At 70.4% G+C, this 57,671-nt stretch carries 40 protein-coding genes, 1 tRNA gene and 2 CRISPR repeat arrays; of the genes, 19 read left to right on the top strand and 22 right to left on the bottom strand.

Annotation, left to right across the window (positions count from 1 at the left end; all coding sequences use genetic code 11):
• Nucleotides 1-78 precede the first annotated feature (78 nt).
• Nucleotides 79-1,890 carry a DoxX family membrane protein gene (locus ACFXAZ_RS08080; protein WP_384586512.1) on the top strand — a complete coding sequence of 604 codons (1,812 nt, stop codon included), beginning with the start codon at nucleotides 79-81 and terminating at the stop codon, nucleotides 1,888-1,890.
• 401 nt (nucleotides 1,891-2,291) lie between these two features.
• On the opposite strand, the gene ACFXAZ_RS08075 is transcribed toward ACFXAZ_RS08080, so the two are convergent.
• The 3 genes from ACFXAZ_RS08075 to ACFXAZ_RS08065 form a co-directional block, all read right to left on the bottom strand.
• Nucleotides 2,292-3,026, bottom strand: a complete 735-nt coding sequence (locus ACFXAZ_RS08075) for an NDP-sugar synthase (RefSeq protein ID WP_384586510.1) — start codon at nucleotides 3,024-3,026, stop codon at nucleotides 2,292-2,294.
• Between the two features lie 214 nt (nucleotides 3,027-3,240).
• Complete coding sequence (locus ACFXAZ_RS08070) at nucleotides 3,241-3,693, bottom strand: hypothetical protein (RefSeq protein WP_384586530.1); 453 nt, start codon at nucleotides 3,691-3,693, stop codon at nucleotides 3,241-3,243.
• A 243-nt stretch (nucleotides 3,694-3,936) separates the two neighbouring features.
• A complete protein-coding gene (locus tag ACFXAZ_RS08065) occupies nucleotides 3,937-5,025 on the bottom strand; it encodes an ABC transporter ATP-binding protein (protein ID WP_384586508.1) in 1,089 nt (362 codons plus the stop codon).
• 212 nt (nucleotides 5,026-5,237) lie between these two features.
• On the opposite strand from ACFXAZ_RS08065, the gene ACFXAZ_RS08060 reads away from it, so the two are divergent.
• Nucleotides 5,238-5,311 (top strand) — tRNA-Thr (locus tag ACFXAZ_RS08060).
• 455 nt (nucleotides 5,312-5,766) lie between these two features.
• On the opposite strand, the gene ACFXAZ_RS08055 is transcribed toward ACFXAZ_RS08060, so the two are convergent.
• Nucleotides 5,767-6,357, bottom strand: coding sequence for a hypothetical protein (locus ACFXAZ_RS08055; protein ID WP_384586506.1), 591 nt, complete (start codon nucleotides 6,355-6,357; stop codon nucleotides 5,767-5,769).
• A 220-nt stretch (nucleotides 6,358-6,577) separates the two neighbouring features.
• Here ACFXAZ_RS08055 and ACFXAZ_RS08050 point away from each other — a divergent pair, with 220 nt between their 5' ends.
• Nucleotides 6,578-7,234 (top strand): GntR family transcriptional regulator, encoded by a 657-nt coding sequence (locus ACFXAZ_RS08050; RefSeq protein ID WP_384586528.1) that lies wholly within the window; start codon nucleotides 6,578-6,580, stop codon nucleotides 7,232-7,234.
• A 65-nt stretch (nucleotides 7,235-7,299) separates the two neighbouring features.
• Nucleotides 7,300-7,572: a CRISPR direct-repeat array (repeat unit 29 nt; unit sequence GGGACCACCCCCGCATGCGCGGGGACCGC).
• Between the two features lie 872 nt (nucleotides 7,573-8,444).
• Here ACFXAZ_RS08050 and ACFXAZ_RS08045 read toward each other — a convergent pair.
• Nucleotides 8,445-8,888 (bottom strand): hypothetical protein, encoded by a 444-nt coding sequence (locus ACFXAZ_RS08045; protein WP_384586504.1) that lies wholly within the window; start codon nucleotides 8,886-8,888, stop codon nucleotides 8,445-8,447.
• A gap of 74 nt (nucleotides 8,889-8,962) precedes the next feature.
• Nucleotides 8,963-10,063 carry a M20 family metallopeptidase gene (locus ACFXAZ_RS08040; protein WP_384586502.1) on the bottom strand — a complete coding sequence of 367 codons (1,101 nt, stop codon included), beginning with the start codon at nucleotides 10,061-10,063 and terminating at the stop codon, nucleotides 8,963-8,965.
• A gap of 269 nt (nucleotides 10,064-10,332) precedes the next feature.
• Here ACFXAZ_RS08040 and ACFXAZ_RS08035 point away from each other — a divergent pair, with 269 nt between their 5' ends.
• Nucleotides 10,333-11,235 carry a LysR family transcriptional regulator gene (locus tag ACFXAZ_RS08035; RefSeq protein ID WP_384586500.1) on the top strand — a complete coding sequence of 301 codons (903 nt, stop codon included), beginning with the start codon at nucleotides 10,333-10,335 and terminating at the stop codon, nucleotides 11,233-11,235.
• A 427-nt stretch (nucleotides 11,236-11,662) separates the two neighbouring features.
• On the opposite strand, the gene ACFXAZ_RS08030 is transcribed toward ACFXAZ_RS08035, so the two are convergent.
• On the bottom strand, nucleotides 11,663-13,171 hold the full coding sequence (locus tag ACFXAZ_RS08030; RefSeq protein ID WP_384586498.1) for an aldehyde dehydrogenase family protein: 1,509 nt from the start codon (nucleotides 13,169-13,171) through the stop codon (nucleotides 11,663-11,665).
• Nucleotides 13,172-13,348: 177 nt separating this feature from the next.
• On the opposite strand from ACFXAZ_RS08030, the gene ACFXAZ_RS08025 reads away from it, so the two are divergent.
• The 6 genes from ACFXAZ_RS08025 (at nucleotide 13,349) to ACFXAZ_RS08000 (ending at nucleotide 19,689) form a co-directional block, all read left to right on the top strand.
• Complete coding sequence (locus ACFXAZ_RS08025; RefSeq protein WP_384586496.1) at nucleotides 13,349-13,975, top strand: TetR family transcriptional regulator; 627 nt, start codon at nucleotides 13,349-13,351, stop codon at nucleotides 13,973-13,975.
• 198 nt (nucleotides 13,976-14,173) lie between these two features.
• Nucleotides 14,174-15,193, top strand: a complete 1,020-nt coding sequence (locus ACFXAZ_RS08020) for a LysR family transcriptional regulator (RefSeq protein WP_384586494.1) — start codon at nucleotides 14,174-14,176, stop codon at nucleotides 15,191-15,193.
• A 252-nt stretch (nucleotides 15,194-15,445) separates the two neighbouring features.
• On the top strand, nucleotides 15,446-16,546 hold the full coding sequence (locus ACFXAZ_RS08015; protein WP_384586492.1) for an amidohydrolase family protein: 1,101 nt from the start codon (nucleotides 15,446-15,448) through the stop codon (nucleotides 16,544-16,546).
• A gap of 47 nt (nucleotides 16,547-16,593) precedes the next feature.
• On the top strand, nucleotides 16,594-17,463 hold the full coding sequence (locus ACFXAZ_RS08010) for a fumarylacetoacetate hydrolase family protein (RefSeq protein WP_384586490.1): 870 nt from the start codon (nucleotides 16,594-16,596) through the stop codon (nucleotides 17,461-17,463).
• Nucleotides 17,464-17,680: 217 nt separating this feature from the next.
• A complete protein-coding gene (locus ACFXAZ_RS08005; protein ID WP_384586488.1) occupies nucleotides 17,681-18,631 on the top strand; it encodes an MBL fold metallo-hydrolase in 951 nt (316 codons plus the stop codon).
• A 161-nt stretch (nucleotides 18,632-18,792) separates the two neighbouring features.
• Nucleotides 18,793-19,689 (top strand): alpha/beta hydrolase, encoded by an 897-nt coding sequence (locus tag ACFXAZ_RS08000; RefSeq protein ID WP_384586486.1) that lies wholly within the window; start codon nucleotides 18,793-18,795, stop codon nucleotides 19,687-19,689.
• 139 nt (nucleotides 19,690-19,828) lie between these two features.
• Here the strand turns inward: ACFXAZ_RS08000 and ACFXAZ_RS07995 are convergent, their stop codons facing one another.
• Nucleotides 19,829-21,814, bottom strand: coding sequence for a heavy metal translocating P-type ATPase (locus ACFXAZ_RS07995; protein WP_384586484.1), 1,986 nt, complete (start codon nucleotides 21,812-21,814; stop codon nucleotides 19,829-19,831).
• A 204-nt stretch (nucleotides 21,815-22,018) separates the two neighbouring features.
• Here ACFXAZ_RS07995 and ACFXAZ_RS07990 point away from each other — a divergent pair, with 204 nt between their 5' ends.
• On the top strand, nucleotides 22,019-22,420 hold the full coding sequence (locus tag ACFXAZ_RS07990; protein WP_384586482.1) for an ArsR/SmtB family transcription factor: 402 nt from the start codon (nucleotides 22,019-22,021) through the stop codon (nucleotides 22,418-22,420).
• On the opposite strand, the gene ACFXAZ_RS07985 is transcribed toward ACFXAZ_RS07990, so the two are convergent.
• Complete coding sequence (locus ACFXAZ_RS07985) at nucleotides 22,394-22,804, bottom strand: hypothetical protein (RefSeq protein ID WP_384586480.1); 411 nt, start codon at nucleotides 22,802-22,804, stop codon at nucleotides 22,394-22,396. The two genes, ACFXAZ_RS07990 and ACFXAZ_RS07985, sit on opposite strands and share 27 nt — an antisense overlap.
• Nucleotides 22,805-23,095: 291 nt before the next feature.
• Between ACFXAZ_RS07985 and ACFXAZ_RS07980 the strand changes: the two genes are divergently transcribed.
• Nucleotides 23,096-24,331, top strand: coding sequence for a toll/interleukin-1 receptor domain-containing protein (locus ACFXAZ_RS07980; RefSeq protein WP_384586478.1), 1,236 nt, complete (start codon nucleotides 23,096-23,098; stop codon nucleotides 24,329-24,331).
• 17 nt (nucleotides 24,332-24,348) lie between these two features.
• Here the strand turns inward: ACFXAZ_RS07980 and ACFXAZ_RS07975 are convergent, their stop codons facing one another.
• Genes ACFXAZ_RS07975 through ACFXAZ_RS07960 form a run of 4 tightly spaced genes read right to left on the bottom strand, consistent with a single transcriptional unit; the run spans nucleotide 24,349 to nucleotide 32,748 of the window.
• On the bottom strand, nucleotides 24,349-26,844 hold the full coding sequence (locus ACFXAZ_RS07975; protein WP_384586476.1) for an RNaseH domain-containing protein: 2,496 nt from the start codon (nucleotides 26,842-26,844) through the stop codon (nucleotides 24,349-24,351).
• A complete protein-coding gene (locus ACFXAZ_RS07970) occupies nucleotides 26,838-30,107 on the bottom strand; it encodes a hypothetical protein (RefSeq protein WP_384586474.1) in 3,270 nt (1,089 codons plus the stop codon). The genes ACFXAZ_RS07975 and ACFXAZ_RS07970 overlap by 7 nt, the downstream gene beginning before the upstream one ends.
• Nucleotides 30,104-31,288 (bottom strand): hypothetical protein, encoded by a 1,185-nt coding sequence (locus ACFXAZ_RS07965; RefSeq protein WP_384586472.1) that lies wholly within the window; start codon nucleotides 31,286-31,288, stop codon nucleotides 30,104-30,106. Before ACFXAZ_RS07965 ends, ACFXAZ_RS07970 begins: the two co-directional genes overlap by 4 nt.
• On the bottom strand, nucleotides 31,285-32,748 hold the full coding sequence (locus ACFXAZ_RS07960; RefSeq protein ID WP_384586470.1) for a PD-(D/E)XK nuclease family protein: 1,464 nt from the start codon (nucleotides 32,746-32,748) through the stop codon (nucleotides 31,285-31,287). Before ACFXAZ_RS07960 ends, ACFXAZ_RS07965 begins: the two co-directional genes overlap by 4 nt.
• A gap of 334 nt (nucleotides 32,749-33,082) precedes the next feature.
• Between ACFXAZ_RS07960 and ACFXAZ_RS07955 the strand changes: the two genes are divergently transcribed.
• Nucleotides 33,083-36,214: a DEAD/DEAH box helicase gene (locus ACFXAZ_RS07955; protein WP_384586468.1), complete on the top strand. Its 3,132-nt coding sequence runs from the start codon at nucleotides 33,083-33,085 to the stop codon at nucleotides 36,212-36,214.
• Between the two features lie 556 nt (nucleotides 36,215-36,770).
• On the opposite strand, the gene ACFXAZ_RS07950 is transcribed toward ACFXAZ_RS07955, so the two are convergent.
• From ACFXAZ_RS07950 to ACFXAZ_RS07940, 3 genes are all read right to left on the bottom strand, one after another.
• Entirely contained in the window at nucleotides 36,771-38,984 is a 2,214-nt protein-coding gene (locus ACFXAZ_RS07950) for a tetratricopeptide repeat protein (protein WP_384586466.1), read from the bottom strand.
• 318 nt (nucleotides 38,985-39,302) lie between these two features.
• The gene (locus ACFXAZ_RS07945; protein ID WP_384586464.1) at nucleotides 39,303-39,482 is read right to left on the bottom strand and encodes a hypothetical protein; all 180 of its coding nucleotides are present in this window, start codon (nucleotides 39,480-39,482) and stop codon (nucleotides 39,303-39,305) included.
• Nucleotides 39,483-39,684: 202 nt separating this feature from the next.
• Nucleotides 39,685-40,563 carry an aminoglycoside phosphotransferase family protein gene (locus ACFXAZ_RS07940; RefSeq protein ID WP_384586462.1) on the bottom strand — a complete coding sequence of 293 codons (879 nt, stop codon included), beginning with the start codon at nucleotides 40,561-40,563 and terminating at the stop codon, nucleotides 39,685-39,687.
• Nucleotides 40,564-40,702: 139 nt separating this feature from the next.
• Between ACFXAZ_RS07940 and ACFXAZ_RS07935 the strand changes: the two genes are divergently transcribed.
• Together ACFXAZ_RS07935 and ACFXAZ_RS07930 are read left to right on the top strand one after the other, a co-directional pair.
• Nucleotides 40,703-42,100, top strand: a complete 1,398-nt coding sequence (locus tag ACFXAZ_RS07935) for an NAD(P)/FAD-dependent oxidoreductase (RefSeq protein WP_384586460.1) — start codon at nucleotides 40,703-40,705, stop codon at nucleotides 42,098-42,100.
• 121 nt (nucleotides 42,101-42,221) lie between these two features.
• On the top strand, nucleotides 42,222-45,551 hold the full coding sequence (locus ACFXAZ_RS07930) for a Tat pathway signal protein (RefSeq protein ID WP_384586458.1): 3,330 nt from the start codon (nucleotides 42,222-42,224) through the stop codon (nucleotides 45,549-45,551).
• Nucleotides 45,552-45,641: 90 nt separating this feature from the next.
• Here ACFXAZ_RS07930 and ACFXAZ_RS07925 read toward each other — a convergent pair whose 3' ends face one another.
• The 3 genes from ACFXAZ_RS07925 to ACFXAZ_RS07915 all read right to left on the bottom strand — a co-directional run bounded on the left by ACFXAZ_RS07925 (nucleotide 45,642) and on the right by ACFXAZ_RS07915 (nucleotide 49,149).
• On the bottom strand, nucleotides 45,642-47,156 hold the full coding sequence (locus ACFXAZ_RS07925; protein ID WP_384586456.1) for an MFS transporter: 1,515 nt from the start codon (nucleotides 47,154-47,156) through the stop codon (nucleotides 45,642-45,644).
• 184 nt (nucleotides 47,157-47,340) lie between these two features.
• Nucleotides 47,341-47,556, bottom strand: coding sequence for a hypothetical protein (locus ACFXAZ_RS07920; protein WP_384586454.1), 216 nt, complete (start codon nucleotides 47,554-47,556; stop codon nucleotides 47,341-47,343).
• Nucleotides 47,557-48,525: 969 nt separating this feature from the next.
• On the bottom strand, nucleotides 48,526-49,149 hold the full coding sequence (locus tag ACFXAZ_RS07915; RefSeq protein ID WP_384586452.1) for a 2'-5' RNA ligase family protein: 624 nt from the start codon (nucleotides 49,147-49,149) through the stop codon (nucleotides 48,526-48,528).
• A gap of 77 nt (nucleotides 49,150-49,226) precedes the next feature.
• Between ACFXAZ_RS07915 and ACFXAZ_RS07910 the strand changes: the two genes are divergently transcribed.
• Together ACFXAZ_RS07910 and ACFXAZ_RS07905 are read left to right on the top strand one after the other, a co-directional pair.
• Complete coding sequence (locus ACFXAZ_RS07910) at nucleotides 49,227-50,474, top strand: helix-turn-helix domain-containing protein (protein ID WP_384586450.1); 1,248 nt, start codon at nucleotides 49,227-49,229, stop codon at nucleotides 50,472-50,474.
• Nucleotides 50,475-50,638: 164 nt separating this feature from the next.
• On the top strand, nucleotides 50,639-51,181 hold the full coding sequence (locus ACFXAZ_RS07905; RefSeq protein WP_384586448.1) for a hypothetical protein: 543 nt from the start codon (nucleotides 50,639-50,641) through the stop codon (nucleotides 51,179-51,181).
• Nucleotides 51,182-51,714: 533 nt separating this feature from the next.
• Nucleotides 51,715-52,047: a CRISPR direct-repeat array (repeat unit 28 nt; unit sequence GTCGGCCCCGCGCACGCGGGGGTGTTCC).
• Between the two features lie 109 nt (nucleotides 52,048-52,156).
• On the opposite strand, the gene ACFXAZ_RS07900 is transcribed toward ACFXAZ_RS07905, so the two are convergent.
• Nucleotides 52,157-53,137 carry a zinc-binding dehydrogenase gene (locus ACFXAZ_RS07900; RefSeq protein ID WP_384586446.1) on the bottom strand — a complete coding sequence of 327 codons (981 nt, stop codon included), beginning with the start codon at nucleotides 53,135-53,137 and terminating at the stop codon, nucleotides 52,157-52,159.
• Nucleotides 53,138-53,256: 119 nt separating this feature from the next.
• On the bottom strand, nucleotides 53,257-54,438 hold the full coding sequence (locus ACFXAZ_RS07895; protein WP_384586444.1) for an NAD(P)-binding protein: 1,182 nt from the start codon (nucleotides 54,436-54,438) through the stop codon (nucleotides 53,257-53,259).
• Nucleotides 54,439-54,583: 145 nt separating this feature from the next.
• Here ACFXAZ_RS07895 and ACFXAZ_RS07890 point away from each other — a divergent pair, with 145 nt between their 5' ends.
• Nucleotides 54,584-55,324 carry a pentapeptide repeat-containing protein gene (locus ACFXAZ_RS07890; protein ID WP_384586442.1) on the top strand — a complete coding sequence of 247 codons (741 nt, stop codon included), beginning with the start codon at nucleotides 54,584-54,586 and terminating at the stop codon, nucleotides 55,322-55,324.
• Nucleotides 55,325-55,720: 396 nt separating this feature from the next.
• On the opposite strand, the gene ACFXAZ_RS07885 is transcribed toward ACFXAZ_RS07890, so the two are convergent.
• Nucleotides 55,721-56,221, bottom strand: coding sequence for a hypothetical protein (locus ACFXAZ_RS07885; protein WP_384586440.1), 501 nt, complete (start codon nucleotides 56,219-56,221; stop codon nucleotides 55,721-55,723).
• Between the two features lie 38 nt (nucleotides 56,222-56,259).
• Between ACFXAZ_RS07885 and ACFXAZ_RS07880 the strand changes: the two genes are divergently transcribed.
• Nucleotides 56,260-57,669: a M1 family metallopeptidase gene (locus ACFXAZ_RS07880; RefSeq protein WP_384586438.1), complete on the top strand. Its 1,410-nt coding sequence runs from the start codon at nucleotides 56,260-56,262 to the stop codon at nucleotides 57,667-57,669.
• The last annotated feature ends 2 nt before the right edge of the window (nucleotides 57,670-57,671 follow it).

The raw sequence follows: 57,671 nt of genomic DNA, 5'->3' as shown, positions 1-57,671 counted from the left end.
CGTCCGCGACAAGCTTGACGGGGTCCGGACACATCCGGCAGGTCGAAGCAGTGTCCTCAGCGCATGTCACTCGGTTAGATGAGTGTGGACACCAGAACACCCCGCACACCCACGGGGGACCGCTCGTCGGGGTTCAGCTCCGGATTCGGCACCGGCCCCGGATTCGGCTCCGGGGTCGACGACGTTCCCGCGTTGAGCATGGTGAAGGTGCCGAGCGATCCGGCGCAGGTCATCGTCAATCACGCCAGCTTCCGCGTGCAGTTGGGCGCCTCCTCGCGACGCTCCCAGCCGCCGCGCGCGGCACGGTACTCGCCCGCCGGTGATGCCACCGCCCGGATGGGCGCCGCGAACGCCGCGCCGGCCATGGGTGGAACCGCCGAGGCGGGTGCCGCGGCCCGGCGCCGCCCGGTCGTCTGGAGCGGCCGTTCGGCCCCCGACGACACCGGCGCCCACCGTCTGCTCCAGGCCGTGCGCAGCGCGGGCGTCCGCCACCCCGACGAATCCCTCACCGACACCGGCTCGACCCAGGTCATCCCCCGCGTCCAGGCCCCGGCCGGACGCGAGGGCTACGAGACCCACGTGGGCTACGAGGGCTATGAGGCCTACGAGGGCTACGGCGAGGACGAGCTGACGCAGACCGTCGAGACGCCGGTCGTCGGCGCCCAGCGCAGGCACGGCGACGGCACCCGGTTGCTGCCGAACATGCGCACGGTCGGCAGCGTCGACGACGAATCCCCCTACCGCGACCCCCTCTACCGTCAGCCCCCCTACGACGACGAGGAGTTCACGGACGACGGCACCGACCCGCGGTCCACCGCCGGTACCCGCGCCAAGCGGGGCGACGACCCCGCACGGCACGCCTACTACCCCGGCCGCCGGATGAACCTCGGCGTCGTCCTGCTCCCGCTGCGCATCTTCCTCGGCTTCATCTCCATCTACGCCGGGATGGGCAAGCTCTGCGACCCCGTGTACTTCGACGGCGGCGAGCGCGGCTCGATGGTGAAGTGGCTCAACACCCTGCACCCGTGGCAGGTCGCCGAGCCGCTGCGCCAGTTCGCCCTGGAGCACCCGGTCGGCGCCGGTCTGGTGATCGCCTTCCTCCAGGTCATCGTGGGCGTGCTCACGGTCCTGGGCTGCTGGCAGCGGGTCGCCGCGGTGGTCGGCGCGCTGCTCTCCGCGGCGCTGCTCGTCACGGTCAGCTGGAAGACCGTCCCCGCCTATGACACGCCCGACATCATCTACCTCGCCGCCTGGTCGCCGCTGATCATCGCGGGCGCGCCCGTCTACTCCGTGGACGGCCGGCTCGCGGGCAGCGCCTGGCGCCGTCTCGGTCCCCGCGCCGACCTGTGGGACCTGCGCCGCTATGTGCTGCGGCGGGGCGCGCTGATCACGGTGATCGTCACCGGCCTCACCCTGCTGATCGGCTCGCTGCTCGGCGGCGCGGTCCGGGACGCCGACCGGGTGGTCGTCCCCGGCCCCGGCGAGGCCCCGCGCAACGAACTGCCGGGTTCCCCGCTGCCCGGGGAGCCCGACGAACGCCGGGCGAGCGGTTCGCCGTCGGCGTCCACGTCGGCGCCCACGCAGGGTGCCACGTCGGCCGCGCCCACCGCGGGCGCGGCGACGACGCCGGGTGCCACGCAGGAGGCGGAGACGGTGACGGGCGGCGCCCCGAGCCAGACGCAGGGCACGGGGGGCGGACAGGCTCCGCCGCAGCAGACCGTGCCGGAGCAGCAGGCGCCCAGCTCCACCACGGGCCCGGCTTCGGGCGGCCCCGCGAGCGACCCGGCCGCCGGCTCGACCGGCGGCTCCGACGGCGCCCCCGGCGGTGCCCCCGAGAACGGCTCTTCCTCGTCCGGCCAGCCCGGACTGGTGGGCGGCCTGTTGGGGTAGAGGGGCCGGTGGGCGACCTGCTGAACGCGCCCACCGGCTGACCACATGGCGATAACACTCGTTCGGCGTCGGGCGAAAGGCAGCCCCGCGAATTCCTGGCTGGTAGCCGGGGCGCGGGGCTGCTTTTGTGCGTGGGGATTGGGCGCGCGTGAGGATTGGGTGGGCGCGGTGATTGGGTGCGCGCGAGGATCGGGCGTGCGGGGATGGCGTGGGTGGGATGGTGCAGGTGGGGATTGCGTGTTCGGGATTGTGGGTTTGGGGCGGGATCTCGGGTGTGGGATGGGCGGCGCCCTAAAGGGGAACGGGGAACTGCGCGACCGACCACAACACCGGGAAAGCCGCCGAACTACCTGACCCGACAGGACAGTTGGCGAAGACGGCAACCCTGATTCGCCGTGCCGTCAACGCCCGAGCGCCGCCAATTCCTTCGCGGCCTCGCTCAAATCCTTCGCCGTGTCGATGGCCCGCCAGTACGCGCCTTGCGGAATGGTGAATCCGGCCAGCCGCCGTTCCCGCGCGAGATGCGGAAACGTCGTCCGCTCGTGATCCCCCCGCTCCGGCAACAACCCGGCGAACTCGGGCGCGAAGACGTAGACGCCCGCGTTGATCTCGTACTGGGTGGGTGGCGCCTCGATGAAGTCGGTGATGTGGCCGAAGCCGTCGGTCTGTACGGCGCCCCAGGGGATGCGCGGACGGGCGAGCGCGAGGGTGGCTACGGCGTCCCGTTCGGCGTGGAAGTCGGCCATGTCCCGCAGGGAGAAGCGGGTCCAGATGTCGCCGTTGGTGGCGTACCAGGGCCGGTCGGGGTGGGGCAGCCGGGTGGCGGCGAACTTCAGGCCGCCGCCGCGGCCGAGCGGCTCGGTCTCCACGGCGGTGGTGACCCGGACGGGCAGTTCGGCGCTCTCCAGCCAGGTCTGGAGGACGTCGGCGAGGTGACCGCAGCTGATCACCACATCGGTGACGCCCTCCTCGGCGAGCCAGGTGAGCTGATGGCCGATGATCGGCGTTCCGGTGCCGGGGATCTCGACCATCGGCTTGGGCCGGTCGTCGGTGTAGGGGCGCAGCCGGGACCCCTGGCCCCCGGCGAGAACGACGGCCTGGACGGGGCGGGAGACGGCGGCGTGCGGATCGGTCATGCCCGCACTGTACGGGGCGGGGTGGCGCGGGTAGGTGGGCTGTGCGGGGCGCGGAGGCGTGGGGCGGGCGGGCTGTGTGGGGTGCTGTACGGGGTGCTGGGCGCGGGCAGGCGTCACAGCGGCGAGGCTGTGACGCCTGTTCCCAGGCCCGTACTGGAGGCCCGTACCGGGGAAGACCCGTACTGGGGGCCCGTACCGGAGGCTTTCTCCGGGGTCAGCCGTGGGCGGCGACGACGCCGGTGGCGTAGGAGGTGTCGCAGACGGGGCGGGCGAAGGCCTGGGCGCGGGTGGAGCCGTAGATACGGACCGCGGCGTGGCCGAGGGAGCGGGCGATGGACGTGCAGTGCTCGGCGAGCGACGGACGGGCGTTCACCGCCTCCTGGAGGTGGGTGAGGGCGACGCCCGGGTCCTTGTCCTGGACCTCGGCGAGCAGCTTGTCGCGCAGCACCTCGTGGGGGGCGCGGGGGGCGGCCGGCTTGGCGTCGGACACGGCGGTGTCGGCGGCGGTGAGCATCGAGCTGTCGGGGCTGCCCGACCAGCTGACGCGGGTGACCGCGAGTGTCCCGGAGAGCACCAGGAGGACGGGCAGGACAAGGGCGAGGGAGCGGCCGATCCGGCGGGCGGGTCCCCGGCTGCGGCGCGTCGCTTCTGTGGTGGAGTGCTTCACGGAGTGCTTCACGCGAGTGAGGGTAGCGCCCGGTGATGATTTGGCGACATTTAGTCACCTGTTCGGGGGACGAAGTGGTGCCTTTTTTTGGGTAAGGGGTTGACGCGAAACGGCCCCGCACGGAGGTGTGCGGGGCCGATTCCGTTGAACATGCCGCGTGGGGTGCACCGGTTCGGATGGCGGGGAGGCGCCGGGTTGCCGGATCACGCGGCGGGGCCGGCCGGAGCCGACCGGGGGCCGGGATCAGTCGGACAGGCGGGCGCCGGTCGAGGTGGAGAAGACGTGGGTCTCGCCGGCGCGGGGCACGACGTGCAGACGGCTGCCCTTCTCCGGGACCTCACGGCCGTTGACCCGGACGACGATGTCCTTGGAGGTGTCGTCGAGCTGGGCGGTGCCGTAGACGTAGGCGTCGGCGCCGAGTTCCTCGACGACGTTCACGGTGACCGCGAGGCCCTTGTCGGAGTCGGGGCCGGCCACGTCGAAGTGCTCGGGGCGGATGCCGACGGTGACCGTCTTGTCGGTGGTGGCGGAGAGCGCCTCGCGGTCGATCGGCACGATGCTGTTGCCGAACTTCACGCCGCCGTCGGTGATCGGGACCTCGACCAGGTTCATGGCCGGGGAGCCGATGAAGCCGGCGACGAAGAGGTTCTCGGGCTTGTCGTACATCTTGCGCGGGGTGTCGACCTGCTGGAGCAGCCCGTCCTTGAGCACCGCGACACGGTCGCCCATCGTCAGGGCCTCGACCTGGTCGTGGGTGACGTAGACCGTGGTGATGCCGAGGCGGCGCTGGAGGGAGGCGATCTGCGTACGGGTGGAGACGCGGAGCTTGGCGTCCAGGTTGGACAGCGGCTCGTCCATGAGGAAGACCTGCGGCTCACGCACGATCGCGCGGCCCATGGCGACGCGCTGGCGCTGACCGCCGGAGAGCGCCTTCGGCTTGCGGTCCAGGTAGTCGGTGAGGTCGAGGATCTTCGCGGCCTCTTCGACCTTCTGCCGGATCTCCGCCTTGTTGACGCCGGCGATCTTCAGGGCGAAGCCCATGTTGTCGGCGACGGTCATGTGCGGGTACAGCGCGTAGTTCTGGAACACCATGGCGATGTCCCGGTCCTTCGGCGGCAGGTGGGTGACGTCGCGGTCGCCGATGCGGATGGTGCCGCCGTTGACGTCCTCAAGCCCCGCGAGCATGCGGAGCGAGGTGGACTTGCCGCAGCCGGACGGGCCGACGAGGACGAGGAACTCGCCGTCCTCGATCGCGATCTCCAGCGCGTCTACGGCGGGCTTCGTGGACCCCGGGTAGATCCGGGTCGCCTTGTCGAACGTAACAGTGGCCATGGTGGAGGCCCCCTTCTACCGGCAGGAACGTGCCGGACGATCCGTTGTGGAAGGTGGAGAGATCCGCGACACGCGGACCGAATCTGGACGGTACCCTCCGTTCACCTGTTCTGTCAGTAGCCCGGGGGCTGTGAACTTCGCGGAAATTTTCGACGGGACCGGCGGGCGAGCTGGGTACACTGCACGGGCACGCGCAGCACGCGCCCGCGCACGCCTCCTTAGCTCAGCTGGTCAGAGCGCCGCTCTTGTAAAGCGAAGGTCGTCGGTTCGAATCCGACAGGGGGCTCACCGTCCAGCAGGGGAAAGGTCCCGGAACTCCCAGGTCAGGGGGCGTCCGGGGCCTTCTTCATGCCACCGCTCCGCACTCTCACCACACCCTCGCTACAGGGTGCCAACACCCTCACCACCAGAGTCCATCGCCTAAATATCACCTAAATGATCATGCTGTTTCCGCAGGTCACCGTAGATGTGAGCGAACCCCGCCTCCCATCGGAGGGCGGGCGGTGGTCTGGTCGAACTGTCTGCGGCTGGAGAAGTCGATGCGGCCCCGGTCAGCGGGTGCCGGCCGGGGCCGCGGTTTGGTGCTGTGCGCTACGGCTTCGGCGGGACGACGAAGCCCCGCACGGGCCGTTCCTGTTGCGGGTCACGAGAGTCGGGTTGCTGCGCGCGCCTCCACGCGGCAATCAGGTCCGTATACCGCGGATCGTTCCACTCGGTCACGATGCCTGCTTCGTCGGGGGGCTAGACGACGTCGCCGCCCGGCTTCGGAATGATGACGATGGTGCACTCCGGGGCGTGCTGGCAGTTCGCGGCCACGGATACCAGGGTTTTGTCGGACGGTGGTCCCCATAGCTGCGGATGGGCGGGTCGTAGTTGGTGGGGTCGCTGGATGAGGCCGTGCTGGATGAGGGCGTGCCAGCCTTCGTCCTGGTCTCCTTCGCTGGTTGTTGCGGTGGGGGATGGCCCGCCCGGGCCGGGGGTCTGTGTGGTGTGGGGCGGCCCGCATCCGATGCCGGGCGGGCAGGCGTACACCTCGATGTCCAGGACGTGCGCGCCGAGTCTGCCGCGCGCGATTCCGACGCTGACTCCCCCCTCCTTGAGGGGTTTGCCGCACCAGCAGCAGTCCCAGCCGGAGTACTGCGCCCGGGTCAGTGCTGCGGCAGGCGACGGTCTGGCGGGCCACCCGGTCATCGGTTGCCGCCGAACTGGGCCCAGATCCCCGCCTTCGTCGGAGGCAAGTCCGGTGGCGTTGGCGAGGCCGTTGATGAGAGGGAGCGGGTCCGGGCCGTGTGCGGTGATCCGGATGCGGGGCCCGGCGGTGGAGAGGGGCATGTCGATGACGGGGGCGCCGGGCCGAGGACGGCGACGTACAGCTCGTTCGCGAGAGCAGGGGCGTCGGGTGCTTCACGCGGCCGGTGGTCCACAGACGCAGGTCAAGGGGACGGGAGAGTACGTGTCCTCAGATTGAGTCGATCACTCGGAATGGGGGTGCCGTGGTGGCACAGCCTGAGTACCTGCGGATCGCCGCCGGGGAGTTCGGGCCGGGGATCAGATCCCGACACTCCCCGAACTGTGCCGCGAATACGGCGACGTCTCACAGATGACGATCCGCAACGCGCTCGCCCTGCTCCGCAACGAGGGCCTGATCGAGACCCGCGCCCGCGCCGGAACACGAGTGCGTCCCCGCCCGCCGGTTCACCGCATGGCGGCCGACCGCTACCGGGCCACACCCGGAGCGCCGTCGACGCCGTACACCCGCGACCAGGGAATCGGCTGGTCCGAGTACCGTCTCGACAAACGGTTCGAGAAAGTGCAGGCGGACGCTGAACTGGCCGCGCTGTTCGAGTGCGAGATCGGCGATCGGCCGCTTGCGCGGCACTTCGTGTTCCACGACAACGACCAGCCGACGCACGATGTCGACGTCCTACGTACGCTGGTCCGATGTCGCTGGTACTCCGGTCGCCGACCCGATCAACGATCCGTGGCCGGGCGGCACTCGGGCACAGCTGGGCACGCTCGGGATCCGGGTTGCGGCTCTCACGGAGTCGTTCACCGCGGCGATGCCGACCGAGACGGAGGCGGCGTGCCGGTGCTGCGGTACACCCGCAAGCACATTGCCGATACCGGCCGGATCGTTGAGGTGGCGCATCCGATCGTGCGACGTGGTGACACGACTGTCGTTGACTTCCGGATCGAGCCGGACGACTGAGGGGTGCGGCACTAAGTCGCACTCCAGGAACGACAAGGCGCCCCCTGCGCGGGGCTGTGCAGGGGGCGGGACCACCCCGCTGCGCGGGGACTACTGGCCTGTGCCGCCGATGGAACGTGCGAGGTAGGGACCACCCCCGCATGCGCGGGGACCGCGGGTGGACCTCCGGGGCGAGCATCCTCCAGGCGGGACCACCCCCGCATGCGCGGGGACCGCCTTCCTGCTAAACAAGCCGATTCCCGGATCGGGGGACCACCCCCGCATGCGCGGGGACCGCGAGAGCGGGAGGCGGACGACCTGGCCAGGCTGGGGACCACCCCCGCATGCGCGGGGACCGCAGGAGTCGACCTGCGCTTTTGTTAGTGGTGGGTAGGGATTTTACCCACTTTGCCAAATTTCGACCTTGCGGGCATGTGGGGCAATCTGCTCCTCTGTGTGCTTGCCGCCGGGCTCCTCCTTCGCTGCTGGCTCCATTCTTGCCGAGGGCGTTGTGAAGGGGGATGTCCCGCCAGGATCTTTCGAGCGCATGGTGGGGTTACAGGTAACCGAGCAGGCCGCAGCGCGCTTGGGGCGCAAGGCGGCCAGTTGAACTGTTGGACATCGTGGATCTGCCCACATCGTGCGCCCCCGGGCCGCTGCGGTGATCTGGGGTTCCCCATGGAGGTTGCTCGGACGGGTCGATCCAAGGTGTCGTTTATCGCTCGGTTGCCAGTTTTCCCTGTTTGCTGCCGGCCCCAAGGGCGGTATAGGCGTTGATGCCGTCCGGGACTCGTCCAGAGCCCAGTCCCTCAGTCAGCTCGATCGCCTCGTCCTTCTGCCGAGTCGGGGATGAGGGCGTCCTGGGCGGTGGGAGGCGCGGTCTTTCTGGCGCGGATCGAGACTTGGTGCCGCGGGTTCGTGTACCGCCGAGTCCCGGCGCCAGCGGTTTTCAGGTACTGAAGTCGGAGGCCCCTGACGGGGGACCGATGGTCCAAGGTGTCAGCCGACCGGAGGGAGCAGTGGTCAGGTCGGCGGCCCGTTGGCGCGTGAGCGGACCATGCCGCGCGAGGTGTCACGAGCTGGACCGCGAGGCAGGCCGCAGGGCGGTGATCAGTGAGAACAGCGTCACGCGGCAGCAGCACCCGGCGCCTCCTGGCAAGATTCCCCCCCACCTGCAAAGCGAGGGTCGTCGGTTCGAATCCGACAGGGGGCTCGGTGTCCTCGGGGTGCTTTAGTGACGCAGGCCCTGCTGGGCCGCCGCTGCCTCCAGCCTCGTGATCAGTTCGGGCTCTGTGCCCAGGGCGATGAAGGTCAGGGGGCGGCGGCCCTGGTGGGTTATTTCGACTCGGTGGACGGCCATGAGCAGGGACACGTGGGTCATACGTTTCAGGGTGAGGGCGTTCCGCCAGGTCACCGTGGACCGGACTCCGCCGAAGATCGTGGTGAGGGTCAGGCCGTCCGGGTGGAGAAAGCATCTGCTGCCTCCGTTGTGGGTCATGAGGGCGCGCCATGCCCTGCGCAGGGCGTACGGGATCAGTACGACGGTGATGGTCAGCGTGGCCTTGAGGAGGGCGGCCTCGGGGCGGAGGAAGGCCAGCGCGGTCAGCAGGGCGGCGGCCAGGAGGGTGAGGGAGCGCAGGGCGAATTGGGTGAGGGCGCCTGGCAGGCCGACCACTGGATGGCCGTCAGGTCCGGGGGGCGGCTGCCTTCGGCGGTTTCTGGTGGTGAGTCTTTGGAATCGGGGCGCCTTCATGATGTTGTCCGCTTGATGAGTTCCGCGATGAGGCGGGTGCGTGGGATCAGTTGGTCGATGACCGCGTACTCGTTGTCCGCGTGCGCGCCCTCGCCCACCGCGCCCAGGCCGTCCAGGGTCGGACAGCCCGTCGCCGCCGTGTGGTTGCCGTCCGAGGCGCCACCCACGGCCTGGCCGTGCAGGGGGGCCTGGCCCAGTTCCGCGGCGATTTCGGTCGCCAGGGCCATGAGTGTGGCGGAGGAGCTGGGCTCCATGGGGGGTCGGCGGGCGCCGGCCGTGATGTGCAGGCGGGCGCCTGGCGTTTTCGGCGTCAGTTGTCTTATGAGGGTGTCGATCCGGTTCTGTGCGGCCCTGGTCGGTGTGCGTACGTCCACCGAGACCCTTGCGCGGGCCGGCACCGTGTTGCGCGAGGTGCCCGCCGACAGCAGCGTCGGGGTCACGGTGGTTGCGTCCAGCGGGGAGTCGGCGGCCTCCGCTTGTGCTGAGGCGTTGATCGAGGCCAGGGCCAGGATCTGGTGCGCCGCCTCCACCGACGCGTTGATCCCGCGGTGCGGCTCCAGACCCGCGTGCGCTGCCCTGCCCTGGATCTCGACCTCGTAGCGGGAGGCGCCCTTGCGGGCCGTCTTGAGCGTGCCCCGGTCGTCCGCCGCCGGTTCCAGTACGAGGGTGGCGGCGCAGCTCCGCGCGGTCTCCTCGATCAACCGGCGTGAGGTCGGGGAGCCGATCTCCTCGTCCCCGTTGATCAGGACGCACACCCCGTCCAGGGTGGGCAGGGACGCCAGCGCGTGGAAGAGCATCACCAGGCCCCCCTTCATGTCCAGCACCCCGGGGCCCCGGGCCGTCCCCGCCGTCACCGACCAGGGGTGGGTGCGGAGGGAGCCGATCGGCCACACCGTGTCGTGATGGCCGAGCAGCAGTACCCGCGGGGCGCCGAAGGTCCAGCGCAGATGGCTCACCCCGTCGAGCACGATCAGATCGGGTTCCGCCCCGGTCAGCCGGGTGCCGAGGGACCCGACCACCTCGGCGCTACGGGCCAGCGCCGCGTGATCCGCGGAGAAGGATTCGCAGCCGACCAGTTCCTCCAGATCGGCCAGCATCGCAGGCAGCGAGGGCCCACATCGCCGGCTCACCGCTCCTCAACTTGCCGCAGCGGTTGGTTCGGTGTCCGGGGCATGCGTCTCCCTGGGGTCTCGTGGGGTGGTGGAGGGGGCGGGCGTTCCGCTCGTCGCGGGGGTGCCGTCGCCGTCCCGACGACGGTAGGGCCGTTCACGGCATGTCACCAGCGAGGGGATTGCATGGGGTCCATGCGCCAGCAGCATGGGTTGCGGCACGATGAGCGCTGAGGGACGGGGGTTGGGGAGGGGCCATGGAGACCGAGGCTTTGCGGGTGCTGGTGGCTGTTGCCGAGACCGGGTCGTTCACCAGCGCGGCCGTCCGGCTCAACTACACCCAGTCCGCCGTGTCACGGCGTATCGCCGCCCTCGAACAGCGGGCGGGCGGAGCGCTGTTCGAGCGGCTGCCGCGCGGTGTGCGGCTCAGCCCGGCCGGGCGGGTGCTGCACCGGCATGCCCTGGAGGTGCTCGGCCGGCTGGCGCGGGCCGAGCGGGAACTCGCCGTGCTCCACGCCGGGCAGGGCGGGCTGTTGCACGTGGGGGCGTTCGCCACGGCCCATATTTCTCTGTTGCCCGCCGCCCTGCGGGCGTTGGGGGAGGCCAGACCGGAGGTCGAGACCGTCGTGGTCGAGGCCCCGAGCGCCGGGCTGATGGAGCGCCTCGCGGACGGGGCGCTGGATCTCGCCGTCATCAGTGACTACCCGTACGGGCTGCCCTCCGCCGACGGGGTGACGACGGCCGTGCTGTGCGACGACGAACTGCTCGTCGCCCTCCCGGCCGGGCACCGGCTCGCCTCGGGCGGGCCGGTCGACCTGGTCGAACTGAGCGACGAGGCATGGCTCCAGCACGCGTACGGCGACCGGCCCACGCTGCTCGCCGACGCCTGGGCCCGCGTCGGCGGTGCCCCCAAAAAGATCATCCGGATCGCCGAGTGGACCGGGAAGTTCGGCTACGTGGCCGCCGGGCTCGGCGTGGCACTGGTGCCCTCACTGGCCGCCTGGGCGGTCCCCGGCGACATCGTCCTGCGCCGCCTCACCGACCCGGCCCTGCGCCGCACCATCCACGTGGCCCGGCCCGCCACCCCGCTCCCGGCCGCACGGGAGTTGGAGGGGCTGCTTCGCTCCACCGCGGGCTCCTCGCGGTCCGCCGCGGTGTGAGTTCCGGTGCGGGGGCCGGGTGCGCGCCCAGGTGGAAGTACGTACGTGACATCTGTCAGGTATGCCGGTGACAGACGGCAGTGGTGGCAGTGGTGAGGGCGTACATCGGTCAGCGGGCTCGCGTCATGACGACACATCGGAGGGGGCGGAGCGTCCGTCCGTGACAGTCGCTCGGGGAGCCCGGCCCCGGCCCCAGCCCCGGCCTCGGCTCCGTCCCGCCACCCTGGACGCGGCGTGCAGGGTCTGGTTTCCCACCGCACGGGTGCCGGGGCGGGCCCGTGCCCCCTGGACGGCATCGGCGGCGGCCCGGCACTTCCAGGGTTCGGGACTGCTGCCCCATGGGTACGTCGTGCTCCCCGCCTTGCACGCTGGAGCGGACGTACCGGCGCGCACGGCCGGGTGGGTGGTGTTCTTGCAGGTCAGGGGGTCAGTCCAGGACCTCCGTCACCGCCGTCCAGCGGGGGATCGGGCGGGTTCCGGACGGCAGCCTGACCGTCTTGCTGTAGCTGAACTCCCGTAGCGTCTCGGCGGCGTGCTCGCGGCCGTAGCCGCTGTGCTTCGTGCCGCCGAACGGTGTTCCCATCATCGCCCGGTTGTAGTTGTTGATGAACACGACGCCCGCCTCGATGGCCCGGCTGACGCGCAGGGCCCGTGCGCTGTCGGCGGTGTAGACGCTCGCCACCAGCCCGAAGTCGGTGCCGTTGGCGATCTCGATCGCCTCGGACTCGCCGTCGAAGGGGATCACGCACACCACCGGGCCGAAGATCTCCTCCCTCGCGACGCGCATGTCCGGGCGGACGGCGGTGAGAAGGGTGGGGGGTACGTAGAAGCCGTCCGCCAGGTCGGGGTCCGTCGGCAGCGCGGCCTGCGCGATGATCTTGGCGCCCTCCCTCACCCCGACGCCGATGTAGTCCAGGACGCGCCGCTGCTGGGCCCGGGTGACCAAGGGGCCCACGTGGGTGGCCTCGTCCAGGCCCCGGCCGACCTTGAGCCTGGCGACGGCCCGGCCGAGGCGTTCGACGACCTCGTCGTGGACCGGGCGGTGGACCAGCAGGCGGGACGCCGCCGTACAGGCTTCCCCCTGGTTGAAGTAGCCGCCCTCGACCGCCCCGGCGACGGCCGCTTCGAGGTCGGCGTCCTCGAAGACCAGCAGCGGGTTCTTGCCGCCCAGTTCCATCAGGGTGGGGGTCAGGTGCTCCGCTGCCGTCCTGAGGACGGCCGAACCGGTGGTGGGGGCGCCGGTGAAGGACAGCTTGCGCACCAAGGGGTGGCCCGCCAGGGCGGCGCCCACGGACCCCTTGCCGGGGACGACGTGCACGACGTCGTCGGGCAGGACGGACCGGATGATCTCGGCCAGCCGCAGCACGGTCAGCGGGGCCTGCTCCGGCGGCTTCAGCACGACGGCGTTCCCGGCGGCGAGGGCCGGAGCGGTCTTGCCCGCCGTGTGGATCGGCGGCCAGTTGAAGGGGATGATCCCGCCGATCACGCCGAAGGGCTGGAGCGAGGTCACGTCCAGGGCGAAACCGGAATCCCTTACGGAGCCGGGCATGTCGTGGGTGAGACCGGCGAAGAGTTCGAAGCACGCGATACATGCCTCCAGGTCGAACAGGGCCTGGCCACGGGGCTTGCCGTTCTCCCGGGACTCCAGTTCGGCGAGTTCCCCGACGTGGGAACGGATCTCTTTCGCGACCTCCAGGAGCAGTCGGCCGCGCTCCGCGGGGGTACGGCGGCTCCACGAGCGGAAACCCTCGTGCGCGGCGCGTACGGCGCCGTCGACCTCGGCGTCACCTGCGCCCTGCACCCACGCCAGCGGGCGGCCGGTGGCCGGATCGTCCACGGCGAAACGGTCCTCCTCGCGGTCCGAGGACCAGCGGGTGGTGCGGAGGGGGGTGTCTGTGTGGAGGGGGGTGTCTGTGCGGAGGGCTGCGTCCTTCATGGTTTCTCCTCGACATCGATTGATCGATCGGCGGGGGTGGAGGGGGGCGGGGGGGGCGGGGTGGAGGGGGTGGATCTGTCGCGCCCTGAATCCAACACTTGTGTTGGATTTCTCTGGGTCCGACCCTACGCCTCCATATCTCCAACTGCAACGCTGGTGTTGGGGTAGGGTCTGCGCATGGCTTGGGATGTCGAAGGAACGAAGCGTCGGATCCATGAGGCCGCGCTGGCCGAGTTCGCGCGGTACGGGCCCTCCGGCACGACCATCGACCGGATCGCCAAGGGCGCCGGAGTCAACCGCGAGCGCGTGTACAACTACTTCGGCGACAAAGAGGCGCTGTTCGCGACCGTCGTCCGCCGTGAGCTGGACAGCCTCGCCGCCGATGTGCCGCTCCAGCACGTGACCGGCGCCGAGGACCTGGCCGAGTTCGCCGGTCGGGCCTTCGACTATCAGCAGGACCGGCCGGACGTGGCCCGGCTGGTGCTGTGGGAGGGGCTGGCCGACACCGGCAGTGTGCCGGGCGAGGCGGACCGTACCGCGCTGTACACCGGCAAGGTGCGGGCCGTCGAGGCGGCGCAGCGGGCCGGGCTGGTGGATGACTCCCTCGCGCCCGCGCACCTGGTCTTCCTGCTCATCGCGCTGACCGGCTACTGGTCGGCCGTTCCGCAGATGGCCCGCATGCTGTCCGCCGAGGACACGGGCGGGCGGGACTCACGCGCTCACCGCCGGGACGCCGTCGTGCGGGCAGCCCGGCAGCTCGCCACCCCGGGCGACCCGGGTGCGGCGGCGGCCGGACGGGAGTGAGGGCAGTGGCGGACGTAGTGGGGGAGCGGCGGAGGTGACGGTTGTAGTGGGGGAGCGGCGGAGGTGACGGTTGTAGTGGGGGAGCGGCGGAGGTGACGGTTGTAGTGGGGGAGCGGCGGAGGTAGCGGTCGTAGAGGGGGAGGAGCGGAGGTAGCGGTCGTAGCGGGGGGTTACGGGAGGGGAAGGGAGAGGGGTTCCATGGAACTCCGTAGCCTCAATCTCAACCTGCTGGTCCATCTCGACGCGCTGCTCTCGCACCGCAGTGTCTCGGGGGCCGCCGAGGAACTGGCCGTGAGCCAGCCCTCCATGTCCGCGGCGCTGGCCCGGCTGCGCCGGCACTTCGGGGATGAGCTGCTGCGGCGCCGGGGCAGCCGTTACGAACTGACGGCACTGGCCGAGGAGCTGCGGCCCGCCGTGGCCGGGGCGATCGCCGGTCTCGAAGGGGTCTTCGGCCACCGTACGGCCTTCGAGCCCGCTGCTTCGCGCCGCGAGTTCAGGCTGCTGGCCAGCGACTTCTGGCTGGACGTCATGGGACCGGCGCTCAGTCGGCTGGTCAGCGAGGCGGCCCCGCTGGCCTCCGTCCGGTTCGAGCTTTTGCGCGGCTGGGAGCCCGAGGATCCGTTGGAGGGGCTGCGGAGCGTGGACGGGATGCTGGCGCCCCACGGGGTGCTGAGCGGGCCCCCGCACCTCGATCTGCTGCGCACCGAATGGCGGTGCATCACCAGCCGGGACAACCGGCGGGTCGGTGCGGCCCCCGATCCACGGGCGCTGGCCGCGCTGCCCTGGGTGGTGTACGCCGACCGGTTCCCGGCGGTGGCGGATCCGGGGACGTCGATCGTGATGCGGCAACTGCGGTTCGCCGGGATCGCCCCGCGTGCCGTGGTCACCGTCGGGACGTTCTCCGCGGTGCCGGCGTTCATCGAGGGGACGGACCGGGTGGCGCTGGTCCACCGGTCCCTGGCCGAACGCGCCCGGGACCTTCACCGGCTGCGCGTCTTCGCGCCCCCGTTCCCGGTCGGCGAGGTCCGGCAGGCCTTCTGGTGGCATCCGCGTCTCGCCCAGGACCGGGCGCATCGCTGGCTGCGTGCGGTGTTGCGCCGGGCGGCGGCGGAGGTGGCGGCGGGTGTGCCGGGGTTCGACCTCGTCGGCGGGTCGACGCGTCCGGCGGAGACGGGCGTCGGCTCCAGGGACCAGCGGGCGGTCGTCGCGCCGCCCTGACGCCGGTCGGCGCGTTCTCGTACGGCTCGTGCAGCCTCGTAGGGTCCGCGCGCCCTCGTACGGCTCGCGCGCCCTCGTACGGCCGCGCGCCCTCGTACATTCGGCGCCTCCCCATCCGGAGCCCGCGCCCTTCCGTATAGCCCCGCTCTATGTCCCGCATCGCCAGATTCGTCTTCCCCCGGCGTCCCCGCCTGATCGACCGTGTTGCAGCGGCATGACAGCGAAACGGCAGCGACGGAAAGGGGTCGTGTCATGACAGGCGTCTCGGTGACGGACGTACACGCACACGCACTGGTGCCGAGCGTGGAGCTGCTGGTGGAGGGCAACTCCCGCAAGCGGCGGGAGCAGGAGGAGCAGGCCCGGCTCATGGGGCCGGAGTCGCTTCGGGTCACCCTTCGGATGTCCCGTGACGCGCACAGGTCGCTGACGGACCTCGACGTCCGGATCAAGGCCATGGACGCGGCGGGAGTCGACGTACAGCTTGTCTCGCCCAGCCCCTCCCAGTACTACTACTGGGCCGAACCCTCCCTCGCCCGTGAGATCTTCACGGCCACGAACGAGGCCGTCGCGGCGATGTGCGCACAGGCGGGCGGCCGGTTGACCGGGCTCGGGGTCGTCCCGCTGCAACACCCCGGCCTCGCGGTCGAGGCGCTGGAGCACGCGGTCCTCACCTGCGGACTCAAGGGCATCGAGATCTCCTCCTTCGCGCCGTACGGCGATGGCGTTCAGCGCCGCGAAGGGGTCGGCCCCGCCGGTCGCCTTGATGCTGTCGGTGCTCCCGGTGCCGTCGATGCCGTCGGTCCCGTCGAGCGCGTCGATCTCTCCCACCCCGCCCTCGACCCGCTGTGGGCGCGTGCCGAGGAACTCGGGGCGTTGGTGTTCCTGCATCCGCTGGGCTGCACGGTCGATGGCCGGCTCGACCACTGGTACCTCTACAACGTGATCGGCCAGCCCCTGGAGCACACGATCGCGCTCAGCCACCTGATCTTCTCCGGCGCCCTCGACCGACACCCCCGGCTCAGGATCCTGGCCGCCCACGGCGGTGGCTATCTGCCGGTCCATCTGGGCCGGGCGGAGCACGCCTGGCGGGAACGTCCCGAGGCCCGGACATGTGCGCGTCCGCCGGGGGAGTATGTGCGGGAGATCTTCTTCGACTCGCTCGTCTACACCCCGCACGCGCTGCGGCACCTCGTCGACACCGTCGGAGCCGATCAGGTCCTGCTCGGTTCCGACTATCCCTACGACATGGGTGTCACCGATCCGCTGGACCGGCTGACCGCCGCCGGGCTCTCCCCGGGGCAGCGGGACCGCGTGGCCGGTGGCAACGCCGCCCGGCTGGGGCTGATCCCGTGAAGTGGGCGACGTACCGATGGAACGGGGCCACACGGACCGGCGTACGCGTGGGCCGTGAGCTGTTCGCCCTCGACACCCCTCTCGGGATCCAGGAGCTGATCGGGCTGGGCCCGGACGTCCTCGCCGAGGCGGGCCGGGAAGCGCGTCGGCGCGGAGTCGTCGCCGATGTCGGTGAGGCCGTACTCCTGCCGAGCGTTCCGCGTCCGGGGTCCGTGCGCGACGGGGCGTGTTTCCTCGACCATGTGCGCGGCTGTCTGCGCGCCATCGGCCAACCCGGCGAACTGCCCGAGGTGTGGCGGCAGATCCCGGCGTTCTACTTCGCCAACCCCGCCACGCTCTTCGGCGGACGCGACGACGTGCCGGTGTCGCCCGGTGCGAAGTGGTTCGACTTCGAGGCGGAGATCGGGGTCGTCATCGGCAGGCCCGGCCGCGACCTGTCCCCGGAGCGGGCCCTGGACCATGTCGCCGGGTACACCCTCTTCTGCGACTGGACCGCCCGCGACCTGCAACTCCGCGACATCGCCCAGGGCATCGGCCAGGCCAAGGGCAAGGACGGCGCCCTCACCCTCGGCCCCTGCCTGGTCACCCCCGACGAACTCGACCCGGCGGACATCGGGCTGAGCGCCTTTGTCAACGGCACGGAGATCGCCCACGGTTCCAGCCGTGCCATGGACTGGTCCTTCGCCGAACTCATCTCCTACATCTCCCGAGGCACCCCGCTGCGCCCCGGCGACGTCATCGGCTCGGGCACCATCCCCGGCGGCTGCCTGCTGGAACAGGTCGACACCTCGCCGGGCGCGTACGAGGGATGGCTGACGCCGGGCGACACCGTCACGCTGCGCAGCGAGCAACTGGGCACCGTCGAGAACCGGGTTGTGGTCGGTCCTGCGGTGCATGGGCTGGCCGCGCGCCGCTGACACATCCGCCCGTACGTCGACAACTGTCCGTACGCCGACACCCGCCCGTACGTCGATGTCCCTCCGCGACTGACACCCGCGACTGACATCCGCGACTGACACCCGCCCGTACGCCGACTCCCGACCGGCCACTGACACCCACCCACCGACCCACCCCCACCCCGCCATCCTCACCAGCCTCCCCACCCCTCCCGTCCACCCTCACCGGAAGGTTCCCATGCCCCCCTACACCAAGGGCCTGCACCCGCTGGCCGACGGAGTCTCCGCCTGGCTTCTTCCCGATGGCTCCTGGGGATGGAGCAACGCCGGGTTCATCGCCGGGGACGGTGCCGGAATGCTCGTCGACACCCTCTTCGATCTCGCCCTCACCCGCGAGATGCTGGCCGGGCTGGAGCCGCTCACCCGCTCCGCGCCGATCAGGCATCTGGTCAACACCCACGCCAACGGCGACCACTGCTACGGCAATCAGCTCGTCCCGCCGGACACCCACATCTACGCGGGCCCTCATTTCAACGAGGAACTCCGCGAGTTCGCGCCGGGCGGCTACGCCGAGCTGACCTCGGCACAGACGGACCCCTCGGTCGCCGCCTACCTCCAGGAGGCCTTCGGGCCCTTCGACCACTCCGGCATCGAGTTCCGGGACGCGACCGTCGCCGTCGAGGACCGGCTGACCGTGGACGTCGGCGGGCGCCGCGTCGATCTCCACGATCTCGGCCCCGCGCACACCTCCGGCGATGTGATCGCCTGGGTACCGGACAGCCGGGTTCTCTTCGCGGGCGACCTTCTCTTCATCGGGGGCACGCCCGTCATGTGGGCCGGACCGGCCAGTTCCTGGAGCGCCGCCTGTGACCGGATGATCGCCCTGGAACCGGAGACCGTCGTCCCCGGGCACGGGCCGGTGACGGACATCGCCGGAATCAGGCAGGTCCAGGACTATCTGGACTTCATCGGCGGGTACGCGGCCGAGAGCCACGGCGCCGGGCGGACCTGGCCGGAGGCCGCCCGCCGTATCGACCTCGGACCGTTCGCCGCCCTCGGTGACAGCGAGCGGATCGTCGCGAACCTGTACTGCGAGTACCGCCATCTGGAGCCGTCCACCCTCACGCTGCCGCTCGACCGGCTGACGGCCGAAATGGCCAGGTGGCGCACGCTGAGCCGGGCGCGGTAGCGGCCGACGCGCCTGCGGGCCACGCGACGTACCCGTAAACGAGAGACGCACCCGTACGAGTGGAGACCGTTCACTCTCCCGCCCCGCTGGGCGGGCGGAGGTGCGGAGACCGGGTGAAGGCTCGGAGCGACAGCCCCCCTTCTCCGGAAATGAGACCTCCCATGGCTGTGTCATCCCGTACCCCGTCCCGTACTCCCGGTCCGATACGTCACCGCCTCGTGCGGGTGGGCGCGGTGTCGCTGGCGGCGACGGCGGTCGTCGCCGTCGCCGGCTACGCGGTGGCCGGCGGCGACTCGTCCGGGGCGGACAACTCCGCATCGGCGAAGAGCAAGGTGAAGCCGACCGTCGTCCTCGTGCACGGCGCCTTCGCCGATGCGTCCGGCTGGAACGCCGTCGTCGACCGCCTCCAGGCCCAGGGCTATCCGGTGCTGGCCCCGCCGAACCCGCTGCGCGGGGTCCTCAGTGACTCCGCCTACGTCGCCAGCGTCCTCAAGTCGGTCAAGGGGCCGATCGTGCTGGCCGGGCACTCGTACGGCGGCGCGGTCATCAGCCAGGCCGCGGCCGGGAACCCGAACGTGAAGGCCCTGGTGTACGTGGCGGCTTTCATGCCGGACGTGGGCGAGAACCCGGCCGCGCTGTCCGGGAAGTTCACCGGCAGTGAACTGGGCCCCGCCATCCGTCCCGTCCCCTACTCCGACGGCACGGCCACCGGCACCGACCTGTACATCAAGGAAGACAAGTTCCACTCGGTGTTCGCCGCGGACCTCACCAAGGCGCAGGCCCGGGTGATGGCGGTCGAGCAGCGTCCGGTGGCCCAGGCCGGGTTCGCGCAGAACGCGACCAAGGCGGCCTGGAAGACGATCCCCTCGTGGTTCATCGTCGCGAAGAACGACAAGGCCATCGCCCCGAACCTGGAACGCTTCCAGGCCAAACGGGCCAAGTCGCACGTCGTCGAGATCGACTCCTCGCACGTCGCGATGATGTCCCACCCGGACGTCGTCGTGGAGAAGATCCACGAGGCGGCCGGTCACGGCGGGGGTCACGGAGGCGGGAAGTAGCCGCCGCGGCGGACCGTCCGGAGGGGACCGAGGGCGCGGTCAGTCAGTCAGTCAGCCAGGCAGGCAGGCAGGCAGGCAGCCGTCGGCTAGTTGGCCAGCCGGTCGGCCGGTCGGCCAGGCGCGAGCCGCACGCGTCGGCTCACCCCACCTCCTCCGGACGGGCCCCCCGCCAGGCCCGGTCGGCCAGCAGCCGCAGCCCGTTGAGGCCGACGAGGACCGTCGAGCCCTCGTGGCCGGCGACGCCGAGCGGCAGCGGCAGGGTGCCGAACAGATCCCAGGCGGCGAGTACGGCGATGAACACACCCGCGATGACCAGGTTCTGGACGACCAGCTTCCGGGCCCGCCGGGACAGATTGACGACCGTCGGGATGGTGGCGAGTTCGTCACGGACGACCACCGCGTCGGCGCTCTCCAGGGCCAGGTCCGAGCCGGCCCGGCCCATGGCGATGCCGGTGTGGGCGGTGGCCAGGGCGGGGGCGTCGTTGACGCCGTCGCCGACGACGAGGACGTGTGCGCCGGTGGCCTGGAGGGCCTTGACCGCGGTGACCTTGTCCTGGGGCAGGAGTCCGGCCCGGACATCGGTGATCCCGACCCGCTCGGCGAGCCGGGCGGCGGCGCGCGGGTTGTCGCCGGTGAGCAGGACCGGGGTCCGGCCGGTCAGCCGGTGCAGCGCGCGGGTGGTGGCGGCGGCCTCGGGCCGGAGCCGGTCGGACAGGCCCAGCACCCCGGCGAGCCGCCCGTCGACCAGCACCGCCACGACCGTACGGCCGTCCGCCTCCCACTCGGCCCACTCCGCCCACTCCGCCGCGATGTCCGCCTCGGCCGAGCCGAGCAGCCGGGCGGGGCTGCCGACCGTCACCGTGCGGCCCTCCACGGTCGCCGTCACGCCCGTACCGGGGGTGGAGTCGAAGTCCGTCACGGACGGCAGATCCAGCTCCCGCTCGCGGGCCGCGTCCACCACCGCCCGGGCCAGCGGGTGCTCGCTGGGATGCTCGGCCGCCGCCGCGAGCCGCAGCAGGGCCCCGGCGTCGAGACCGGAGCCGTCCAGCGGGCGTACGTCGGTGACCTGCGGGGTGCCTTCGGTCAGGGTGCCGGTCTTGTCGAGGGCGACGGCGTCGATCCGGCCGAGGCGTTCCATGACGACCGCGGACTTGACCAGGACGCCGTGCCGCCCGGCGTTGGCCATCGCCGAGAGCAGGGGCGGCATCGTCGCCAGGACCACCGCGCAGGGCGAGGCCACGATCATGAAGGTCATGGCCCGCAGCAGCGCGGACCGCAGGTCGGAGCCGAGCAGCAGGGGGATCGCGAAGACCAGGACGGTGGCGGCGACCATGCCCAGGCTGTAGCGCTGTTCCACCTTCTCGATGAACAGTTGCGTGGGCGCCTTGGTGGCGGCGGCCTCCTCCACCATCGCCACGATCCGGGCGATCACCGACTCGGCCGCGTCCCGCTCGACGCGGACGCGCAGCACGCCCGTGCCGTTGAGCGTGCCCGCGAAGACCTCGTCGCCGGTCCGCCGGGCCACGGGCAGGGGCTCGCCGGTGATGGTGGCCTGGTCGACATCGCTCGCGCCGTGCAGCACCCGGCCGTCGGCACCGATCCGCTCGCCGGGCCGTACGAGGATCACCTCGCCGACCCTGAGCACGGCGGCGGGCACGGACTCCTCGCCGCCGTCGGGGCGCAGCCGGGTCGCGGTCTCCGGCGCCAGGTCGAGCAGCCCGCGCACGGAGTCGGCGGTACGGGCGGTGGCGATGGCCTCCAGCGCGCCGGAGGTCGCGAAGATGACGATGAGCAGCGCGCCGTCGAGCACCTGCCCGATCGCGGCGGCGCCGAGCGCGGCCACCACCATCAGCAGGTCGACGTCCAGGCTCCGCTCCTTCAGCGCCTTGAGCCCTTCCCAGCCCGGCTCCCAGCCGCCGGTGACGTACGTCGCCGCGAGCAGCGGACCCCACAGCCAGGCGGAGAGCCCGAAGAGCTGGAGCGGGAGCGCGAGCAGGAACAGCGTCAGCGCCGCGAGCGCCCAGCGGGCCTCCGGCAGCGCCAGCACCCGGGTCCGCCGTCGCGGCGGCCCGGACCGCGCCCCGACGACGGCCGACGCCGAACGCTCCTCCAACACAGCGGACATGACAGACAACCCTTCACGGGCGGACGACGACGGGACGGCAGCACGGCAGAAAGGACAGAGACGGCAGAGACGGCAGAGCAGATGGGCACCTGCGCCCGCGCAGAGGCGCACCGAGCCACTCGGAGCCACCCGGGAGCCACCCGGGGAGCCACCATACAGGAACACCTGAACACATCTTCACATATAATTGTCTACGATGGCCCCATGGGTCATGGAAACGACGCCGCCGGCAACGCCACCACCCGCGAACGCCTCGACGCCGTCGGCGCCTCCGATGTCGCCGCCACCCTCCAGGCCCTGGCCACGCCCTCGCGCCTGCACATCCTGGCCCGGCTCCAGGAGGGCCCGTGCGCGGTCGGTGAACTCGCCACCGCCGTCGGCATGGAACCCTCCGCCTGCTCCCACCAGCTCCGGCTGCTGCGCAACCTCGGCCTGGTCGCCGGTGAGCGCCGGGGCCGCTCGATCATCTACGCCCTCTACGACAACCACGTGGCCGAACTCCTCGACCAGGCCCTCTACCACGTCGAGCACCTGCGCCTGGGCGTCCGCGACCTCCCCGCCCCGCAGACCGGCGCGGTCTCAGGGACGGCGGCGCCCACTCCGTAGGAAGAGCGGCAGCGACAGCAGCAACAGGGCCGCCTCGACGGCCAGGCTGACCAGCCCGAGCGGCTCCGTCCAGTTGCCGACGTCATCGTGGTAGTCGGGCAGCCCCGGCCCCCGGGAGAGGACGTACCCCAGCAGCGGCCCGACGGCGACACCCACCGCCAGCAGCCAGCCCGCCCGCACGAGGCCGAACAGGAGCAGCAGGGCGGCGACCAGGGCCGCGATCTCCAGGACGTGATACGCGACGCCGACGTAATACGGATCCCGCGTCGCCGTGACCCCGCCCTGGTCCACGACATGGATGACCGCCACCGCCAGACACAGCAGGACCCCCATGCACCTGGCCGCCCAACTGCGCTCCAACGTCACCGTGGTGTGGTGTGACATACGCGGCCACCGTCACCCTTCTGTCTGCTGTACGGCGGGGTGTGCCGTTCGCGCGGCCGGTCCATCCGCCTGTTGGACGCCGGGCAGCCGGCACCGTGGTCCGGCATTCCGTTTGCTCACAGAAAGTAGTCGAACCTGGCCGGACCGTGAAGGATTCATCGGCCGTGTCGGCGTGCTCGGGAGAAGGTGGAAAGTTGACAGATGTCTGACGAATGATCGGCTGTGGCCTATGAGGTGATGAAGAGGTGCTTACTGTGGCGTCACCGCAGTGAGACATCGAAAGGCGCATCAGTGGATTCACAGAACCATGTCCGTATTGATCTCACCGTTGCCGACGAAGGCGGCAGGAGGATGGAATCGGCACCGAATGGTGTCAGTATCGGCGCGGTAGGTCTGCGCAACTGGCAGGTGGACCGCATCGACGCTCCTGCGGGCATGTTCGACGGGTACGACGTCCATTTCATCAAGGTCAATTACGAACTCGAACTTGAACTCGGCCTTCCCTGGCCGACCTGGTTCGAAATCGCATTCGACTTCACTTCCGGTGAGGAAGAAGAGCGTGTCGTTGTCGTCGACGCGATCCCCCGTTTCGGAACGTACGCGGAGACGCCCAAGGCCTACGTGCTCAACCAGTTCCTGAACTTCGTTCCGAGCGCGGACAGCGCGTCCGCGCACGCCCTCCTCCCAGCGACCACGGACCGGGTCGATGTGTTCGGCATTGGCGGGAGCGGTGTGCGATGGAGGCACGTATCCCTCGATGAGACCGGCGTACGCCCTGGCTCTTACGCCGCCTGGGTCGTCCTGCTCACTCCCACCGGGCAGGCCGAGCAACGTGTGGGGTTCTCCGTGCGGTATGACCTCCCGTTCGGCCCCGGCGCCGAGTACCGGCCCACACAGTCGCCGAACGAATTTCTGCTGAGGCTCGCACCATCCACAGAGGCCCCCGGAGTCGTCACGCCCTCGCTCTCGGCGTCCGCCGATGAATCGAAGGGCGAGTATCACCCCTCGGTCTTCATCTGCTACGCGCACGACTCGCCTCTGCATAAAGAGTCTGCCCGTCAGTTCGGCAACCTCCTTGTCAGGAACGGCATCGACGTCCATATGGACCAATGGGACGCTGCCGGCCGCAAGGACTGGGCCGTTTGGGCACTCAGGCTCATCAACGCGGTCGATTTTGTCGTCGTCCTCGCCTCACCCATCTGCCGCAAGGTGTTCGACGGACAAAGCGAAGGGTCTGACAATCCGGGTATCAGGAGCGAGTCCAAGGTCATCAAGGAGAAGCTTCACGTCCTTTATGACGAGTGGATGGCCAAGGTGCTGCCCGTTGTCCTGCCGCACGAGTTGGTGGACAATATCCCCGAGGCATTGCAGCCGTGGACAGCCGACCACTATGACATCAAGCAAATGAACCGCGAAGGCATCGACGAACTGCTGCGGGCCATGACCAGGGTCCCCCGGCACACCCGTCCGCCGCTCGGGGAACTGCCGCCCAGCGTTCTCAAACCGCTGAGCGGCACCGAATCCTGACCGGCGCAGCCGAGCCGTCAGAACTCCAGCTCCCCTGACACGCGGTAGTCGGGATGATCCTGGTCAATGACGGTCGCAAGATGCAGCGGGACCGGCATCTGAGTGCGGTCGTCCCAGGAGAGGGCCTGCTCGCAGAGGCTCGCCGTAAGGCTCGCCAGTTGTTCGGGAGCCCAGGATCCCGGGCTCACCACCACGATCTCCTTGCCCGTGTACGAGTGCCACGGGACGGTGAGCTGGGAGGTGAGCCCGGGCGGCAGGGTCCAGCGTGTGTAGAACGCACCCCTGTCACCGCCCTTGGCCTTGATCGACGCGGAGCGGCCGGCGAAGAGCCAGCAGTGCCGGTCGGTGTCCGCGAGCCGGTACACCTTCCGCTCCGGCGCGGCCGGCTTGGCCGGATCGCTGGGCATGTTCGCCTTCTCGCGGCGTGTGACGGGCCGTCCGATCTCGCTGATCTCGGTGTTCAGGCGGACGATCGCGACATCGCCCCCCGCGGCGCGCAAGGTGTCCCCGGGCAAGGGGCCGGCACCGAGGTGCGCGTTCTGGAGTCCGGGCCAGATGGTCCGGGTCTCTTGTGTGTCCACGAAGATCACCATCGGCGTGCCCGGGGGCTTCAAGGCGAGCAGGGCACCGAGTCTGACCTCGATGACGTCACGGGTCAGCTCCGCTTTCTCTCCCGTGCGGCCGAAGCGGGTGCTTCCGATGGCACCGGCGTGGAAGTCCGCCACTCCCTGGGCACCACGGACCCACGCCTGCCGCCGGTCGCTGTACACCAGGACCTGACAGCTCGCCAGGTCGTCAGGGTCGACGTACAGCGCCACCATGGTCAGGATCAGAGGCTTGCCCTCCGCTCCGGTCTGCTGTCTGCGGGCGTGGACGCCGACGAGCAGGGCTTTTCTGGCGAGACCATGGGGCCGTCCGCCCGCGATCACGGCGTCCAGCAGACGCTGGTCCAGGACCCCGGCGGCCCGCAGCAAGTCCCGCAGGGCGGCACGGGCCGCGTGCTTCTTGGTCTCGGGGCTGGGCGGGGTGGTCTTCGGCGGGAGAATGGTGGGCTCGGTGGCGAGGAACTGGGTCGGTATCCCCAGGTGTCCCAACAACCGCCTCAGATGCGGCTTGGCGTCGATCTCGGGGCGTGTGACGTCGGGGTGGTACTTGGTTTCCAGCCAGGCGGCGACCAAGTGGTCCTCGCCTGCGGGCAGGTCCAGCGAGGTGAGAAAGGCCGCGCGGTTCACCGTGTCGTGGGCGAGTAGATCCGGGCAGTGGCGGGCGAGGACGTCCCAGCGGGCGTTGACGGCTGTGGCCGGCTTTCCTGCCGCCGGATTCACCGGACGTCCCGTCAGCTCCGCGAGTTCGGCCAGCATGCGGTCGCGCCCCGCGGGTGTGGCGTACACGCAAGCGAGGGTGACTTTTCGGAAACCGCTCGGTCCGACCGCGTCGGGCAGAAGCCCGTCGGCCGGGTAGCTGGTGACGCGGGGCGCCAGCTTGATCCGTTTGTCGAACTCGTAGGACAGGGGGACGAGCGACGGCAGGGTGGACACGATGTGCTCGTGCAGCCGCAGCATGAACCGCGGCCCGGGGCCGCTGCCGAGCGCGTGGAATCGGGTGCTCGCCAGCTGTGGCCTGATCACCCCGGGAACGTCGGGGAGTTTGTCGGGGATGTCCAGCGGCGACAGTTGGCACGCTTCCAGGATCTTCGCGATGGCGGGGTCGAGATGGCTGTGCCACTCGCCGGTCTCCTTGTTCTGGCGGCGCCAGAGAGGGAGCCTCAGGAGGGGTGCGTTGTCCTCCTCGCGGTCGACCCACACGTTCTTGGCCCAGTCCCCTTGCGGCGAGATCCTGGACAAGTGGGCGTCGAAACAGAGGACAGGGTCCTCGATGCCGACGCGGGTGGTCAGCCGTGCGGTCACCTTGTGCATGCTGAACGCAGTCCCGGCACGGTTGACCAGCAGATCGTCAGGGTCCCAGGCCAGCAACGACCCATCGGTGTCCATCGACAGACCGACGGGCTGGCGGCCGTCCACCAGCATGGATGTCGCGGCCAACTGCCGCATCACCTGCCATTCCGCGGTGCGATACACCCAGCCCGGCATGACCGGAACCTGTCCCGGTCGGAAGGTCATGAAATCGGCGAAGGAGCGTGCCTGTTCGGGGTCGGGCAGCAGCCCGGCGAGAACGCTGCTTCCCTGCCCGTCACGGATGTGCCTCTCCCATGCCTGCACGGCGACCCTCAGGCGACCGTCGAGGGCTGCGTCGCTGGTGAGGAGCAGCATCCGGCTGCCGGTGAGATGTTCCTTCTCGGCGAGTTCGTGCTCCCCGAACAGTTTGACGGGTTGCCCGGTGGCCGCGACGAGCCCCGTGGCCAGGGCGGAGTAGCGCGGCTGACGTTGGCCCTCCCGTTTGGGCAGATCGTCCCAGCCCGTCTTGAACTCCTCGGTGAGCGGATAGGCCGTGATGGCGCCGAGCAAGGTGTTCAGATGCTGTCGCGGGACGAGGTAGGCGAGGGTGATCAACACGGGAGGTTCCCCTCGGTGGGCCGTTCCGCGTAGTGGAGAAAGGCTTCGAGTGTCGTCCCGTAGTACTGCTGCATGGCGGGCAGGACTCCTTCGCGGTGCCATTTGTTCCTCAGCTTGAGGATGAGGGTGGCCAGATCGGTGCCGCCCGTGGAGTCGAGCAAGGCGCCATCCACCAGGCGCAGGGTGGCGTCGGTGCCCCCGCGGCGGGCCCGGCCGATGAGCTGAACGGCTCCGTTGATGATCTCGGCCACCACGCCGAGCTTGACGTCGAGTGGCTGGGCCTGGAAGTACGGCGGGCGGCGGATGATTTCGTCGAGATACTGGCCCGCGACCTTCCGGCGTTCCGCCAGCAGGGCCCGGGGGTCGCTGGACGGGCCGCGGTGCTCGGCCAGCGCTCGTGCCTGGATGTGCGCGACAAGTTCCGCCGGCTCGTCGATCAGGGGGATCGGCCGGACGATCAGCCATACCGACCCCAGGGCGGATCTGTCGCCTTCCCCGATGATGTTCACTCCCCGCTGCACCCTGGCCAGGGGAGCGATCAGGATGTCGGCTCCCCGGACCGCGGGGAAGCTCTCCAGCCGGTCGGCGGGCAGTTCCCGCCAACGGCCGGTGTCCACGGCCGTTTGCTGATCGTCCGCGAAAGTGCCCGGACGTACCGCGAGGCAGATGCGGATGGAGTCGACGCCGGCCGTGGACAGCCCTTCGGCCACGTGGCGTGCCGCCTCGTAGGACGTCGTGGCGAGGAGGACCCGTTCGCGTCCAGGCTTCTCGACTTTCAGCTCCTCCAGCTCGGTCCGCAGGTATCTGTCCCACAGTGCCGTGGCGATCCGCTGGGTCGCGGCGGCCCGCTCGACTCCCTCCAGGCCGGAGATCCGGCGTGGCCGGCCCTCTTCGTCGTCGATCGGTGCGGACAGGATGCGTACCGCGTCTTCCTTGTCGTCTGTCACCCACCACTTCGGGGTGGTGTGGATGTGGTGATGGGGAGCGCCCGGGAAGTACGAGGTGGCGGACATCCCGAGCACGATGCGGCGGACCCCGGCATGAGCGAGCGCGGTGGTGTCGCCGAGTCCCACGGTGTAGGTGTGCGGATCGCCGCCGAACGCGGCCGTCGACAGGCGCGCGGGTTGGCCTCCGGTGTCGTCGTAGTACTCGGTGAAGGCGAAGACGAGCCGTCCCAGTGGGCCGGTCGGCGTCACGCGCCAACGACCGTACGTTCCCAGCGCGTCGGCGATCTCCTGGGCGGATTCGACGCCGATGTCGACCAGTTGGGCGTTGTTGGCCAGCAGTCGATGCAGGAACATCCGGATACGTTCGAGGATGGCCCGGCGCAGGATCCGGTTGACGACCCTGGTCCGGTGCTCTTCGGGGACATGCTTGACCAGTCGTTCGAGGGCGACGCGCGCCGCCGGTAGGGTCAGGCCGCCGGACCCGCCGGTGACCACCGACGCGAGGTGTCGTCGGGCGTCCTCGAAGGATGGGGGCTCGTCATCATGGGGTGGCATCTCGTCGAGGAAGAGCGAGCGGAACATCTCCAATTGCTTGGCGCTGACCTTCTCGGTGTCGAGGCCGAACAGCCGGGCGGTCAGCCAGTTGTCCCAGCGCCGGGGCACCGACCAGTAGCGTCCAGGTCCCCGTGGTCGGCGTCCCTTGGCGGGCGGTGTGGCACCGAGGCGCTCGTAGGTCAGATGGCTCACGTAGTTCTCGGACAGATAGCGGAGAGTGAAATAGGCGTCGCGGACACTGGCGTCGACCTCGTCCTGGAGACGCCCGAACGCGGCGGCGAAGTCCTCATCGAATTTACGCAGCGGGGTGTTGGTCCGTCCCGCGTGGTCGAGGACGAGATGGCGGCCCGCCTGGTCGATCGCCGTGCTCTGGAAGACGTCGACCTCGTCGATGACGATGATCTGGCAACGCCGCATCAGCAGCTCTTCCACGGTCAGCCGGTCGTCCCCGCCGTAGCCGTCCTCCACCGGTGTCTGGACCACGCCGAGCAGGAGGTTCGCGTGCGAGGTGACGATGACATCCGCCGTGCACGCCTGGCGCGCGGCCCGATAGCGTCCACAGGTGGTCCGCCAGGGACACGAGACCGTGATGTTCTTCTTACGACCCCGGGACGGCTTGCGCAGCCTTGCGCACGGTTCGCTGCCCGGCTGCCAACGGTCCACGCCATCGTCGGAGTCGGCCACCGCGGCGAGTGCGCAGCCGTAACCGAAGCGCTCCCAGATCCAGTCCGCGTCCGGACCGTCCTTGGTGACCCGTGCCGCCGCGGTCTCGGCGACCTTGATCAGCGCCCGGGGTGAGACCAGCGGCACGATCCCGCCCTTGGGCTCCACGCCGCAGATTTCCAGGGCGCGTTCGATGCCGTGGACGGCCCGGACCACATCCGCGTTGGTCGGCAGGACGAAGGCCACGGGAATACCGCGGCCGACGGCCCAGCAGGCGAACGTCTCGATGAGGACGACCGACTTCCCGAACCCCGTGTAGGCGAGGAGTTCGTTGAGGTTGCCGGCCGTCAGGTCCAGGCCCTCGACGGAGTCCTTCCCGCGAGCGCGGATCTGCCGGGCGAACCGGTCCACCGCCGTTTCGCGGTAGGCACTTCTCCCGCGTTCCCGCTCGTCCTGGTCGATGCGTTGCGCGATCTGCCGCAACTCCTCGAAAGGGACGAAGCGTTCGCTGAGGCCCGGTGCGTCACGGATGGTGGGAAGCGGGTGCCCGGGGTCGACGTGGTGGGGGCGGATCTCGAAATGGAAGTCGACGAACGTCTGCCGCTGGCCGTCCGGCCCGGTCACCCCCGTCGTGGTCATGTGAGGACCGACTTGGGCGGGCGCGAGTACTCGGTTCTTCGCCGCGTAGAGTTCGTCGAGTTGGCTGAGAAAACCGTCCACGTAGGTGGACAGGGGCATTCCGGGGTCGACGGCGATCTGGCCGGGACCGCCTCCTCGGTCGTCGACCGCGGTGCAGCCGGGGATCTGGCCGCTGCCGAGGAGACGGTCGAGGATCTTGCCTGCCGCCTCCGCGTTGGCCATCTGGTTGGGGCGCCGACGCAGCAGCTTCGTGAAGCGGCGCGCGTCCCTCTCGGGAAGATCACGCCAGCCGGACCAGTCCGCGATGTGGCCGTCCAGAATGTAGAGAACGTCGTCACGAGTGGTCGTACGCCTGAATCCGCCGCTGTCCTCGATGGGGAAGAAACTGGCGGCAAGCCCGATCGCGGCCCCCAGTACGCGGGGAAAGATCTTCTCGGAGCCAGGTACGGGGGTGCTCATACCGTCCTCAGCGCTCGTCGTACTTCGGAGTGAAACTTCGTCTCGGTGGTGAACCGGAGCGAAGGCAGAGCGGTTCTCAGGGTTTCCAGCTGGTGCTCGTGTGTCTTCGGGAGGAGGATCCGGGCGTGGGCGCTGGGCGCCTTCGCCCGAAGGTCGGCGATCAGGCGGTGCGGCGAGCGGTACTCCTTCACATCGATCTGGCATTTCTTGTCGCCCGCCTGTACGTGCAGGTCGTAGCTGTCGAGTTGGGGCCAGAGTTCAACGGTCGCGCCGAGTTCCTCAAGGCTGCGCTTGACCCTGAGTTCGCTCACCCCGGGAACCACCACAAATCGCCAGACGCCGAATTCCAGACATCGGGAATCGTCCGCCGGCCGTGCCACCGGTGTGGCCAGCCGCGGACGTCCTTCATCGACCCGGCTCAGAGAGGGACGGGAGCTGGCCGTCCTGCCCCCGGTCAGCTGATAGACGGCGGCATGGGGGCTGTACCGGCAGCGTACGGTCGTACCCGACACTCCCATCGGCCAGCGGCAGATGGCGCAGGGCCACCACCATGTCTCGCCACCGGACGACCGGTGGAGGTGATCGGCGGGAATGTCGGTGTAGCCCCTGGGCGGGAGCCGTACCCCGGTCTTGCTGATCAGGTCACGCAGCTCGGAGAGAGGGCCTGCCGGGTGCTCGATGAGGAACCGCCGGGAAGCGACATAGCCTTCCTGGCCGTTGCCGTCCCTCAGTGCATTGAACGTGTCGCCACGGATCTTGTCGGCGTGCATCCAGGTCCACGTCGGCATCCATTGGGCCCAGGTCGGCTTCCACCGGTCGGACGCGGACGGCCCGCCGACCGGCAGCGCGTATTCACATGCCAGGTCGTATGCGTCCGAGGTGAGCCGGTCGTCGCTGTCGAGGAGCACCGCCTGTGCGATGGGCTCGTCCGCCTGGGCGGAGAGGGCCGGTAGCCGTCCGAGGGGCTGCCGCAGACAGCCGACGAGTTCCAGAGGGGTCGTGGGCCCTCGGCCGGGTCCATGGGCTTCCATGACGACACCGGTCATCCGCGCGACCTCTCGCATGGCGTCGCCCCGATGCCGCCGGGCCGTCCATGCGTAGGCGGCCCGCAGAGCTGCCGCCACCACACGGTGGGCGCGTTCGGCCGGGTCGTCCCGCGGACCGGTCAGCCACTCGGTCATGTGCTGCTCCTCTTCGCCGCGTCGGGGCACCACCGCGTGAACGGACAGTCCTCGCACGCCTTGCCGGCCTTGGTCGGATACTGCGAGTCGGCACGCCACGGGGTGATGTACGGGTCCAGAACGTGCTGTGCCCGGGCGATCACATCCGGGGCGGTGACATCGAGCTGGGTCACGACCGGCCCGCTGCCGGTGAGCCGCTCCAGCTCCACCTGCCAGTGCCCGGCTCCCGGCAGCGCGCCGGCCTGAGCGAGCAGCACGGCCAGTGCCAGTTGCGGATGCTGCTCCAAGGGGTCCCCTTCGCTCAGGGCTCTCACGGTCTTCGTCTCGCGCAGGGCCCATCGGTCGGACACGCGGTAGAGCAGGTCGGTCTTGGCGACGATGACGACGTCGGCGTCGGGGTCGTACACGGCAATCGCCCGCTCCGGATGGACTTCTGTGTCCTCGGGCCGGTCCCGCAGCGGGCAGACGAGAGCGTGGTCACCGATCATCTGGATGCCGAGGCGGGCCTGGAGTCCGGTCACCCGCCATCCCCCGTACTCCCAAGCCTCCGGCGGACCGGGCACGTCATCCGGTACGCAGGGCTGCTGTGGTGTGCGGCGGTGACGACTCTCGATCCATGCGTGTACGGCCTTGCCGCGTGTGATGGCCTCTTTGTCCTCGATCGCGGCGTCCCTCGGCAGGAACAGGCTCTCCATATGGGCGCGGGCAGGGCATCGGCGATGGGTACGTCCCGTCGTCACCGACCAGGAGCGGCGGGGAGAGCCGGAGGCGCTGACTCCGAGGAGGCCCGGAACGGAGGGGACCGCGGGGCAGTTGTCGACGGCGTCGCACCCGCCGCATTTCTCGCCGGGGCGATACGAGCCGCCCGCGATCAATTGCTCGATGTGTGCCTCGACGCTTGAGTCGTAGCACGCGTACGCTTCCGCGCGAGTTCCCTCGAAGAGGACACGGTGGGAGGCGTCGGCGCAGCCGATCTCCACCAGGCGTACCAGCCGGGCGGATTCGGACTGTCCGAGCCTCAGCGGGTTCCTGTCCCACCTGGAACTCAACACCGGCCGTCCGCCGGCCAGTACCCCTACGGCCACCGCGATCTCGATGTCGTCCCGGGGACGGTTGCGCACCGACCCCATGCGTACGACGCGCAGTTCGCGGACCCCGTGCCCGGCGTAGCGCCGGTCGGTCACGAGTTCCTCGTACATGTCAGGGTCGCCGGGCTTCAGCGGTCCCCGCTGGCGGGCCCACAAGCGTGATACGGGCTCCAGCGGTTCGCCGCACGGTACGCCGGGTGCCGCCCGTAGCGCGGCGACCGCGGTGAGGTAGCCATGGACGGCCTGCTCGGTCCACTGGGCCAGCGCGGGGTGAACGGGACGTTTTGGTGCCGCTCTCCAATCGATCAGGGCCTCGGCCGCGGTCAGTTGCTTGAACTCGACCAGATCCAGCACGTCGTGCAGCGGGCCCATCGACCATGTGGTCAGGGTGCCGGCAGGTGCGGCGACCCGGCGCGGGCGGGGTCGGGCGGGGCGTATCTTCGCTGCCAGCTTGTGCGGGCACTCCCTTTCACCGCCTCGAACGTCGGCGAGATTCATTCGAACAAGGTCGCCACTCGCAGGTGTCGCGGCAGCGCTGCGCGCATTACTCATGGCCATTCCCCCTTTGAAAACAATCGGAAAACACCTCGGGTTCCGAAAATCGACTGTCCTCCCCAATCAGGTTGCAAATCGTACCGCTCCTCCAGCATCCTGTCGGGGCTCACCGGAATTGCCCGGTGGGAAGCTGCATTCTTGAGGGAGTGGCATGAGGTCGCACGGACTCTTCGTCGGTATCGACTACTACGAATCGGAGTTCACAAGCTTGCGGTTCGCCAAGCGGGATGCCACTGTGCTCAGCGCCCTGTTCGATGACAACCTTGGAGGGAAATCAACCGTACTCCTGGACGGCGATGCCACCAAGGAAAGATTTGTGACAGAAATGCGACACCTGGCCGAGGCCAGTATGCCCGACGACTTCGTCATGATCGCTTTCTCCGGACATGGCATCCCCGGTGGCGCCCTCGCAACGTATGATGTCCTGCCGGACAAGCCGGTCGAAAGCGCTTTTTCGCTGGACGAGTTCACCGATCTGATCCGTGAAATCCCGGCACGTGCCTTGCTCCTGGTCCTGGACTGCTGTTTCTCAGGGCATGCCGCGGACAAGGTGCTCCCCGTCCCGCAGGATGCCTCCACCAGCCGCAATGGGGCCGTCTCGGCCACGAAGAGGCTCGACGAGCTGCGCAAGGATGGTGTCGCCGTCATCGCTGCTTCCGACCGGGACCAGGAGGCATTCGAGGACGCGAGCGTCCGCCATGGCCTGCTCAGCCACTATCTGATCCAAGGACTGCTGGGCCACTCCGATGCCGTCGACGATGGCAAGGTGTACATCCTCAAGTTGGCTCACTTCGTGACCAAGAGTGTCAGCTCCCACAGGCGGAGCCGGCTCCAGTCGACCCAGGACCCTGTGTTGGGCGGAAGTTTCTCCAATTTCCCCTTGAAGATCTTCTCGAAGGGCCCGCGCTACGAGGCGACTCCAGACGCCACAAGGCCGATGTCCGTGAACGCCGACCTCTCGTCACTCGCCGAATACAAGATTCCACCTCCGGTGCTGGAGGCATGGCGGAGCCGCATCGGAAAGCTCAACCGACTGCAAGTCGACGCCATCAACGAGGGCGCGCTGCTCGAAGGAATGAACGTCCTGGTCAGCGCACCGACATCAACGGGCAAGACCATGGTGGGCGAGCTGAGTGCCATGCGAGCTGTGACCGACGGGAAGAAGGCAGTCTTTCTGCTCCCCACGCGCGCTTTGGTCAATGAGCAGTATGAGAATTTCCGGATCCTCTACGAGCCTCTCGGATTCAGGGTGATCCGTGCCACGGGCGAGCTGCGAGACCACATGGTCAATTTGATCAAGGGCGAGTACGAGGTCGCCATTCTCACCTATGAGAAGTTCATCGGGCTCTTGCCCAAGAGCCCGAGCCTGCTGAACGTGGGTGTCCTGGTCATCGACGAGATCCAGTCCCTCATGCTGCCCGAGCGCGGCCCGTTGCTGGAGACGCTGCTCACCTGGCTGCGGGTGAGGGAGGGCGGTTCCACCGAGACGCCTCAGATCGTGGGACTCTCCGCCGTACTTGGCAAGCCCCACGAACTCGCGCGGTGGCTTCGCGCGAATCTGGTGACGGGTACCCGACGTGATGTCCCCTTGCTCGAAGGAGTGATGGGCCCGGACGGTCGCCTCCGGTACCGGGACCAGCAAGGCGCTGAGTCGGCCGAGCAGTTGCTGGAACCGGAGGCCGCCCCCGAGCCCGCCGGGGGCAGTCGGCTGCTCACGCGCCTGGTGGCCGAGCTGGTCGCGAAAGAACAGCAGGTCATCGTCTTCCAGGCAACGCGCAGCGGGGCCCGCGAGCTCGCCCGCAGGCTCGCCCGCACGCTCGGTCTGCCCCCTGCTCACGCTCCGCTCGCGGCATTGTCCAGCGCGGACCGTGGGCGGACCACGGACCTGCTGCGAACCTGCCTGGAAGGGGGTGTGGCCTTTCACATCGCAGACCTGACGACCATGGAACGGCACCTCCTGGAGCAGTCCTTCGGAAGCCAGGAGAGCGAGGTGCGGGTGCTCGTGGCCACGACAACGCTGGCCCAGGGTGTCAATCTGCCCGCGGATTCCGTCGTCATCAGCGAGCTGGAGCACCCCTCGGCGGAGGGCCGCCCGTACTCCGTCTCCGAGTACAAGAACATGGCCGGCCGGGCGGGGCGTACCGGCAAGGCGAAGGAGGGGCGGGCCATCATCCTGGCCCGGGGCAGCGCCGACACCGATCAGAAGTGGCAGCGCTACGTCCAGGGGGAGCCGGAGCCGGTACGGTCGGCGCTGGTCGATCCCGCCACCGATGCGCGCGCCGTGATCCTGGCCGGCCTTGCCGAACCCGCTGTCCTCGGCCGCCGCTCGGGGACGGATGTCGAGCGTTTCCTGGCGGCCACCTTCGCCGCGCACCAGTCCAGGGCGAGCGGTTCGGCCGATCCGTTCCCGAGCGCGGAAGTCCGGCGCATGGTGGGCGAACTCGTCACCAATGGCTTCCTGAAAGGAACGCCGATGGGACCACAGGACCTGCCGGACGGGCTCGCCCTGACGGACCTGGGCAGGCTCACTGTCCGGAGCGGCCTCGGCGTCGACTCCGTCGCCGCGGTGGCGGAGGCACTGCGGGCGGTGCCGGAGAACCGGATCAACCCCGCCACCCTGATCTGCGCCGCGCAGCTCACCTCCGAATTGGCCGACGTCCGGTTCGACTGGCTTCCGCGCACCCCGTACAAGGAACACACCCGCCTCGCCGGAGGACTGAAGGCCCGCGGGGCCGACGAATCGATGGTCTTCAGACTCATGGGTGCGCCGGCGCGGAACGGCGTCAGTATCGGCCGGGCACGGCGGACTCTTGCCTGTTTGATGTGGGCGGAGGGGATCGGGCTCGCCGACATCGAACGGGTGATCGGCGATCAGACGAAGGTCACGAGGCCGGATGCTCCTGGCCCGGTTCACTACGCGGTGCAGCGCGCTGCTGATGTGATCGGGACCGTCATCGAGATCGCCGTCGGCATTCACCCCACCGCAGAGCTGGGCAGCATGCCCGATGTCCTGCCCGTTCAGCTCGAACTGGGCATCGTCGCGGATCTGGTTCCCCTTGCCTGGCACGCGGAGGTTCCGCTCCGTCGGCTTGTCTACCTCAGCCTGGCCAGGGCCGGGCTGACCACGCCCGCGGGTATCCTCGCGGCCGATCCCGACTTGTTGCTCGACTGTGTCGGCGGTGATGCCGACCGGCAGCGCGTGGTGCGGGAGGCCGCTGCGGCTGCGCAGGGAGCCACCGATGACGGTAATTTCCTCGATGCTCTCCCGCCTTCGGCCGACTGACCTCCGGTTGGATCCGGGCCGGTCTCCGTTCGGAGACCCGGCCCGTCGGCGGGGACCTCTTGGCCGGGGTGGGAGACACGGAGGCAGGCCACTGCTTGCGCAGACGCCGGTGCCTGGCTGTGGGGCCCCGAGGTCGCCGGGTCGGCGCGACCGACCCGAACCGGCTGCGACCGCTTCCTCCGCGAGGCGTTCCAGCACGGTGTCCACTCGTCGGCGGGCGGTGCGCGGGTCTCGGTCGAGCTGTGCGGCGATGCGGCGCAGCCGCTGTCCGAACCGCTCGGAACCGGCACCGTCCAGGGCGAGTGCTCGTCTGCCGAGCGTGGCCATCTCCGGGGGGAGCGTGCCGATCAGCTCCAGCAAGCAGCTCTTGAGCTTGGCACGCTCCACCGCACCTCCCTCACCGGGGGCGATACCGGCGACACGGCGAAGAGCTCGACCGGTACGGCTCAGGGCGCCGGGATCGTTGAAACCGAAGCCCTTGCGCAGCGCCTTGAGCTCCGCGAGCACCTGCGCCGCGGTCAGCTCCCGGGTCGGCACGGGGAGATGCCGCGGCACATCAGGAGGCCAGGCGGACACGCGCTTCCCCGAGCATCACCGGTTCGAGCCCGCCGTACAGGGCGTCGGCCCGCGCCCATAGTTCAGTCGCTGCCTCCCGGTCGTCCGCCGCTCGGTGGATGTTGCCGAGCCCGGTGAGAGCACGTGCCTTCTCGTAGCGGCTGCCGCATTTATCGGCCAGCGCCAACGCTTCCTCGTATCCGGCACCGGCGGCCTGATGGTTGCCGGATCGGAAATGGGCCCAGGCCGCGCAGTTCATCGCCATCACGGCGTCAAGATCCAGCCCCAGAGCGTTGAATTCCGCACGGGCTTTCTGAGCGTGCTTGACAGCGGCAGGATAGTGGTCCAATTCTGCCTCCAACAGCGCGATACCGCGGAGTGCAATGGCGGAATTTCGTGTGTTCCCCAACTGGCGGTAGTACCTCAGCGCTGTGCGCAGGCCCTTGAGGGACCTTTCGTACTCGCCCAGGTACAGTTCGGCCCAGGCCAGGTTGGAGATGGTGTTGACCACACCGTGGTCGTCGCCCAACTCCTGATACAGGACCAACGCTTGCTTGAAGTAGTCGACGGCCACGGTCAGATCGCCTCGGTCCGAGTGAGCGATACCGAGGTTGCCCAGGCTGATGGCCAGCCACGTACGAGCACCCGCGGCTGTCGCGGATTCGACCGCGCGCACATGGGTCTCAATCCATGGACCCCACCGCTTCGTGAGAAAGAAGAAGTCCCGTAGTGCAAAGGCAAGTTGCCAGCACAGAGAATGCAGCCCTTGTTCGGCTGCGGTGTGACACAGGATGACGAGACTGTGCCACTCCGTTTCGATCCATTTCAGTGCTGTCGCTCGATCACTGAACGGAGCTGCCTTCCCGGGGAAGTCGTCGAGGATGACAGGCGGCCGGTAACGCTGGGGAGTGAGCAACTTGTCCGCGGCCACGGTGAGACGGAGACCATGTTCGAGGAGACGCAGGACAGCGGCGTGCCGGTCCTCGACCGCCAGGCCAGGAAGGAGAACGAGCCGGGCGAACTGGCGCACCAGGCCGTGCATCGTGATGCGATGGGACGACTCATGGGCCACGAGATGCATGTCCGCAAGCCCATCTGTGAGGATTCCGGCGCGAAACAGATCGACGTCCGCAAGGGCCGCCACGTCATGGAGGTCGGTGCCGGGCCCAGGATGCAGGGCCAGGAGTGCGAGAACTCGACGCTGCTCCACGGTCAGGCCCTTGCATGCGACGCTGAGGGCGGCGGTGACGCTGCGATCCCCGTCATCGAGTAGGTCGAGCCGGTGGGCCTCGTAGGACAACCTGTCTTCGAGCTCGGCCACGTTCCGCATCGGACCGCGGCGGAATCGAGCGGCGGCGATACGCACCGCCAGCGGCAGCCGGCCGCAGTGTTCCACGACCGCGCGGACACTGAGGTCCGCAGCATCCGCGGCCGGCTCCCCTCCGACTGAGCGGAACAGCGCGTCGGCCTCCGCGCCGCTCAGCACTCCGAGGGACAGATGTGTCGCATCGTCGAGAGCGCTCAGGCGCTTCTGACTGGTGACGAGGAACTTGCATCCAGCCTCGGCCGGAAGCAGTGGAGTGATGTCCGCCGTGCTACGGACATTGTCGAGAACGAGTAGCAGCCGCTTGTCGGTGATGTGACTGCGCCACAGGTTGGCCAGGGCATCAGGCCGGGACGGCAGCTGCTCCAAGGGCACGCCAAGCAGCCTGAGCAGCGAGTGGAGGACATCTCGGATGCAGCCGGGCGGTTCTTCCCCGAGGTCGAAAAAGAAACATCCGTCGGGAAAGGAAGCCAGTGCGTTCCAGGCCCCGCGGACTGCCAGAGCGGTCTTACCCGCTCCTGCCAGGCCACTGACTACGCACACGGCGCCCGAAGATTCATCGGTGAGATGATCGGCAATGCGAGCCAATTCCTCGGAGCGTCCGACGAAATGAGAGGGTGGAGCGGGAAGTCCGAAAATCGTCTTCAACTTACTGCCCCTCTTCTTTCTTGATGTTTCTTCGCTGACGAGTGCCGCCAATTCACCCTGTGCTTCCAGAGCTTCATCGCAGCGTAGGGCGAACTCCCGGGTCGGCGCTGCCAGCTCCCTCTCCACCTTGCTGAGATGGCCTTTACTGCAGGAGACCAGCTCGCAGAACTCAATCAGACTGAATCCGCGTTCGCCTCGTCTCCTGCGGAGCTCGCGCCCGAAACAACGGGTGACTTCTGTCATGACCCCAAGTGCCTCTTCAGTATGGTCCGCCGACAGCAAGAGATTCACGGAAGAAATGACTATGGGCACACAAAATGGCCCCGTCCTGGCGGATGAAAGTAGCATCCCATAAGCGGGGCCAGAGTGTTAGGTGTTTCCTGTTTCCGGTGAAAATGGAAACAGGAAACCAGGGCAGTAAGGTTTTTTCAGCCTTGCGTCCCTCTCGCTGTGGACCTGGTCGTACCCGAGTCGGGACAGGTGTTCGGGTGACGCCGACCGTCCCGGTGTCGAGCAGCCAGGTCTCGTCCACGCCCGGCGTGGGCGCGTCCTCGGCGCCGCTCACGAGGTGGATCCGGTCCGGGCCTGCCCGGTCGTGCCGACGACCTCGTCATGGCTCTGCTGGCCGATCAGCAGGATGTCGTAACCCTCGTCCGCGAACCGCCGGGCCTCGTTGTGGACCTTGGTGACCAGGGGGCAGGCGGGGGGCCTCTCCCAGCTCCTCGACGGAGACCGCGCCACGCTGCTCCAGGGCGCGGACCGCGTGGTGGTTGTGGAAGATCTGCCGCCGTACGCAGACCGGCGCCCCGTAGCGTTCCGGGGCGCTTTCATCGGTCCTTACGGCACGGTCGACTCCGGCGCAGAAGCCGCGGGGGAGGCCAGGAGGAGTGCTCGTTCGGGAGGGAGGGGAGAGTCGCTCCCCACCGTCGCCGCCCCATCCGAGTCACCCCCGCACCCGCCCCCCGATCTCCACCAGCTCCGCCCCCACCCCCCTCCCGGCCTCGATCTGCCACAGGCAGTTCTGGAGGACGCGGGCGAGGGTCCAGGCGCGGGCCCGGTCGCGGTCCAGGGCGAGGGTGTCGGTCAGGGCGTCGAAGCGCCAGTCGATGTCGGTGGGGTCGTAGCGGTTGGTGAGGGCGGGGAGGAGGTCGAAGCCGGGGTCGCCGGAGAGGGGCTTGGGGTCGATGGCGAGCCAGGGGGCGCGGTCGGCGCCGAGGACGTTCCCGTAGTGCAGGTCCCAGTGCAGGAGCCGGTCGCCGGGGGTGTCCATGACCTCGCGTACGGCGGCGGCGCAGTCGGCGAGGAGACGGCGGGTCGCGGGGTCGGGGACGTGGGGGAGGGCCTCGGGGGTGCGGTCGACCAGGGTGGTGGCCAGTGGGCCCAGGGAACGCAGGGCGTCCGGCGCGGGGGTGGCCGTGAGGTGGGACAGGAGGCGGGCGACGATCAGGACCGCCTCGTGGGTGTCGGGGTGGTGGGCGAGTGTCCGGGCGGGGTCCAGGCGTTCCAGGAGCATCGTGCCGGTGGCCGGGTCGTGGTCCAGGAGGCGGACCGCGCCGTCGCCGTCCCAGGTGCGCAGGGCCAGCGGTTCGCCCTCCGTCTCCTCGTCGACGGGCTGGAGCTTGAGGACCGCGTCCGTGCCGTCCGCGCGGACCACGGGGACCACCAGCGCGGCCATACCGCTCATCGGACGGCCGTCGGGGCGCAGGCTCCAGCGGTCCAGGAAGTCAGCCACCAGCGCCGGCAGCCGGGCGACGAAGGCCCGGCCGGTCTCGCCGTGGTACTTCGCCTGGGCCGCCGCGAACGTCTCCGGAATCTCCGTCATCAGCGGGACCTTACGGACGTACGACCGCCGCCTGCCCGCGATTTCCCCTTCGAGTCCTTCGATCCCTTCGGTTTTCGTCGTGCAGAACCACTGAATCCGTAGGAGACAGGGGGCGTGTCCACGGGTTACCGTCCGGCCCATGAGCAGCAGTGTCGTGAACGGTGGTGTCTCCTTCTGGTACGCGCAGGACGGCTTTCCCACGCCCCGGGAGCCCCTGTCCGGTGACACCGACGCGGACGTGGTGATCGTCGGCGGCGGGTACACGGGGCTGTGGACCGCCTACTACCTGAAGAAGGCCGCGCCCTTTCTGCGGGTCGTGGTGCTGGAGCAGAAGTTCTGCGGGTACGGGGCCTCCGGGCGCAACGGCGGCTGGCTCTACAACGGCATCGCGGGACGCGACCGGTACGCGAAATTGCGCGGCAAGGACGCCGCCGTACGGCTCCAGCGGGCCATGGACGACACCGTGGACGAGGTCATCCGGGCGGCCGGCGCGGAAGGCATCGACGCCGACGTCCACAAGGGCGGTGTGCTGACCGTCGCCCGCACCCCCGCCCAGCTCACCCGCCTCAAGGCCGAGCACGAGCACGAGCTGTCGTACGGCGGGAAGGGCCTGGAGCTGTACGGCGCCCGGGAGACCGCCGCCCGGGTCCGGGTCAGCGACGCCGTCGGGTCGTCCTGGACCCCGCACGGGGCCCGCATCCACCCGGTGAAGCTGGTGACCGGCCTCGCGGCGGCCGTCGAGGCGCTCGGCGTGATTCTCCACGAGTCGACGCCGGTCACCGAGATCCGGCCGCGGCACGCGGTCACCCCGTACGGCACCGTCCGCGCCTCCTACATCCTGCGCTGCACCGAGGGCTTCACCGCCTCCCTCAAGGGCCAGCGGCGCACCTGGCTGCCCATGAACTCCTCGATGATCGCCACCGAGCCGCTCACCGAGGAGCAGTGGGAGGCCATCGGCTGGGCCGGGCGCGAGACCCTCGGCGACATGGCCCACGCCTATATGTACGCCCAGCGCACGGCCGACGGACGGATCGCGCTCGGCGGGCGCGGAGTCCCGTACCGCTTCGGCTCGCGCACCGACAACGACGGCCGTACGCAGGCGGCGACCGTCGAGGCACTGCGCGAGATCCTCGTACAGATGTTCCCCGCGCTGGCGCCGGTCCGGGTCGCGCACGCCTGGTCGGGCGTGCTGGGCGTGCCGCGCGACTGGTGCGCGACCGTCACCCTGGACCGCTCGACGGGGCTCGGCTGGGCGGGTGGCTACGTCGGTTCGGGCGTCGCCACCGCCAATCTCGCCGCGCGCACCCTGCGGGATCTGGTCCAGCAGGACTCCGGTCAGGGCGGGCGCACCGACCTGACCGAGCTGCCGTGGGTCGGCCACAAGGTCCGCAAGTGGGAGCCGGAGCCGCTGCGCTGGCTCGGCGTCCAGGGCATGTACGCCACCTACCGGGCCGCCGACCGGCGGGAGTTCACGGCACCGGGGGCGCGGTCCTCGCTGCTGGCCCGGGCGGCGGACCGGGTGGCGGGGCGCGGCTAGGGCGTGCCGGTTCCGCGCGGCGGGCCGTCCCGCGTGCCGCCGACCGGCGAAAACCTGTGCGTGTGCTGTCGTACCCGTGTGCCACTATCCCCTCAACTGTCACTGATCCTGGGGGGATTGCATGACCGGCCGTATTTCCGGTGCGTCCGCGTGGCGCACGAGACGCGAGAGACGGGCGCGGGCCCTCGCCCGGTCCGCCGGATTCGCCGCGTTCCTGTCGCTGCTCGCCTCCCTGCTCACCCTGAGCGTCGCGACCCCGGCTGCCGCAACCGCAACCGCAGCCGCAGGCACAGCCACCGGTACCGGTACCGGTACAGCCACCGGCTCCGCCGCCGACGCCCCCTGCGCCGCCCTCCCGCTCGCCCCCTTCGGCGACCCCGGTGACGCCCTCGGCAAGGCCACCGTGCCCGTCGGGCAGAGCGCCTGTTTCAGCGTGACGGCCACGGCCGCGGGCGAGCATCTGCTGACGGTGCACGATCCGGCGGGTGATCTGCACGCGCAGCTGACAGCGGCCGACGGCACCCCCGTGGACTGCTACGAGGAGGAGTTCCAGGAGGACGGCCGGTGCCGGATCCCGGCCGCCGGCGACTACACCGTCACGGTCACCAACAGCGGCTGGGACACGGCCGACGTCTCCCTCACCCTCGTCCCGCTGGGCGCCGCCACCGACGGCTGCTTCGCCCCGGCCGGCACCGGCTGGGACCAGCCCACCGCCGCCCGCTCGGCGGGGAGCCCGGTGCAGATCGACTGCCAGCCCTTCACCGGCGAGCCGGGCGAACGCGTGCTGCTCAGCCGGAGCACCAAGGTGTACGGCGGTGTCGTCGCCTGGATCACCGACGGGACCGGCGCCCGGATCTGCCCGCGCTTCGCGGAGGACGGCGCGCACTCCCTGAGCTGTGTGCTGCCCGGCGACGGCCCCTACCGCGTGCTCTCCCGGGTCACCGACCCGCAGAACGGCTTCCCCGCCGAGTACGCGGTCAGGGCCCGCTCCCTGTCCGACCCCCAGGGCTGCCGGACCGCCTCCGTACGCCCCTTCGGGCCGATCGAGGGCCTGGACTTCCAGGCCACCCCCTGCTTCACGTTCACCGTCGACAAGGCCCGGGACCTGCTGGTCCACGCGGTCGACGCCGAATCCGCGGGGCCCGTCATGGTGTTCGACCCGGCCGGGAAGATCGCCTGCTACGCCATCGACCCCTGCGAGCTGCCCGCCGCGGGCCGCTACACCGCCGTCCTGGAGGAGTCGTACCTCTTCGGCGTCACCGACGACGATCTGCTGCTGCTCGACCGCGCCTCCGCCGCCGGATGCGTGCCGGTCGGGACCGGGCTGTACCGGGGCGAGCTGCGCTCGGCTGGGCAGTACGACTGTCTGACGCTGGACCTGCCGCAGGGCGCCCGGATGGCCGCCCTCACCCCGAGCGCGGCGTCCGGCGTGGACATCGACGTGGAGGTCTTCGACCGCACCGGCACCGCCCAGTGCTCGGCGACCCAGCTCACGAACGGCGACTGCGCGCTGACCGGGACGGCCCCCTACCGGGTGCTGGTGCACACCGAGGACAGCGGCGAGTACGCGGTCGGCCCGTACAGCGTCGCCCTGTACCGCACCGACGCGGCGAACGACTGCCCGGTGCTGCCCGCCGGAAGCTTCGCCGCGGGCGGCGCCGAGGCCGCCTTCAGCACCGGCGACGGGGTCTTCGCGCAGTGCTTCGCGGTCCCCGCGGGTACGCGGGCCCGCACCGAGGTCTTCCAGCTGACCGCCGTCTCCGGCGCGGTACCGGCACGGTTCTCGGTGCTGGACGGGTCGGGCCGGAGCGTCTGCGAGGTCTACTCGACCACCAGCGGCTGGACGGCCTGCTCGCTGACCGCTGGCCAGCGGCACACCGTGCTGGTCACCGGCCGCGACCAGGCCGCCGGCTACACCCTGACCCGGCGTGACGTCACCGCGAGCGCCGCCTCGGCGGGCTGCGCGAAGAGCGCGGCCGTCCAGGTCGGCGGGCCGTCCCTGAAGGGCACGTCCGGCGCCGCCGGCACCCTGACGTGCCATCAGATCACCACCGGCGCGGCCACCGACGTCGTGCACGTGGACGTACGGGACGCGCAGGGCTCCGCCAACATCGTGGTGTTCGCCGGGGACGGCACCGTCGAGTGCTCCTTCCGCAACCGCTCCTGCGCGGTGACCGGCTCCACCACCCACCAGGTCCTGGTGCAGACCCCGGCCAGGCTGACGGCCGCCCCCGGCTACCGGCTGGACGCCCTGCGGATCGGGACGGCGGCCGGTCCGGCGCCCGAGTGCACCCGGGTGCCCTCGGTGGCGTACGGCTACGGTCCCATCACCGGCACCCTGGACGAGAGCCGCACCGCGGTGTGCGCGGTGCTGCCGACCGCCGGGCTCGACCGCTTCAACGCGGAGATCACCGACACCACCGGCGCCACCACCACGGCGGTGCCCGCGCTCTACAGCTCCACCTGGAGCAACGGCTGCGTGCGGTACGTCCCGACCGGCTGGCAGTGCGCCGCGAGCGAGTCGTCCGCCGTGCCCGGCCCCAGCGTCTTCCTGCTCGGCCTGCCCGAGCAGGCGGCCGGTACCGCCTACCGCGCCCGGCTGAACTGCTTCTCGTCGCTGTGCGGACCGGACAAGGTCGCGGTCACCGCCGTCAGCCCGACCACCGGGGCCTCCGGCACCAGGACCAAGGTCACCGTCACCGGCACCGCGCTCGGCCCGGGTACCGAGGTCCGGCTGAGCCTCAACGGCAGGACGATCAAGGCGGTCGCGGACTCCGTCGCCCCCGACCACAGGTCCGTGACGGCCACCCTCGATCTGACCGGCGCGGCACCCGGCAGCTGGAACGTCAGCGTGTACGCGGGCTGCTGCGAGTTCTCGCGCGGCACCTTCACGGTGACCCCGCCGCAGCTCACCAGCACGGCCCCGCCCAAGGTGACCGGCACGGCCAAGGTGGGCGCCAAGGTCACCGCCGCGCCGGGCAGCTGGTCGGCGACGCCCACCTCGTACACGTACCAGTGGAAGACCGACGGCCGGGCGATCTCCGGCGCCACGGGGCAGTCGTACACCGTGCCCGCCGCGGCGCTCGGCAAGAAGCTGACGGTGTCCGTGACCGCGCTGCGGTCCGGCTGGCAGAGCGGGTCGGCGACCTCGGCGGCGGTGACCGTGGCCAAGGGGGACGCGCCGAAGGCCACCAAGGCGCCGGTGATCAGCGGCACCGCGAAGGTCGGCCGGACCCTGAAGGCGACCAAGGGGACCTGGACACCGGCGCCGACCAGCTACACGTACCAGTGGTACGCCAATGGCGCGGCGATCGGCGGGGCCACCAAGTCCTCGCTGGTGCTGAAGTCGGCGCAGAAGGGCAAGAAGATCACCGTGAAGGTGGTCGCCAAGCGGACCGGGCACAAGGACGGGTCGTCGCTGAGCAAGCCGACGAAGGCGGTGGTGAAGTGAGGCGGCGGTGACCTTCGCCGGTGACTGACGGGAGGGAAGGGACAGCAGGGGCGTTCCGGGGCCGACATGGGCCGGGGCGCCCCTCCCGCGCTACGGCCGCCCCTCCGTCGAGGTGACCGACTCCGGGACCCGGTTGCTCGTCCTCGCCGTGTACTTCGGGGGCTTCGCCGTGACCATCAGGCCGGCCACCAGGGCCGCCAGGACCATGACGCCGGCCGCCCACCAGATGGCGACGGTGTAGCCGTGGACGGTGCCCTCGGCGAGGACGCGGGCGCGGTCGGCGGGGTTGGTGAGGTTCGCCGTGAGGTAGGCGGCGGTGCTGGTCGTGGCGATGGTGTTGAGCAGGGCCGTGCCGATGGAGCCGCCCACCTGCTGGGAGGTGTTGACGGTCGCCGAGGTGACGCCGGAGTCCTGCGGGGCGACGCCCGCGGTGGCGGTGGCGAAGATCGGCATGAAGGTCAGGCCCATGCCGAGGCCCATCAGCAGCAGCGCCGGGAGGACCTCGGTGGCGTAGTCGGAGCGGATCGTGATCCGGGTCAGCAGCAGCATGCCGCCCGCCGCCAGCAGCATGCCGGGCACCATCAGGGTGCGCGGCGAGACATGCTGGAGCAGCCGGGCCGAGATCTGGGTCGAGCCGATGATGATGGCGACGGTCAGCGGCAGGAAGCCGAGGCCGGTCCGCACGGGCGACCAGCCGAGGATGCCCTGGAGGTAGTACGTCAGGAAGAGGAACAGGCCGAACAGTCCGATGGTGGCCAGGGTCATGGTCAGGAAGCAGCCGGCGCGGTTGCGGTCCTTGATGATGTGCAGCGGGAGCAGGGGCTGGGTCGCCCTGTTCTGCCACCAGACGAACGCCGCCAGCAGGGCGACGCCGAACGCGAAGAGGCCGAGGACCAGCGAGTCGGTCCAGCCGCGCGACTCCGCCTCGCTGAAGCCGTACACGATCGCGACCAGGCCGCCGCAGCCCAGCACGACGCCGGGGATGTCCAGCCGGGCGCCGGGGCGGCGGTCGCTGTCGTGCAGCAGGGAGAGCGCGCCGAACACCGCGATGACCGCGATCGGGACGTTGACGTACAGGCACCAGCGCCAGTTGAGGTACTCGGTGAGCAGCCCGCCGACGATGAAGCCGATCGCCGACCCGCTGCCCGCGATGGCGCCGTAGATGCCGAACGCTCTGCCGCGTTCTCTGGGGTCGGTGAAGTTCGTGGTCAGCAGGGACAGCGCGGAGGGGGCCAGTACGGCGGCGAAGGCGCCCTGGAGGGCACGGGCGCCGAAGAGCATCCCGGAACTGGTGGCCGCGCCGCCCAGCGCGGAGGCGGCGGCGAACCCGATCAGGCCGATCACGAAGGTACGTTTGCGGCCCACCAGGTCGGCGATCCGGCCACCGAGCAGGAGCAGACCGCCGAAGGCGAGCGTGTAGGCGGTGATGACCCACTGGCGGTTGCCGTTCGAGATGCCCAGGTCGTGCTGCGCGGAGGGGAGCGCGATATTCACGATGGTCGCGTCCAGAACCACCATCAGCTGGGCAAGACCGATGATCACCAGGCCCCACCAGCGACGGGGATCGGCTTCCGCGGAGGGCTCACCTGGTCGGGTGACACTCACGCGATCAGTCGACCATGGATCGGGAGGGGGCGCATCCTGGGCGGCCCCGGTGCCGGCTGCTGTGCCAGCTCCGGTGCCGGCTCCGGTGCCGGCTCCTGTGCCGGGGCGGGCGGCACCCGGATGCCCAGGCCGATCCCCACCTCGACCGGGGCCTTGATCCGGGCTCCGATCCCTCCCCTGATCCTCACCTCGATCCGGCCCCGGGGTCGGGTGCGCCGGGGCCGGGCCCGGGCCCGGGGCCGACCGGTGGCTCGGCGAGCGGGTCGTGGTGCACCTCGGCTTCGCCCCCGGCACACCCCGGCCCGGCGACGCCCTCGCCGAGCGATTCGACGACGGTCCCGGCGACCTCCCGGCCGGGGCTGGCGGGCAGCGCGGTCGGCTGGGGCAGCGGCCCCTGCATGCCCTCGCGCGGGGGCGGTGTCCAGGAGGTGCACGCTGGCGACCGCCACGGCGATACGGACCTGCCCGGGGTCCGGCCCCGGGTGACGGGTGACCGTTGTGGCTGTCGGGGCCCGGCCACGGTTCCTGGTCGGGCTGGGGTCGGCCACGGTTGCAGATCAGGTCGGGGGGCGGTCAGGCTTTTGGGTCGGGTCCGCGGGGACCACACCCTCGCCGCCGACGGCGACGCGTACGACCTGGGACCACCCCCGCGTGCGCGGGGACCACAGGCGTCGACCTGGGGCTTTGCTGGTGCCGAGGAAGGATTCTGCCCACTTTGCCAAACTCCGGCTTAACCACATGCGCCAGCGTCGCATCGCGATCCGAACACTCCTAGACTGGCGCGGCCCCCGCCCAAACGGCAACGAGCGGTGGACTGGACATAGCTGCGCATACTCGCAATCCATTGACGCATCCTGACCGGGACCTCAGCCCCATCCCACTGAATGAAATCGACGCTTCTCCCGGATAGAAGTGCAGGCCAGGAAGCGTCAGCCCCGCGCACGCGGGGATGTTCCGAGCCCGCACATGTATGTGCGGAAGCACCGTGGGTCGGCCCCGCGCACGCGGGGATGTTCCGGTCGTCCTGACCAACATCGGGACCCGGTACGCGTCGGCCCCGCACACGCGGGGATGTTCCCTCGTTGCGGGCGAGACTCTGCGGTGGTGACTGGTGTGCCGGTGCTGCACGAGGCGCGCGCGATGTAGCTGATCCGATCACGGGGGCGGCGCTCTGCCTGAGCGGCGTCCCTGACATGGTGCTCGCGGTCGCCATGGCCTGTGCCGACCTGGACTGATAGGCCGGACCGGCTGCTGCATCTGGCGGCTGGTTGGCCGGGCACCGGGGTGACGTGGGAGTTCGCGTCGCGGCTCTGCTCAACTCCCCCCTCTCGCCTCCGGGCAGGGGAGCATTTCGTCGTCCGGTGTGGTGCTATCCGAGCGGCACTTTGGCGAAAGACTCCCACTCGTACATGTAATTGTCGCGATTGATCACGATGAGTTCGGCTGCGGTGATGTAGGCGCTGGCGGGTGTCACGTCGGCTGTGTCCAGAGCGCGGATGACGGGGTCCGCAGGGCCGTCGCCCGCGCTGTAGGCGACGGACAGGTGCGGGGTGAACCCGTCGGCCTTCTCCGGTACTTCGCTGAGTACATCGCCGATGGCTTCGCGAATGGCGGCCCGCACTGCCCGCACCGGCCCGTCTGGGCGGACGGGCAGGAGCACGGCCTCAGGGTCGAGCACTGCCGGTCCGATCTCCAGGTCCAGTGCGGGCAACTGCGACAGACGGGTGCGCGCCCGATCGGTGATCGCGTGGACGTCGGCTTCCTCGATCTCGCCCACGAATCCGATGCCTTGCATGGTGAGATGCAGCCACTCGTCGGGGATGGGGGTGAGGCTCTCTCCGAGCGGGGCGAGCACGGCTCGGTACTCAGCGGCCAAGCGGTGCACGTCATCCTGGCCCTCGAAGGTGAGATGCCAGGTGTAGAAGCGGCGGCCCGCACTCCAACCGGGCCGCCACCACCAATGGTTCCGCATCGCTTCGGGACGATTCGTCATGCCCGAAATCAAATCAGGCCAGGGGGGTCGGCACACCACTCTCGCATCTGTCGCGATGACACACAGGCGTACCGTGGATGGATATCCACCTGGCGGGGGTGACCATGCGGTACGAGGACGAGATGAGCATCGGTGACCGGATCAGCCGACTGCGAGCCCGACGCAAACTCACGCAGGAGCAGTTGGCCGAGCGCTCGGGCGTGTCCGTGGACACCGTGCGGAAGCTGGAGCAGAACAGGCGGTTGACGGCCCGGCTGTCCACCCTCAACCGGCTTGCCCGCGCGCTCGACGTTGAGACGTCCGCGCTGGTCGGTCAGCCCACCACCTTCGAGGCGAACAGTGAGGGAGACGCCCCGTCGGTTCTCGCGCTGCGGCAGGCGGTTTCCCCGATCGGTGACCTCCTCGGTGAGGAGTCCGACGCCGAGGAACCGCCCACCATGGGGGCGCTGCGCGCCTCCCTCGACTCCACGGAGCGCATCCGCCGCGAGGGCCGCATGGGCGAGATCGGAGCGCTCCTGCCCCAGCTCATCCGTGACGCGAAGGCAGCCGCCCGCGCCTACAACGGGGCCTCGCAGGCGGCGGCGTACGCGGTGCTCGCCGAGGCGTACCAAGTCGCCGCCACCACGCTCACCGCGCTGGGCAAGGAGGATGCCGCGTACACCGCGATAGAGCGCGGGACGGACGCCGCCCGACGCTCCGACGACCCCCATCTGGAGGCCATCGGCGCATCCACCCTGGCCTGGATCTTCACACGGCAGGGGAGGCTGGAGGACGCCGAGCGGGTCGCCCTGAGCTACGCCGACCGGATCGAGCCCGGTTTCCGCTCTCCGCCGCTCGAACTGTCCCTGTGGGGCATCCTCTTGCTGCGCGCGGCCACGGCCACCGTGCGGCAGGGGGAAGGCAAGTACGACCGCGTCGACGAGCTGCTGCGGATGGCGACAGGCGCTGCGGCCGGCATCGGCACCGACCGGCTCGACTACGCGACCCCTTTCGGCCCCACCAACACGGGAGTGGCCAAGGTCAACTTCCTGGTCGAGATGGAAAGAAGTCAGGACGCGATCACCACGGCCCGTACGGTGCCGGGCATCGCGTCTCTTCCTCCCACCTGGCGGGCCCGCTTCCACGTCGACCGCGCCTTGGCGTACTCCGACCTTGAGCGTGACGAGCAGGCCACCAAAGCGCTCCTGAAAGCCGAGCAGGACGCCCCGGAGTGGATGCGCTACCACGGCACCGCGCGCCGTGTCGTCGCAGAGCTGCGCGACCGCGAGCGGCGGCGCACCTCACCCGTGACCGAACTCGCCGACCGACTCCACCTGGACGGGTAGGACGCAGCGCCCTACTCGCGTATGAAAGTGGTGCGCAGCGTCCCTGTCACGCCACTTGCGCCCAGTTCTACGGTGCGTCCACTGAACGGCGGTGTCGGCCGAACTTCCCCCACCAGGGTTCCGGTCCGGCACCACTTCGCATCGCATCGCATCGAGGGACGCCCATGAGCAGCGCTGTCCACGACATCCCGGCCGAGGCATTCGGCCTCCTCCTCCCACCAGCCGACGCGCTGACCGACGCGCAGGTGCGGGGTGCGGTCTGCGTCTGGGACGCCTCCGAGCAGCCGCTGCCGACAGGGATTGCGGTCGATCTCGGCGAGCGCCAGGGCGACGGAGTCCGCTGGTTCCCGCGCGCCTGCCGCACCCACACCGGACAGCAGGCGTACCGGGCGCTGCTGGACCACGCCCCCCCTGTGCGGGCAGTGCACCGGCGACGCCGACAACTGCTCCACCGGCGTCGGCCTGCGCCGCCTGATGAGGGACGGGCGGCGCCCCGCGTGACGACTCAGCGACACCCCGAGCCGCCCCCGCTCCTGGGGCTGCCCCTGCGGCCCCCGCAGCCGCTCCCTGGCTGCGAGCGGTGCGACGCCTGGGCGCGCGAGCGCGTGAAGGCAGCCACCGAGGGCGACGGGTCCCGGGTGTCGGACATGAACGTCCTCATCCGACGCCACCACCCGCATTCCACCAGCCGTCGGGGGAAGCCATGACCGGCACCGGTCAGGACCGCCCCCGCCACGGGCGGGGTGGGGCGGTGACGCGGTGAACGTCGGCACCTGGCCCGCACCGGGCACCTCCCGCATGACCATCGAGACGTACCGGGTCGGCCCGGACGGCCAGCGCACCGGCCCCACCGTACGACGCACCCACCGGCCCACCCCGGGACCCCTCACCACCGTCTCCCACCCCTGGCCCCCGTGCCGCTGCCCCCGCTGCCGAACCGGCCAGGGACCACGGCCCGAGGTTCCCCGCCTCTCCGGCCCGGAGGCGTGAGGCGATGTCCCCGACCGGACTGTCGTCCCGGCCGGTGCCCGCCAACCCGGCCCGGACCACCTGCGCCAGCGGCGCGTCACGATCAGAGCACTCCTAGACTGGCGCGGCCCGCCCCAAAACGACAACGAGCCGGGTACTAGACATAGTTGTGCATACTCGCCATCCATCGACCCACCCTGACCGGGACCTCAGCCCGATCCCACTGAATGAAAACGGGGCTACTCCCGGATAGAAGTGCAGGTCAGAAAGCGTCGGCCCCGCGCACGCGGGGGTGTTCCCGGGTGGGTGCAGCACTCGGCGCAAATGATCGTGTCGGCCCCGCGCACGCGGGGGTGTTCCCCCCAGGCCATCGGACACGGCCATCGTGCGGCAGTCGGCCCCGCGCACGCGGGGGTGTTCCGGAGCGTCAGGAGGAGCGGGCCCGCCAGGAGCGGTCGGCCCCGCGCACGCGGGGGTGTTCCGTGCACCAGGCGTCCTACGTGGTCAGGCTCCTCGTCGGCCCCGCGCACGCGGGGGTGTTCCGCGCCCACGCTGCCCTATGCGGGCGGTGGTGACGTCGGCCCCGCGCACGCGGGGGTGTTCCGATGGGGACCTTCAGCTTCACCGGCATCTCCACGTCCGCCCCGTGCAGGATCAGATGGGACGAGATCGGGCGGGGTCCGGTCACGGTTCCTGATCCGTCCGGGGGCGGGTCACGGCTCCAGTACGACCTTCCCGATCGTCCCCCGTGTCTCCAGGGCGCGGTGGGCGGTGGCGGCCTCGGTGAGGGGGAAGCGCTGGACGGCGGGGGCGAGACGGCCGGCGGCGGCCTCGGCGAGGGCGCGCAGTTCGAGCGTGCGGATGGGGTTGGCGCCGCCCGCCTTCCGCATCATCGCCGGCCCGAGGACCTGCTCCGAGACGCCCTCGACGAGGTACGGCTCGCCCTGAGCCGGTCCGTCCGAGGACCAGCCGAAGACGATGTGCTGTCCGCCGGGGGCCAGCAGCGCGACCGACTCGCGGGCCGCGTCGCCGCCCACGCCGTCGAAGACCTGGGTGACCTGCCGGCCGCCGAGGTGGGCGCGGACCTTGGCCGGCCAGCCGGGGTCCTTGTAGTCGACGGCGAGATCGGCGCCGTTCGCCGCGACCCGGGCGACCTTCTCCGGGCCGCCGGCCAGGCCGATCACGGTGGCGCCCGCGTTCTTGCCGTACTGCACCAGCAGCGTGCCGATGCCTCCGGCGGCGGCCGGGACGACGATCACCGAGCCGGGGCCCAGTTCGGCGAACCCCAGGATCCCCATCGCCGTACGCCCGGTCCCGATCATGGCGACGGCCTCGGCCGCGTCGAGGTTCGCGGGGATCTCGTGGACCCGGTCGACATCGGCGACGGCCAGTTCGGCGTACCCGCCGGGGGCGAAGCCCAGGTGCACCACGACCCGCATGCCGAGCCACAGGTCGGCGACGCCCTCGCCGAGCGATTCGACGGTCCCGGCGACCTCCCGGCCGGGGATGGTGGGCAGCGCGGTCGGCTGGGGAAGCGGCCCCTGCATGCCCTCGCGCAGGGCGGTGTCCAGCAGATGCACCCCGGCCGCCGCCACGGCGATACGGACCTGGCCGGGGCCGGGGACCGGGTCGGCGACCTGCTCGTAGGTGAGGTTCTCGGCCGGGCCGAAGGTGTGCAGACGGATGGCGTGCATGGGGGCTCCCCTGGGGATGAGCGAGCAGGCCGGCTGGGCTGGGCTGACCTGGGCTGGGCTGGGCTGGGCCACGGCCGTGCGGGCCGCGGACTCTCTCCCGACACCCCCACTCTTCAACCTCAAGCTTGCTTCAGGTCAAGCGTGGTGCCGGGAACGTCCCCCGGGCGGTGGCCCAGCGCCAGCGACACCGCCGTGCGGGCGCTGGTGAAGGACACCTCCGACAGCACGCCCGGCGCGGCCACCTCGTCGCCCACCAGATACACCCCCGCGCCCCGATCGACGGCGGGCCGGTCCCGCCAGCTGGTGCCGGGCAGGTCCACGGCCCCCGTACGGCCGTTGGCCAGGGCCTCGCGTCGCCAGGTCACGCGCTCGCGCCAGCCCTCGAAGGCCAGGTCGAGCAGTTGTTCGGCGCGGGCGATGCCGTCGGCGCGGGACTCCTCGGGGCCGATCGGGATGTGCCCCTGGATCAGCTGCTCGCCGGCCGGGGCGAGGGTGCGATCCTGCGCGGTGAACCGTTCCAGCCAGCCCGGCGCGTCCAGGTCGGACACGATGAACGGGTCGCCGCGCCGGGTCCGTACCGCCAGATCGATCAGGGCCGTACGGCCGCCGGTCCAGGTCAGCGAGGGGTCCTGGAGGAGGCGGCGGGCGGCGGCGAGGGAGGTCGCGACGATGACGGGGGTGTCGGTGGGCAGGGTCGCGACGCGGGAGAGGGTCTCCACCCGGACGCCGAGGTTCCAGGCGTGGGCGGCCATCCGGTCGATCATCGTGGCCCAGCCGCCGCGCGGGTAGTGCGCCTCGGGCGGCAGCCTGGTCGCGCGGCGCAGCCGCTCCTGCACGAACGCGGCGGACAACGCGCCGGGGTCGTGGTGGAAGAGGGCCACGGCGGCGTAGTGCGCGGCGGCACGGGCGCCCTCCGCACCGACCCGCTCGGTCGCCCAGGTGCGGAAATCGACGTCGACCGGGGCTCGGTCGGCGCCCAGGCGCAGCAGCCTGAGCATCGCGAAGGGCGGGGTGCGGCGCAGCCGTCCGTGGTGCCGCAGCCGGAACCGGGCCCCTTCCAGCGGCGGGATCGTGGCGAGCGGCCCGATCAGATCGCGCTCGCGCAGCCAGGTCCAGTGGGGGCCGCCGTTGTAGAGGGCGTGCGGGCCGTCGTTCGTCCGGTACGTCCCCTCGGCGGTACGGGCCCGTCCGCCGAGGGTGTGGTGGGCCTCGTGCAGGGTGACGTCGGCGCCCGCCTCGGCGGCGGTGATCGCGGCGGTCAGTCCGGCGAAGCCGCCGCCGATGACGGTGATGCGGTCCATGGGCGTGGTCTCCCTTGGGTCGGAGGTCTTGCGTGTACGACCGTCGGGCGGCCCGGAATGTGACATCGGGGGTGGGAATGGGTCCCGGGGTTGGTTGTTTCCGCAGGTCAGGGGGATTGTCAGTGGTGGGGTGCAGGATGGGGGCATGGTGAGGCGAGCGGCGGCGGGTGGAGTGCGTGGTGCGGGTGCCGGGGCGGGTACGGGGGCGTCCGGGGACGGTCGTGGGGCGAGGGCGGCACGGGTGAAGCCCGCCCGGCGCCCGGAGGTGCGGCTCCCCCCGCTGGAGCCGTACGAGGGCCAGGGACTGGAGCCGGACGGGGACTACGACGGGCTGGAGTTCCAGGACGGCGACTTCGCGGGGCAGGACGGCGGCGGGGCCCGGTTCATGGACTGCGCGCTGACGGGGTGCGCGCTGGACGAGACCCGGTTGCACCGCGCCCGTTTCCTGGACTCGGTGCTGTCCGGGCCGCGCGGGGTCGGCACGAATCTCGCGGAGTCCACGCTCCGGGACGTGGAGGTGCGGGACGCGCGGCTGGGCGGGGTGCAGTTGCACGGGTCGGTGCTGGAGCGGGTGCTGATCCGGGGCGGAAAGATCGACTACGCCAATTTCCGCACGGCCCGGCTGAAGGACGTGGTGTTCGAGGGGTGTGTGCTGGTCGAGCCCGACTTCGGCGGGGCGCGGCTGGAGCGGGTGGAGTTCGTGGACTGCACGCTGACGGGGGTGGACTTCAGCGCGGCGACGCTCACGGACGTGGATCTGCGGGGCGTGCTCTCGCTGGACATCGCGAGAGGAGTGGACCGGCTGGCCGGCGCGGTGATCTCACCGGGCCAGCTGCTGGACCTGGCCCCGGTACTGGCGGCGGAGCTGGGAATCCGGGTGCTGTGAGCGGGCGGGGGGCGGCGGGCGGGGGTGCGGGCTCGGTGAGGTGCTGGGGCTGCGGTGAGGTGCGGCGGCTGCACGGGGGCGTACAGCGACCGTTGCTGGGCCTACCGCGGGGGCTGCTGGGCGTACGGCGGCGGTTGTACGGGCGTAGGGCGGCGGCCGTACGGGCGTACGGGCGTACGGTGGCGGGCTGCTGTGACGCACGGCATCTGCCCCAACTGCCGCATCTGCCCCACCCGCCCCACCTCCCCACCCACCGCATCTGCTCACCCACCCCACCCGCCACCACCCACCCCACCCGCCACCACCCACCCCACCCGCCATCACGCACCGCATCGGCGGCCACTCACCGCATCGGCCCCCGGTACGGCATCCGCTCGCCGCGTCCGGCGGCTTGGCTCAGGAGACGCGGGGAAAGCGGGCCTGGAGCGTCCAGACGGCCGGGTTCTCCCCGAGGTCGTCGTGCAGGTCGATCAGGTCGGCGAGCAGGTCGTGCAGAAAGTCCCGGGCCTCGCGGCGCAGCTCGGTGTGGGAGAAGCTCAGCGGGTGCTCGTCGGCCGACATCCAGTCGGCGTCGATGTCCACCCAGCCGAAGCGGCGCTCGAAGAACAGCCGGTCGGTGGACTCGGTGAAGTCCAGCTCGGCGTGCTGGGGGCGGCTGGCGCGGGAGCCGGCGGGGTCGCGGTCGATCCGTTCCACGATGTCGCACAGCGCCCAGGCGAAGTCGAGCACCGGGACCCATCCCCAGGCGGTGGACACCTCCCGGTCCGTCTCCGTGTCGGCGAGATAGACATCACCGCAGAACAGATCGTGCCGCAGCGCGTGCACATCGGCGCGCCGGTAGTCGGTCTGCGGCGGGTCGGGAAACCGGTTGGAGAGGGCATAGCCGATGTCGAGCACGGAGGTGATGGTGTCACGGCCGCCATAGGATCGCGGACGTGCCCCGATTCGCGCTTGTTGTCCCCCACCTGGCCCTGGCCCTCACCCTGACGGCGTGCGTCACGACGGACGGCGAACCGGGCGCCCGGGGCGGCGCGGGCGCGGGCGACCCGTACTTCCCGAAGGCGGGAAACGGCGGCTACGACGTCACGCACTACGCCCTGGACCTCGCCTACACCCCCGACGACCGCCACCTCACGGGCCGGGCCCTGCTGACGGCGAGGGCGGCGGAGGACCTCTCCGCGTTCAACCTGGATCTGAAGGGCATGACGGTGGAGGCGGTGGAAGTGGACGGAAAGACCGCCGACTTCGAGCGCTCGGGCCAGGAACTGACGGTCGTCGCGCCCGGCGGCCTCACCAAGGGCGCCGACTTCCGGGTGGCGGTCCGCTACGCGGGCGAGCCGCAGACGATCACCGACCCGGACGGTTCGAAGGAAGGCTGGCTGCCGACCGGGGACGGGGCGCTGGCGCTGGGCCAGCCGGTGGGCTCGATGGCGTGGTACCCGGGCAACCACCACCCGTCCGACAAGGCGACCTACGACATCGCGGTGACGGTCCCGCAGGGCCTGACGGCGGTCTCCAACGGCGAACTGGCGGCGGAGCGGACGGCGGAAGGACGCACCACCTTCACCTGGCGCACCGCGGAGCCCATGGCCTCGTACCTCTCGACGGTCGCGATCGGCCGGTACGAGGTGAGCCGTACGGCGACGCGGGACGGCCTCCCGGTGTACACGGCCGTCGACCCGGCGGAGACGCGGGCGAGCCGTGCGGTGCTGGCCCGTGTCCCGGAGGTGCTGGAGTGGTCGCAGAACCGTTTCGGGCCGTACCCCTTCTCCTCCACCGGCGCTGTGGTCGACCGCGCGGGAGCGCTCGGCTACGCCCTGGAGACCCAGAACCGCCCGGTCTTCCCCGGCGCCCCCACCACCCGTCTCCTGGTGCATGAGCTGGCCCACCAGTGGTACGGGAACTCCGTCTCGCCCAAGACCTGGCGGGACATGTGGCTCAACGAGGGTTTCGCGACGTACGCGGAGTGGCTGTGGGAGGAGGACCAGGGCGGTCTGACCGCCCAGCAGACCTTCGACGCCCTGTACGCCGACACGTACTACCCCGACCCGGCCGACAACAAGGCCGTCTGGTCCTTCCCGCCCGGGAACCCGCCCGGCGCGGCGGACATCTCGGGCCGCCCGGTGTACGACCGCGCGGCGATGGTCCTGCACAAACTCCGCGGGGCGCTGGGCGACAAGGCCTTCGACACCCTCCTGCGGGACTGGCCGGGCGCGCACCGCCACGCGACGGCGGACACGGAGGATTTCATGAGATACGCGCAGTCCCTGGCCGCCCCGGACCGGAATCTCGCCCCCATCTGGGAGGACTGGCTGTACGGGGAGGGGAAACCCGGTAAGCCGTGACC

The organism is Streptomyces sp. NPDC059477 (assembly GCF_042749375.1).
Lineage (GTDB): Bacteria > Actinomycetota > Actinomycetes > Streptomycetales > Streptomycetaceae > Streptomyces.
Note: the sequence above shows the minus strand (reverse complement) of the source record. Positions and strands in the feature narration are given on the sequence as shown.

What these genes read in the sequence shown, in the direction of transcription:
- ACFXAZ_RS07895 (WP_384586444.1), bottom strand. Translation starts at nt 54,438, where the DNA reads ATGGACCGCATCACCGTCATCGGCGGCGGCTTCGCCGGACTGACCGCC.
- ACFXAZ_RS07920 (WP_384586454.1), bottom strand. Translation starts at nt 47,556, where the DNA reads ATGCAGGGGCCGCTGCCCCAGCCGACCGCGCTGCCCGCCAGCCCCGGC.
- ACFXAZ_RS08030 (WP_384586498.1), bottom strand. Translation starts at nt 13,171, where the DNA reads ATGAAGGACGCAGCCCTCCGCACAGACACCCCCCTCCACACAGACACC.
- ACFXAZ_RS07930 (WP_384586458.1), top strand. Translation starts at nt 42,222, where the DNA reads ATGACCGGCCGTATTTCCGGTGCGTCCGCGTGGCGCACGAGACGCGAG.
- ACFXAZ_RS07935 (WP_384586460.1), top strand. Translation starts at nt 40,703, where the DNA reads ATGAGCAGCAGTGTCGTGAACGGTGGTGTCTCCTTCTGGTACGCGCAG.
- ACFXAZ_RS07900 (WP_384586446.1), bottom strand. Translation starts at nt 53,137, where the DNA reads ATGCACGCCATCCGTCTGCACACCTTCGGCCCGGCCGAGAACCTCACC.
- ACFXAZ_RS08075 (WP_384586510.1), bottom strand. Translation starts at nt 3,026, where the DNA reads ATGACCGATCCGCACGCCGCCGTCTCCCGCCCCGTCCAGGCCGTCGTT.
- ACFXAZ_RS08065 (WP_384586508.1), bottom strand. Translation starts at nt 5,025, where the DNA reads ATGGCCACTGTTACGTTCGACAAGGCGACCCGGATCTACCCGGGGTCC.
- ACFXAZ_RS07955 (WP_384586468.1), top strand. Translation starts at nt 33,083, where the DNA reads ATGAGGTCGCACGGACTCTTCGTCGGTATCGACTACTACGAATCGGAG.
- ACFXAZ_RS08020 (WP_384586494.1), top strand. Translation starts at nt 14,174, where the DNA reads ATGGAACTCCGTAGCCTCAATCTCAACCTGCTGGTCCATCTCGACGCG.
- ACFXAZ_RS07905 (WP_384586448.1), top strand. Translation starts at nt 50,639, where the DNA reads ATGAGCAGCGCTGTCCACGACATCCCGGCCGAGGCATTCGGCCTCCTC.
- ACFXAZ_RS07940 (WP_384586462.1), bottom strand. Translation starts at nt 40,563, where the DNA reads ATGACGGAGATTCCGGAGACGTTCGCGGCGGCCCAGGCGAAGTACCAC.
- ACFXAZ_RS08040 (WP_384586502.1), bottom strand. Translation starts at nt 10,063, where the DNA reads ATGCTGGCCGATCTGGAGGAACTGGTCGGCTGCGAATCCTTCTCCGCG.
- ACFXAZ_RS08000 (WP_384586486.1), top strand. Translation starts at nt 18,793, where the DNA reads ATGGCTGTGTCATCCCGTACCCCGTCCCGTACTCCCGGTCCGATACGT.
- ACFXAZ_RS07970 (WP_384586474.1), bottom strand. Translation starts at nt 30,107, where the DNA reads ATGAGCACCCCCGTACCTGGCTCCGAGAAGATCTTTCCCCGCGTACTG.
- ACFXAZ_RS07910 (WP_384586450.1), top strand. Translation starts at nt 49,227, where the DNA reads ATGGATATCCACCTGGCGGGGGTGACCATGCGGTACGAGGACGAGATG.
- ACFXAZ_RS07950 (WP_384586466.1), bottom strand. Translation starts at nt 38,984, where the DNA reads ATGACAGAAGTCACCCGTTGTTTCGGGCGCGAGCTCCGCAGGAGACGA.
- ACFXAZ_RS07960 (WP_384586470.1), bottom strand. Translation starts at nt 32,748, where the DNA reads ATGGGCCCGCTGCACGACGTGCTGGATCTGGTCGAGTTCAAGCAACTG.
- ACFXAZ_RS08035 (WP_384586500.1), top strand. Translation starts at nt 10,333, where the DNA reads ATGGAGACCGAGGCTTTGCGGGTGCTGGTGGCTGTTGCCGAGACCGGG.
- ACFXAZ_RS07990 (WP_384586482.1), top strand. Translation starts at nt 22,019, where the DNA reads ATGGGTCATGGAAACGACGCCGCCGGCAACGCCACCACCCGCGAACGC.
- ACFXAZ_RS08025 (WP_384586496.1), top strand. Translation starts at nt 13,349, where the DNA reads ATGGCTTGGGATGTCGAAGGAACGAAGCGTCGGATCCATGAGGCCGCG.
- ACFXAZ_RS08015 (WP_384586492.1), top strand. Translation starts at nt 15,446, where the DNA reads ATGACAGGCGTCTCGGTGACGGACGTACACGCACACGCACTGGTGCCG.
- ACFXAZ_RS07965 (WP_384586472.1), bottom strand. Translation starts at nt 31,288, where the DNA reads ATGACCGAGTGGCTGACCGGTCCGCGGGACGACCCGGCCGAACGCGCC.
- ACFXAZ_RS08055 (WP_384586506.1), bottom strand. Translation starts at nt 6,357, where the DNA reads ATGCCCCTCTCCACCGCCGGGCCCCGCATCCGGATCACCGCACACGGC.
- ACFXAZ_RS07915 (WP_384586452.1), bottom strand. Translation starts at nt 49,149, where the DNA reads ATGACGAATCGTCCCGAAGCGATGCGGAACCATTGGTGGTGGCGGCCC.
- ACFXAZ_RS07995 (WP_384586484.1), bottom strand. Translation starts at nt 21,814, where the DNA reads ATGTCCGCTGTGTTGGAGGAGCGTTCGGCGTCGGCCGTCGTCGGGGCG.
- ACFXAZ_RS08005 (WP_384586488.1), top strand. Translation starts at nt 17,681, where the DNA reads ATGCCCCCCTACACCAAGGGCCTGCACCCGCTGGCCGACGGAGTCTCC.
- ACFXAZ_RS07985 (WP_384586480.1), bottom strand. Translation starts at nt 22,804, where the DNA reads ATGTCACACCACACCACGGTGACGTTGGAGCGCAGTTGGGCGGCCAGG.
- ACFXAZ_RS07890 (WP_384586442.1), top strand. Translation starts at nt 54,584, where the DNA reads ATGGTGAGGCGAGCGGCGGCGGGTGGAGTGCGTGGTGCGGGTGCCGGG.
- ACFXAZ_RS08080 (WP_384586512.1), top strand. Translation starts at nt 79, where the DNA reads ATGAGTGTGGACACCAGAACACCCCGCACACCCACGGGGGACCGCTCG.